The organism is Nocardioides pakistanensis (assembly GCF_054781215.1).
Genome location: NZ_BAAGUV010000033.1, coordinates 55158 through 110640 on the forward strand (window position 1 = coordinate 55158; position 55483 = coordinate 110640).

The window sequence follows — 55483 nt, forward strand, 5'->3', positions numbered from 1 at the left end:
AGGTACACGCGACGGTCCGCGCCTTCGGCGAGACCCGAGGCGAGATGCGCCCCTGGGGTGTCCTCGACCTTCTCGACGCCGTACCCCACCGCGCTGGAGTCACCGAGCAGCGCCATCTTCAACGCCGGGCCGGGCCGGCCCTTGCCGTACCAGCCGGTGGCGTCGGGCGTGGGGTCCTCGACGACGTTGCCGATCGTGCGACGGGCCAGCTTCGCCTCGGCGGTGAGCACACCGAGCAGCGATGCGCCGAGCACGGAGACGCCGCCCCCGCCGTACGCGGCGGCGGCAGCGAGCTTGCGAGCGGCGGCGGCTTTACCCACGAAGCCCATGCTACTGATCACCCCTAGACTGGCCCGGTGCGTTACGTGAACTCGCTTCTGGACCTGGTGGGCGACACCCCCCTCCTCCGACTCAACCGGGTGATGGACGACCTGGCCGGCAAGGGGCCGATGGTGCTTGCCAAGGTGGAGTACCTCAACCCGGGCGGCTCGGTGAAGGACCGGATCGCGCTGCGCATGGTCGAGGCCGCCGAGGCCGACGGCTCGCTCAAGCCGGGCGGCACGATCGTCGAGCCGACCTCGGGCAACACCGGCGTCGGTCTGGCGATGGTGGCGCAGGCCAAGGGCTACAAGTGCGTGTTCGTGTGCCCCGACAAGGTCAGTGAGGACAAGCGCAACGTGCTCAAGGCGTACGGCGCCGAGGTGGTCGTCTGCCCGACCGCGGTCGCGCCCGAGCACCCGGACTCCTACTACAACGTCTCCGACCGGCTGGTCCGTGAGATCAAGGACGCCTGGAAGCCCGACCAGTACTCCAACCCGAACAACCCCCGCTCCCACTACGAGACGACCGGGCCGGAGATCTGGGAGCAGACCGACGGCAAGATCACGCACTTCGTGTGCGGCATGGGCACCGGCGGCACGATCAGCGGGGTGGGCCGCTACCTCAAGGAGAAGAGCGGCGGCAAGGTGCAGGTCGTCGGCGCCGACCCCGCCGGCTCGGTGTACTCCGGCGGCACCGGCCGGCCCTACCTCGTCGAGGGCGTCGGGGAGGACTTCTGGCCCTCGACGTACGACGCCACGGTCGCCGACCGGGTGATCGAGGTCTCCGACGCAGACTCGTTCGCGATGACCCGCCGGCTGGCGCGCGAGGACTCGTTGCTCGTCGGCGGCTCCTCGGGCATGGCGGCCTTCGCGGCGATCCAGCTCGCGCACGAGCTCAGCCGTGAGCCCGGTGGCGAGGACGCGGTGATCGTCGTACTGCTGCCGGACTCCGGGCGCGGCTACCTGACCAAGGTGTTCAACGACGAGTGGCTCGGCCAGTACGGCTTCCTGCCCGCCGCCGACGACCAGACCGTGGGACAGGTGCTGCGCGGCAAGAGCGGCGAGCTGCCGGCCCTCGTGCACACGCACCCCAACGAGACGATCGCGGAGGCCGTGCACATCCTGCAGGAGTACGGCGTCTCCCAGATGCCGGTCGTGCGCGCAGAGCCGCCGATCATGGCCGCCGAGGTGGCCGGCTCGGTGTCGGAGCGCGCGCTGCTGGACGCGTTGTACGCCGGGACGGCGAAGCTGTCCGACCCCGTCGAGCAGCACATGAGCGAGCCGCTGCCCTCGATCGGCTCCAACGAGCCGGTGTCCGACGCCGTCGCCGCGCTCGAGAACGCCGACGCGCTCCTGGTGCAGGAGGACGGCAAGCCCGTCGGCGTCGTGACCCGGCAGGACCTGCTCTCCTACATCGCCCGCCGCTGACGCTTTCCGGCCCACCCGGCGCCCGCCGGACCGCCTCCTAGCAGCATCGGCGAAGTCCGGCATGGCCGGAACTTCATCAGTTCTGACGATTTTCCTGACGCGCTGCCCTCCTAGGGTCCCACTGTGGCTCAGGCCACTTCCGAAGAACGAGTGGGGGTTTGGCATGTCATTCATCAACAGCAGGCCGGTGGCGGTCGGCGTGGGCGCCGCGGTCATCGTGGGCCTCGGCGCCGCCGGCGCCGTCGCGGACGGGCTGATCGGCTCGCCCGACATCCGCGACGGCAGTGTCCGGTCGGTCGACATCAAGGACGAGACGATCAAGCCGCGCGACATCAAGAACGGTGCGGTCACCGCCGCCAAGATCAGGGACGGCTCCGTCGGCGAGGCGGAGCTCTCACCGGCGCTCCGCGGCCTGCTCGCCAAGGCCGGCGTCGCCGGCCCTCAGGGCGAGAAGGGCGACAAGGGGGAGAAGGGCGACCCGGGTCCCGCCGGGCCGCAGGGGCCTGCGGGTCACAGCGGGTCCACCTACCCCGAGCGCTTCGGCGTGCTGGACAAGGACAAGGTCGGTGCCGGCACGCGGAAGATCCCGTACATGGGTGAGGTGTTCCCGAGCCGTGAGCTGTCGGCCCAATCGCAGAAGCTGCTGGGTGCCCTGGGCGACGTTGACGACGAGATGGCCGAGCTCACGGTCACCCAGGTCACCGTGCCGCGCGGCACCTACCTGCTTAACGCGCAGGCGAACGTGACCGAGGGGGACGGTCGTGCGCTGTACATGTTCGCGGTGATGATGGACGACGGTGACCACAGCGAGGACACGACGGACGACGGGCTGGTCAGCTTCTTCAGCCCCGACTGGGTGTTCCCGGGTGAGTTCCTGGCGTTCCCCAGCGGCGCCGACACACGGACCGTGTCAGTTGACGGTCCCACCACGTTCACCCTGCTCGCTGCCGGGCTGGGCGATGTACTCCGGATCGAGTCCGACGAGCCTGAGAAGCCGTCCTTCAAGGTCGAGGGGTCGTTGAGCCCGGTCCGGATCTCCGATGCCTTCGACGATCGGCTGCAGCTCCTGATCAACCCCATGTTCGGCGGCTATCTCTGAGCAGTTCTGTCGAGGGGCGGTCGTGCGTTTCGCGCGGCCGCCCCTTCGGCGTTCAGCGGATGCGGCGGGCCATCGTCGCGGGCGGGTCGCCGAAGAGGTCGGGGTGCAGGATCGCGGCGAGTGCCTCGACGCCGTCGACCAGGCGCGGCCCGGGCCGGGCGAAGGACGCGTTCGCGTCGACGGCCCACACCGGCACGTCGTCGGGCAGCACCCCCGACGCGACGACCTCCGAGGCCAGGTCGGCGGACTGCTCGAGCCCGTAACCACAGGGCGCGCAGACGACCACCTCGGGGGCGGCCGCGACGACATCGGCCCAGTCGACCCGGTGGGACTTCTCGCCGGCCGTGCCGAGGACGCAGTCTCCGCCGGCGAGGGTCACCATCTCGGGCACCCAGTGGCCCGGGGCGAACGGCGGCTCGGTCCACTCCAGCACGAGGGCTCGCGAGCGCGGCGCGCCTGCGGACCGCCGTACGACCTCGTCGAGCCGGCCGCGCAGCGAGGTGACCAGCGCGTCGGCCTCCGCCTCGCGCGCGGTGGCCTTGCCCAGTGTGGAGATCGAGGCCAGAACCTCGTCCAGCGTGTGCGGGTCGATGGTGAGCACCTCGGCGGTGCAACCGAGGTGGGCAAGCGCATCGTCGACCACGGAGACGTCCACGGCGCAGACCGCGCACAGGTCCTGGGTGACCACGAGGTCGGCGTCGAGTCCGGCGAGCGCACCCTCGTCGAGGTGGTAGAGGTCCTCGCCGCGGTGCATGGCCTCGGTGACGAACGCGTCGATCTCCTTCGGGCTCAGACCCTCCGGCATCGCGCTCGTCGAGACGATCGTGCGGGTGCGCGCCTCGACGGGGTGGTCGCACTCGAAGGTGACGCCGACGACGTCGTCGCCGGCGCCGAGGTCGAACAGGATCTCGGTCGTGGAGGGCAGGAGCGAGACGATGCGCATCGGCCGAGTCTGGCACGCTCCACTGATCTGGCGCGCCTGCGGCCCCGGCTCGGCATCGGGCCGCAATAGGGTGGTCCGGTGACCGATCCGCAGCAGATCCAGACCGAGCTCGAGCGCGCCGCGGAGGCTCGCGAGGAGCACGTCCAGCTGACCCGGCGCATCGACGGCGCGCGCCCGCACCTGGAGGGGCTGGTCGAGCGGGTCGCGGAGCTGCGCCGCAAGCTGGAGTCCGAGGCGGCCGACGTCGAGAGGCTGGAGACCCTGTCCGCGGCACGGATCTGGTCCCGCCTGAAGGGCACGCACGCCGACGACCTCGAGCGGGAGACCGCCGAGCGGGAGGCCGCGCGCTATGCCGTTGCCGAGGCCGAGGCGCGGCTGGAGGTGATGCAGCGCGAGCTCGACTCGCTGCTGAGCCGGCGTGCAGAGCTGGGTGACGTGACGGCCAGGTACGACCAGGCGCTCGCGGCGAAGCAGGCCTGGCTGGAGGGCAACGGAGGACCCGAGGCAGTCGAGCTCGCCGACATCGCGCAGCGCCGGGGTGAGCTGCTCGCGGTCGACAAGGAGATGCGCGAGGCCCACGCGGCCGGTACGGCGGCTCGCAGCCGGCTGGCCCGGGCGCTCGACGTGCTCGGCAGCGCCGGCTCGTGGTCCACCTGGGACGCCTTCGGTGGCGGTGGCCTGATGACCGACATGATCAAGTACCAGAAGGTGGACGAGGCCACCGCCCTGGTCAGGCAGGCCGACCAGGCCCTCGCGGCGTTCTCGCGCGAGCTCGCCGACGTGGACCTGCCGCAGGTCAACGGGGTCCAGGTGGACCAGATGATGCGCACCTTCGACGTGTGGTTCGACAACATCTTCAGCGACATGGCGGTGCGGTCCCGGATCGAGGACGCCCGCAACCGCGTGGGAGCCGCGCTGCAGCAGGTCGACCAGGCGCTCGCCGCACTCGCGCAGAAGGGCCGCGGCGTCGAGAGCGAGCTCGCGCGCCTGCAGAGCCGCAGGGAGCAGCTCCTGCTCGGCTGACAGAGCCGAGCAGCCCGCGACCGCACCGCGGGGTCTGCGCTGCCGCCGGGTCCGCGGTGGTTATGGTGCCTGCGTGGACGACCCGTCGCTGTGGACCTACGTGCTGCTCGGGCTCGCTGGTCTCCTCGCGGGCTGGGTCGACGCGGTGGTCGGCGGCGGCGGCCTGATCCAGCTGCCGGCCCTGGTGATCGGGCTGCCGGGCGCGGCGCCGGTGCAGATCCTGGCGACCAACAAGCTCGGCTCGGTGATGGGTACGTCGATCAGCTCGGTCACCTACTACCGGCGGGTGGGACCGGATCCGCGGACGTTCATCCCGCTGATGCTGCTGGCGTTCACCGGCTCGCTGGGCGGGGCGGTCGTCGCCTCGCACATCCCGAAGGAGGCCTTCGACCCGATCGTGCTCGTGGTGCTCGTCGCGGTCGGTGGCTACGTGCTGTTCAAGCCCGCGATCGGCGAGATCACCCGGCTGCGCTTCGCCGGGCACCGGCACACGCTCGCCGCGATGGCCGCCGGCGCGGTGATCGGCTTCTACGACGGCGCGCTCGGCCCGGGCACCGGCTCGTTCCTCGTGTTCACGCTGGTCGGCCTGCTCGGCTACAACTTCCTCGAGGCCTCGGCGAAGGCGCGGATGGCCAACTGGGCCACGAACGTCGCCGCCCTCGTCGTCTTCGTCCCGCAGGGCGCGGTGCTCTGGAAGGTCGGCCTGGTGATGGGCGCGTGCAACCTGGTCGGCGGCTACGTCGGGGCGCGCACCGCCGTGGCGAAGGGCGGCGGGTTCGTCCGCGTGGTGTTCGTCGTCGTGGTCGGCGCGTTCATCGTCAAGATCGGCTCGGACGTGCTCGGGCGGCTGTGGTGAGCGACCCCGCGTCGTACCTCACCGTCGCCGGCCCCGCCGTCGCCGAGATCGAGGTCAAGCGCTCCCGGTTCATCTGCCGGGTCGAGCCGGTCGCCACCGAGGAGGCGGCGCGCGCGGTCGTGGAGGAGGAGCGGCGGAGCTACTGGGACGCCCGGCACCACTGCTCGGCGTTCGTGCTGGGCCCGACCGCGGAGGTGCAGCGCTCCAACGACGACGGCGAGCCGTCGGGCACCGCGGGCGCGCCGATGCTGGAGGTGCTGCGCGGTCGCGAGGTCAGCGACGTGGTCGCGGTGGTGACCCGCTACTTCGGGGGCGTGCTGCTCGGCGCCGGCGGCCTGGTCCGCGCCTACTCCGACGCCGTCCGCGCCGGGCTCGACGCCGCGGGGACCCGGGAGCGGCGGCTGCTCGCCCGCTACGACGTCGCGGTCCCGCACGCGGATGCCGGTCGCCTCGAGCACGGCCTGCGCGCGCACGGCGTCGTCGTGCTCGGCGTGGAGTACGGCGCCCAGGCGGTGCTGCACGTCGCCGTACCGGCCCCCGACGCCGAGCGGCTGCCGCACCTGCTCGCCGAGCTCAGCGGCGGCGAGCTGCACCCGGAGCCTGCCGGGAGCGGCTGGGTCGACGGCTGACCCGCCGGAGAGCCGGGGACTTCCGGCTCTGTGCGCCCCCCTCGCCCGGTGCCACGGTGGAAGTAGCCGTGGCCGGGTGCTCCCGGACCCGGTCCGGCGCCCCTGGACTGAGAGGAGGGGCCGGAGATGGGCGACTACGTCGACATCGGTCCTGTGCACATGTGGTACGAGCACCGCGGTGAGGGCGAACCGCTCCTGCTCCTGCACGGAGGCCTGGACACCAACGCCTTGTGGGTGGCCCAGCTCGAGGCGTTGGTCGGGCACTACCGGGTCTACGCCCCCGAGCGCCGCGGACACGGGCACACCGCGGACGTCGACGGCCGGCTGTCCTACGACGTGATGGCGCACGACATGGTCGCCTTCGTCGACAAGGTCGTCGGCGAGCCGGTGCGGGTGGTCGGCTGGAGCGACGGCGCGATCGTGGGGCTGCTGATGGCGATGGCCCGCCCGGACCTGGTCCGCAGCCTGGTGCTGATCGGCGGCGCCGCCGACGTGGCCGGCTACGTGCCGGAGTTCCACAAGATCGCCCGGCTGCCCGGCGACAGTGAGGAGTTCCAGTCGTTCCGGGCCGTCTACGGCGCGGTCTCCCCGGACGGGCCGGAGCACTGGCCGGTGGTGTTCGGCAAGGTCACCGCGATGTGGCAGTCCGAGCCGCACATCCCGGTCGACGACCTGGAGGCCGTGCGCGCGGCCACTCTGCTGGTCTGCGGCGACGACGACCCGGTCTCGCTGGAGCACACCGTCGCGATGTACCGCGCGATCCCGGGCGCCGAGCTCGCGGTGATCCCGGGCACCTCCCACCTCGCCCCGCTGGAGAAGCCCGACCTGGTCAACCGGGTCCTGCTCGACTTCCTGCGGGGGGGGGGAGACCGTCCCCGAGGTGCTCCCGGTACGACGGGCACCGGCTCGCGTCTAGCCGGGGGAGACCGAGATGAGCGACACGGTCCAGTCCCGTGCCGTCGATGCACGCATCGGCTCGGAGGGCACGCGGATCGACCTCGACGAGATCTGCCGCTACTTCCAGGTCGGCGACAGCGTGGTCAAGGCGCTCGACGACGTGAACCTACATGTCGACGAGCGCGCTTTCGTCGTCGTGCTCGGCGCCTCGGGCTCCGGCAAGACGACGCTGCTCAACCTGATCGGTGCCCTGGACGCGCCGACCGCGGGCACGGTGCGGCTGGCCGGCGTCGACCTCACCGCGGCCTCGCGCGCGCAGCGGACGAAGGTCCGCCGGCACACGGTCTCCTTCATCTTCCAGAGCTTCAACCTGTTCCCGGGACTGACCGCGCTGGAGAACGTCCAGTTCGGCGCCGACGTGGCCGGGCGGGAGGACTCCGAGCAGGTGGCCCGGGAGGTGCTGGAGCGGGTCGGCCTCGGCGAACGGGCGGACCACTTCGCCCACCAGCTCTCCGGCGGCGAGCAGCAGCGGGTGGCCATCGCCCGTGCCCTGGCGACGGGGAACCCGATCCTGCTCGCCGACGAGCCGACCGGCGAGCTCGACTTCCGCACCGGCGTGCAGATCCTCGAGCTGCTCCGCGAGCAGGCCGAGACCGGCAAGACCGTCATCGTGGTCACCCACAACCGTGAGATCTCCCGGGTCGCGGACCGGGTGATCGAGCTGTCCAGCGGCCGGATCGTCTCGGACGGGCCACCGGCCGGCGGCCGGGCCGCGATCGGCGAGCTGCACTGGTAGGCCGTCATGACACGCAGAGGACTCTGGGTCCGCTGGTCCTGGCGCGACCTGCGCAACCGCTGGCTGCTGGTCACCGCGATCGCCCTGGTGATCGCGCTGGGCACCGGGACCTACGCCGCGCTGATGGGCTCCTCGGCGTGGCGGACCCAGTCCAACGACGAGAGCTTCGCGCTGCTGGACACCCACGACCTGAAGCTCACGCTGACCCAGGGCAGCACGACCGAGGAGGGGAGCCTGGCGGCCCTCGTGGCCGGGCTCGCGCACGCAGGTGACGTCGAGGCGGTCCGGGAGCGGCTGGTGCTGCCCACGCAGGTCGCCGGCCCCGACGACCTGCTGGTCCCCGGCGAGATCGTCGGCTCGGCGACGGGCTCCGAGGTGGACGGGATCTCCGTGGACGACGGCCGCGGGCTCGAGCCCGGCGACGACGCTGCCGCGGTTGCGGTGCTGGAGACCCAGTTCGCCGGGGCCAACGGCCTGGCGCCGGGCGAGCAGCTGACGATCTCCGGTGGTGCGCCGCTCGAGGTCGTCGGCCTCGGGCAGTCCCCGGAGTACTTCATCGTCACCGCGGGGGAGGGCGGCCTGCCGTTCCTGTCCGCGGACAGCTACGGGGTGCTGTTCACCACCCTGCACACCGCGCAGCAGGTCACCGGCACCCGAGGCCGGGTCAACGACGTGGTGCTCACCCTGCGCGAGGGCGCCGACCTGGACGCGCTGCGCACCGAGCTGACCGAGGCCCTGGCCGCGGCCGGCGCGGCGGGCACGGTCACCACGCGCGACGACCTCGACGCGTACCGGATCCTCTACGACGACATCGACGCCGACGCCCAGATGTGGCGGGTCGTGGCGCTGCTGGTGTTGCTCGGCGCGGCGTTCGCGGCGTTGAACTTGACCACCCGGATCGTCGAGGCGCAGCGGCGCGAGATCGGGATCGGGATGGCGCTGGGCGTGCCGCCGTGGAAGCTGGCGGTCCGGCCGCTGCTGTTCGGCGCGCAGGTCGCGCTGCTCGGGGTCGCGCTCGGGATGGTGGTCGGCTGGGCGGTCGGCATCCCGCTGCGGTCGGTGTTCGTCGACATGGTGCCGCTGCCGGTCTGGCAGACCCCGTTGCAGCTCACCGTGTTCGCCCAGGCAGCGGTGCTCGGCTTCGTGATCCCCTTCGCCGCGATCGCGTGGCCGGTGTGGCGGGCGCTGCGGGTGCAGCCGGTCGAGGCGATCCGGGTCGGCCACCTGGCCGCTCGTGGCGGCGGGCTGGCGCCGCTGCTGCGCCGGCTGCACCTGCCCGGCCGGGGCTACCGGCAGATCCCGCTTCGCAACGTGCTGCGCACGCCGCGCCGCAGCGCCCTCACCGCGCTCGGCATCGCGGCGTCGCTGACCTCGCTGGTCGCGGTGCTCGGCCTGCTCGACACGTTCAACGGCACTCTCGACCGGGCCGAGACCGAGGTGCTGCACGCCGCGGCCGACCGGGTCGAGGTCTCCCTCGACACGTTCGTGCCCCAGGACGGCGAGGAGGTCGCCTCGGTCGAGCGGCTGCCGTCGGTGGGCAGCCTGGACGCCGGCCTCCTCGTGCCCGGCACCGCCGGCTCCGACGGGGCCACCGTCGACCTGGTCGTGGAGGTCTTCCCCGACGACGCCGCCTGGGCACCCACGCTCACCAGCGGTACGTCGACCGGCGGGCTCGTGCTCGCCGAGAAGGCGGCCGCCGACCTCGGTGTCGTCGTGGGGGACACGGTGACCCTCGAGCACCCGCAGGCCACGGCCGCCGGGCTGCGCACGGCGCGGACGGAGCTGACCGTGACGGGTCTGCACCCCAACCCGATCCGGACGGTGGCATACCTCGCCCCGGACGCCGCCGCGCCCCTGGGCCTGACCGGCGCGGCCAACCTGCTGGTCGTGGTCCCTGCCGACGGCGCCACCTCCGACGACGTCCGCCGTGACCTGCTCAGCGTGCCGCACGCGGCCTCTGCGCAGACACCGGCCGCCGTGACCGAGGGCCTCCGGGGGAGCCTGGAGCAGTTCACGAGCATCATCCAGATCGCCGCGGTCGTGACCCTGCTGCTCGCCCTGCTGATCGCGTTCAACACCACCAGCATCGGGGTCGACGAGCGGTCCCGGGAGCACGCCACGATGCTGGCCTTCGGGCTGCCGGTGCGGACGGTGCTGACGATGACCTCGATCGAGACCGTGATCGTCGGTGCCATCGGCGCCGGGCTGGGCGTCGCGGGCGGCTACGCCGTGCTCGCGTGGATGACGCGGACCACGATCCCGGACGTGATGCCCGAGCTCGGCATGCAGGCGGTGCTGACCAGCACCACGATCTGGCAGGCGCTGGCCCTGGGCATTCTCACGGTTGCGATCGCGCCGCTGTTCACGCTGCGGCGGACGCGGAGGATGGACATCCCCTCGGCGCTGCGTGTCATGGAGTGAGCCCCGGACACCGCCCCCGGCCCGGCTCCCTACACTGATGCCCGAGGCCCGGAGCGCAGGCACGACCCCCCGCCGACCGGGTCGGCTCGCCTCCCGACGGATGTGGTTTCCGATGTTCCAGAAGGCCCTGCCCCTGTGGGCGCTGCGCGCTCTCGCCGGGCTCGTCGCGCTGTTGCTGCTGCTGATGACGGTCGGCCTGGCGCTGCTGCTGCCGCACATCCCCACCCTGGTCCGGGCGGCCGCCGACCTGCCCGAGGCGGTGCAGATCGTGGACCGGGCGCCGGAGACCCTGGACCAGGTCGAGCGGATCGACCGCAACGTCGAGACCCTGGTCCCACCGGTGGTCGACGCCACCGACGACCTCGGGTCCGTGGCGCCGAGCATCGAGAAGCTCGCGGGTCAGACCGACCGGTTGCTGACCGACCTGGAGGCCCTGGAGAAGTCGTCGCGGCCGCTCGGGGAGGCGGCGCCGGAGATGGCCCGCATGGCCGACCAGCTGGAGTCGCTGAAGCGGTCCCTGCGCCGCCTCGACGGCCAGCTGCAGGGTCTGGCCGACCTCGACCAGCCGCTGCGCGAGCTCGCCGACTCCGCAGGGCCGTTGCCCACCAGCCTCGACCGGCTGAACCGGAGCACGCTGGTGCTCGAGGCGTTGCCCCAGTGGTTCGAGGACCTGGAGCGGATCATGCGCCGGATGGCCCGGCACGTGCGGAACATCGACCAGAAGACCGGGCCCAACCTGTTCCCCTGACGGCGGCAGCCTCACCGGCGGCACGCGCCCCGGACCAGGTCGGGGGCATCCCTGGTTCCACCCCGGCAGCGGCGACGTCGGGCCTGGTCCGTCCCTAGAGTGGGCGTGCCGCACGGCAGCTCGTGCGGAGAAGGCGGGGAGCGAGTTGTCCATCATCACCACCCAGGGGCTGACCAAGCGGTTCGGCTCCGTGACGGCCGTCGAGGGCCTGGACCTGGAGGTCGACCCGGGCGTGGTCGGCCTCGTCGGGGCCAACGGAGCCGGGAAGTCGACGCTGCTGAAGATGCTGCTCGGCCTGCTCCCGGCCACGGAGGGCAGCGCGCAGGTCCTCGGCCTCGACATCGCCGCCGAGGGGCCGGCGATCCGCGAGCGGCTCGGCTACATGCCCGAGCACGAGTGCCTTCCTCCCGACGTGTCGGCCACCGAGCTCGTCGTACACCTGGCCAGGATGTCCGGTCTCCCCGCGACCGCGGCGCGAGAGCGGGCTGCCGACACGCTGCGTCACGTGGGTCTCTACGAGGAGCGCTACCGCCCGATCGGTGGCTACTCCACGGGCATGCGGCAGCGGGTCAAGCTCGCCCAGGCGCTGGTGCACGACCCCGCGCTGGTGCTGCTCGACGAGCCGACCAACGGGCTCGACCCGGCCGGCCGTGACGACATGCTCGGGCTGATCCGGCGGGTCTGGACGGAGTTCGGGATCTCGGTCGTGGTCACCTCCCACCTGCTCGGCGAGCTGGAGCGGGTCAGCGACGGGATCGTCGTGATCGACGCCGGCCGCCTGCTGAGGCACTCGACGACCGCGGACGCCACCGCGGAGACCGCGGTCGTGGTGGTCGAGGTGGACGGCGACCCGACCACGCTCGCCGGCCGGCTCGCCGACGCGGGCCTCGCGGTCCACGCCGACGGGGCCCGGCTCCAGGTCCGGGTCGAGGACGCCGCCGCCTACGACGCCATCCGCGACGGCGCCGCCGCGCTCGGGCTCGGTCTGGTCCGCCTGGAACGACAACGGCACCGGATGACCGAGATCTTCACCGGCGCACCGGCCGGCACCCCGGCCGGCACTCCGGCCGGCACTCCGGCCGACACGACTGGAGGCCACGATGGCTGAGGAACGCCTCACCGCGGCGAGCACGAGCGGTGCGATCCACGACATCGGCTACCGCCACTACGACGGGCCGCGCCTGGGCACCGGCTACATCCAGCGGTCGCTGTACGTCGACACGCTCAAGGGCGCCTTCGGGCTCGGCCGGGCCACCCGGTCGAAGGTGATGCCGATCCTGCTGCTGGCCGTGATGACCTTCCCCGCCCTCGTCCTCGCGATCGTCACCTCGGTGACCGGTGCCGACGAGATCCCGGGGGGCTACTCCGGCTACCTCTTCGACATCCAGGTGGTGATCGCGATCTTCGTCGGCTCGCAGTCGCCTGCGGTGGTCTCGCGCGACCTGCGGTTCGGGGTGGTGCCGTTGTACTTCTCCCGGCCCTTGGCGCGGGCGCAGTACGTCCAGGCCAAGTACGCCGGGCTCGCGACGGCGCTGTTCATCCTGGTCGCGCTGCCGCTGACCGTGCTGTTCGCCGGTGCGCTGCTGGCCGAGCTGCCGCTGAGCGAGCAGCTGGCGCCGTACCTGCGCTCCCTCATCGCCGCCGTCCTCTACGCCGTGGTGCTCGCCGGGATCGGCCTGGCGATCGCGGCGTTCACCCCGCGTCGCGGGCTCGGCGTGGCCGCGATCGTCGCCGTCCTGCTCGTGCTGTCCGGCGTGCGCGCGATCGTGGCCGGGCTCGGCATGGAGTTCGACCAGGAGGCCCTCGCGCAGTACGCCGGGCTGATCTCGCCGTTCACGCTGGTCGACGCCACCGTCACGCTGATCGGCGCGGACAGCTCGGTGGGCTCCGCAGGACCGCCCGACGGCCTGGGCGGGTTGGTGTTCCCGGTGGTCCTCGTCCTCGTGGTGGCCGGCTGCTATGCCGCGCTGGCCGCCCGCTACCGGAAGGTGTCCGGATCATGAGCGTCCTCGAGCTCGCCGGCGTCTCGCGCTGGTTCGGCAACGTCGTCGCGGTCAACGACGTCTCGATGCAGATCGGTCCCGGGGTCACCGGCCTGCTCGGTCCCAACGGGGCCGGCAAGTCGACGGTGATCAACATGATGGCCGGCTTCCTCGGCCCCTCGGCCGGGTCGGTCACCCTCGACGGGAAGCCGGTCTGGCGCGACGAGCAGGTCTACCGCCGGCTCGGCCTGGTCCCGGAGCGGGAGGGCATGTACGACGCGGTGTCCGGCCGCCAGCTCGTGCTCGCGAACGCCCGGCTGCACCGGCTCGCCGACCCGGAGGCGCCGGCTCAGCGCGCCATCGAGACCGTGCAGATGGCCGACGCCCAGGACCGGGAGATCCGCACCTACTCCAAGGGGATGAAGCAGCGCATCAAGATGGCCACCGCACTCGTGCACGACCCCGCCGTGCTCCTCCTCGACGAGCCCTTCAACGGCATGGACCCGCGCCAGCGGCTGCAGCTGATGGAGCTGCTGCACACCCTCGGCGAGGAGGGCAGGACGATCCTGTTCAGCTCGCACATCCTCGAGGAGGTCGAACAGATCGCGGCCCGGATCGAGGTGATGGTGGCCGGCCGCCACGCCGCCTCGGGTGACTTCCGGGAGATCCGCCGGCTGATGACCCAGCGCCCGCACCACTACACGATCCGCTCCAGCGACAACCGGACCCTGGCGGCGGCGTTGATCAGCGAACCCAGCGTCGAGGCCGTGGAGCTGGTCGGCGAGCACGGGAGCGTGGCCGGAGTCGGAGAGCACCAGACCGGTGCGCTGCTGGTGCAGGCCACCGACTTCGCGGCGTTCGTGCACGCGCTGCCGGCCACGGCGGCCCGGCACGGCATCCGGCTGTTCCACGTCCATCCCGCCGACGAGTCGCTGGAGAGCGTCTTCGCCTACCTGGTGGCCGCCCGATGAACGCCACCGTCGCCCAGCTCACCGCCCGCACCGTGCTCGGTCGCCGGCGCGCCGTCCTGCTCCTGCTGCTCCCACTGGCCCTGATCGTGCTGAGCGTGCTCGCCGTCGTGCTCGCGGGTCTCGACTCCGCCGGCGAGAACGCGCTGGACCCGGCACTGGCCGCGGACCTGGTCGGCGCCTTCGGGCTGGCCACCCTGCTCCCGCTGCTCGGCCTGATCGCCGGCACCGGGGTGATCGGCCCCGAGATCGACGACGGCTCGATCGTGTACCTGCTGTCCAAGCCGCTGAACCGGCACTCGATCATCCTGACCAAGGTCGCGGTCGCGATCGGCGTGATCACGGCGTTCGGGGTGGTGCCGATCGCCGCGGCAGGGCTGATCCTCACCGGCGAGGTCGGCGGTGTGACCGTGGGCTACACGGTCGGCTCGCTCGTCGCCGGAGTCGCCTACGCCGCGGTGTTCGTGCTGCTGGCCGTGATCAGCCGCAACGCGGTGGTGATCGGCCTGATCTACGCGCTGGTGTGGGAGTCGCTGGTCGGCCAGGTCGTGCCCGGCGCCCGTGCGCTCAGCATCCAGCAGTGGGGCCTGGCGGTGACCGAACGGATCGTCGGCTCCGACGCCGAAGCGCTCCGGGTGACCTCGGCGGTGGGCTTCACCACCGGCGTCGTGCTGCTCGCGGTCGTGACGGTCGGCTGCGCCTGGTACGCCGGGCACCGGCTCCGGTCATTGCGGGTCGGTCAGGAGAGCTGACCCGTCTCCCCGGAGCAGGAGGCTGGCCGCCGTACCCGGTGCTCAGCTCCGCCACGGGTCCCGGCCGACCTGCGGCCGCCAGCCCGCCGGCGGGTCCTCACCGACCCGGCCGTCGACGGCCTCCCGCAGCAGGTCGGCATGGCCGGTGTGCCGGCCGTACTCCTCGATCAGGTCGCACACCAGCCGGCGCAGGCTGAACCGGGTGCCGTCGGGCCAGGCCAGGTTGCTGGGCCGGTCGAGCCCGCCGTCCGCGAGGGCCGCGTCGAGTCGGCCGCGGGACCGGTCCACGGCGTCGTCCCACAGCGCGTAGAGCTGCTCGGGGGAGTCCTCGGCGGCGGACGTGAAGTCCCAGCCAGGGGTGGCGTCCCAGTCGACGTCGCGCCACGGCGAGTCCGGTGCCGTGCCGTGGAGCTTGTAGGTGAAGGTGAGGGTCTCGACCAGCGCCAGGTGCTTGAGCAGCCCGGCCAGGGTCAGCGTGGAGGCCCCGACGCGCAGCTGCAGTCCGGTGGCGTCGAGGTCGTCGGCCTTCCAGCGGAAGGTCGTGCGCAGCCGGTCGAGTGCACCGACGAGGTGCTCGACCTCGGTCCCCGCGGTCGGGGGCTCCCAGGGCATGTCGTTCTCGGCCATGGCGAAAACGCTAGTCCTCCGGGCAGGGTCGGGACAGGTCCTCGGGCGGGTCAGAAGCCGACCGCCGCCGTGGGCGCGACGTCGGTGCGCATCGCCCGCCACAGGTCGGCGACCGCTCCGGGACGCTGCTCCTCGACGAGCCCGGCGCGCTGCTGGGCGACGAGGTTGCCGCCGCCGAGGTACGCCGCACCCAGCGACTGTGTCGCCAGGCGGATGTCGGCGTCGTCGGAGGTGCGCGTCACCTCGGCCCGGCCGTCGGTGTCGGCGTGGATCCGCCAGGTGCCGGCGTTCCACGGCGCGGAGGTGTCCGTCACGTCGACGACCACGTCGCAGGGCGCGCTCCAGCTGCGCTCCTGCAGCGCCTCGGGGAGGTCGACCAGACGCACCCACAGGCTGTCGTAGGTCGCCACGTCGGCCGTCGACCGTGGTCCGCCGGCCCACTGCACCACCGGGTCGTCGACGCCCACCGTGCCGAGCTTGACGGTGCCGATCAGGTCGAAGTCGACCAGCCGGCGCAGCAGCGCGAGCTGCGTGGCGGGCTCACCGACCACGGCCCACACCGTCAGCTCGCCGGACGGGCGGGCCTTCTCCCACTTGTGGGCGCGGCGGAACATGGCGAACCCCGCGTCGGCGCCGTCGCGCCGGGCGAACAGCACCCGCCACGGCTCCTTGCCGCGCAGCTCCTCGGGAAGGGGACGGCAGATCCGCTCGTAGTAGCCGGCCTCGCCGACCACCGCTCCGAGACCGGCGGTGGCCAGGTGGACCTCGCGCATCCGCTTCGCGACGCCGGCGTCGGTCACGGTCACCAGCTGGGTGGTGATCGCCTCGGCCGCGTCGTCGAGGCCGGGTGCGGTGAGCGTCGTACCCCGGCCGAGGGTGACCTCGAGCTCGAGCGAGGCCAGGCCGTAGCCGTGCCGGCCGTAGATTCCCGGCTCGCTGGCGTGCAGGGCGGAGACGTAAGTGCCCTCCTCGGCGTGCACCTGCTCGAAGTGGTGCCGCAGCATCGCGCTGAGCACGCCCTTGCGACGCTGGTCGGGGTGGACCCCCACCCAGGTCAGGCCCGCGCACGGCACCTGGCGCACCTGCGGGGCGGGGCCGGGGATCGACAGGGTCAGCGGGAAGACGCCGTAGATCCCGGCGTGCGTGCCGGGGTCGCCTCCGTCGACGTCGGCGACGAAGCGGTGCTCCTCCGGGATCCCCAGCAGCTGCTCCTCCGCGGTCGCCGTAGGAATCTCGTCGAACCAGACCGTGTGCTCGGTGGCCAGGTAGCGCTCGGTGTCGGTCGCACGGGTGACGCGGATCGGGTTCTCGCTCATGGACCCAGCCAACCGCCGCACGGCGCGCGGCTCAACCGGTTTTGCCGGCGACGACGGGACCTCCTTCCCTGCCGCGGGGCTGTGTCGCCGTCCTAGCGTGGCGCGAGGAGGTGCTGCGATGGCCTCGACGACCCGACCGGCTCGGTCCGGAGTACCCGTGTGGTGGGGACTTGTCAGCGACGACCCGCTGCCGTGGCTGCTGCGGGCCGAGGACCCGGCAGCCCGGTGGGTGCTGCTGACCGGGTTGCTCGACGTGGACCCGGGGTCGGCTGTCGTGCGTGCCGTGCACCAGGAGGTCGTCGGACACGCCGCGACGAGGCAGCTGGTCGAGCGTCTCCCGGAGTGGACGGCCGGAGACCGACTGTCGGGTCACAACAGCCCGGCGTTCGCCCCGAACCTGCTCGACCTGCTCGCCGACATGGGTGTGGGAGCCGGCGACTTCGAGGAGGTGGAGCGGCTGCTCGACGACATGGTGACCCACCAGGAGGACAGCGGCCGGTTCCCGTCGTACGCCGCGCTGCGTGGTGGAGAGCAACCGGTCTGGGGCGCGCTGCTCTGCGACAGCCACGCGATCCTCGAGGTGCTCGTCCGGTTCGGCCGCGGCGACGACGACCGGGTGCGCGCCGGCCTGGCCCGGATGGCGGCCGACCTCACCGACACCGCGCAGGGGCGGGCGTGGCCGTGCCTCCCGCACTCGACCGGGGGCTGGCGCGGGCCGGGCCGCAAGGGTGACTTCTGCCCGATGGTCACGGTCCAGGCGTTGCGGACCTTCGCCCGGCTCGACCCGTCGGCCCGGCCCGACGGGCTGCTCTACGTCGCTCGTGTCGCGCTCCGCGCGTGGCGGGTCCGCGGGTCGGAGAAGCCCTACATGTTCGGCCACGGCCGCCAGTTCAAGACGGTGAAGTGGCCCTCGACCTGGTACGGCGCCTACGCGTTGCTCGACGCGCTGGGCAGGTACCCGGAGCTGGGGCGGGACGACCCGGCAGGCGAGGACGCGCAGGCGCTGGCCGAGCTGGCGGCGTGCCTGGTCGCCTACAACGTGTCGGTCGACGGCACGGTCACGCCGCGGTCGACGTACCGGGGCTTCGAGGGCCACTCCTTCGGGCAGAAGAAGCTGCCCTCGTCGCTGGCCACCGCGTTGCTCGGGACCGTCGTGCACCGGCTCGACGACCTCGCCCCGCTGGCCGCGAAGGTGGACGTGCTCGCGCTCGGCAGCTCCAAGGGCGGCACCGGGGCCGTGATGCCCCCGGCTGTCCACGCGGGCGGCACAGCCGACTGACCGGCCCCCTTACGGCCCGTCAGGTGCTGGGGCCGAGGTCCGCCGCAGGTCCCGGCTCGGCGACGGTGCCGGCCGGCTCCTTGAGCTCCACGAACAGCACGTGTGTCGGGGTGTCCCCGATGTTCTCGCCGTGGTGCTCCTGGGCGGCGAGCCAACCGACGCTCCCGGCCTCCAGAGCAACGTCACGCGACGTGTCGCCGGAGACCAGGCGGCGGCGGAAGGTCGAGAGCGTGTACATCACGCTGTCGGGGTGGCGGTGCGGGGTGGTGTGGTCGCCGGGGGCGTCGATGTACTCCAGGACGCGCACCCGCTCGTTCTCGAACACCACCTTGTAGTGCTCGGGGTTGGTCACGGCAGGATCGAGATCCATGCAGTCCACGATGCACCGGCGGTGGGCCGGAGGGAATGCCGGTCTGGGCCGGGCTTCGGACACTGCCGGCGTCAGTCCGCGAGCTCGATGGGCACCGCCACGGCATCGACCAGCGCACCGTTGCGGAGCACGGTGATCTCCATCCGTTGCCCGATGGCCTCGGTGAACAGCCTCTTCTGCAGCGACTGGGCGTCGTTCAGCGACGTGCCGTCGACGGCCAGGACGACGTCGCCGGCCCGCAGCCCACTGAGGGCCGCCGGGCTGTTCGGCACTGCCTCCACGACCCGGAGTGCCCGGCGTTGCCCGAAACGGTCCGCCTGCGCCGGGGGCAACGGCGTGGGCGTGGTCACCAGGCCGAGGTAGGCCCGGCGGACCCGGCCGTCGTGCATCAGGGCGTGGATGATTCCGTGGGTGGTCGCGTTCATCGGTACGGCCAGGCCCAGGCCGATCCCGGCGACCGCCGTACTGATGCCGACCACGCGGCCGCGGCTGTCGGCCAGCGCCCCACCGGAGTTGCCGGGGTTGAGCGCGGCGTCGGTCTGGATGACGTCCTCGATCAGCCGGGCGGCGGTGCGCGAGCGCGCCGGCATGCTGCGTCCCAGGGCGCTCACCACGCCGGCGGTCACGGTCCCGGCCAGGTCCAGCGGGTTGCCGACCGCGACGACGAGGGAGCCGACGAGGAGGTCGTCTGCGTCGCCGTACTCGGGCGGGCTCGGCACCGGACGGTCGGCGCGCACGACCGCGAGGTCGGAGAGCGGGTCGCGGCCGACGACGTGGAAGCGGGCGACGGTGCCGTCGGCGAACTCCGCCGTACCGCCTTCGGCGTCACCGACCACGTGGGAGTTGGTGAGCAGGTGACCCTCGCCGGTGAGCACCACGGCGGACCCGGCCGACTCGCCCCGTGCCACCCGGATGCGCAGGGCGGCCACCCGCGGCGTCAGCTGCGCCGCGACGGTGGTGACGATCGCCGAGTAGGCGTCCAAGGCGCCCTGACCGGCGTCGGACTCGCTGGTCATCACCGGTACAACCCAAGACCGGCCGCCCGGATTCCCGGACTCGCCCGATGGCCCGGTCAACCTCGGAGCAGCCGGAACGCGTGGTTCCACGTCCCGGTGCGGGCGCCGTGGCGGACCCAGGCGATGCACATCGGCTCGAGGTAGCGGCTCGCCTCGATCCCGCCGAGGTCGACCACGTCCCAGCCGGTGCTCCGCAGCAGCTCGGCCACGATGGCCTTGGCGTCCTCGGAGTCACCGCCGACGAACATCGACGGCGGCCCCCCAGGGAGGTCCGGGTCCACCATGAGGGCGTTGCCCACGGTGTTGTAGGCCTTCACCACGTCGGCTTCGGGCACCGCCCGCTGCACCTGCTCCCCGAGGGAGTCGGTGTGCCCGACGAAGAGGCCGGGACCGCCCCCGGAGAAGTCCAAAGGGTTCGTGGTGTCCACGAGCACCTTGTCGTGCAGCTCGTCGCGGACGCTCGTGGCAACCTCGACGGCGGCGGTGCCCAGCACCGCGAGGAACACGAGGTCCGCGTCTCGTGCCACCGCCGACGGCGGTCCGACGGGGAGCTCCTCGACCGCCTCCTTGCGAGTGCCGATGCGGACCTCGTGGCGGTGACGAGCCAGGCCCCGTGCGAGCGCCTGACCGACGGCACCGCTGCCCAGGATGCCGATGCGCATGTGTCGACGATACGCGCACGAGGGCCGTTCGCCACGGGGCGAAGCTTCCGTGCCGGCCGTCTGTCAGCGCAGCTCGGAGGCCATCAGCAGGTTGCCGTCGGGGTCCCGGAACGTCACGAAGCGGAGACTGCCGATGTCCTCGACGTCGGAGACATCGTCGGCTCCGAGCGCCATCAGATGGGCCACGGTGGAGTCCAGGTCCTCGGTCAGGAAGAAGTACCTGGCCGGGCCGGAGGCGACGAAGCCCGGCTGGTTGGCGTCCAGGCACAGGTACGGCGGCCCGTCCGTCGGGATGTCGAAGATCGTGTCCGCGTGGCCCAGATGTCCGGCGTCGGCGTCGAAGCCGAAAAGTCGGGAGTACCACTCCACCGCAGCCGGCATGTTGCGCACGGGGATGAAGACCTGACCGACGCGGGTGCTCAGCGGGCTGCTCATGAGCGCCGAGGCTACTTCTCGGGCCGCCGTGACGTGTGACCGCCACCCCGCGGGGCCGATTGGACGTGCACTTGCGCGCAGCATCGGCGCTGCCTGCGCCCGGTGGCCCGCGTCGAGGGTCGCGAGTGCACGTCGTTCTGGCCCCGCCACGGGGGCCGTCAGGCCGTGGCGGGGAACGGCACGCCGGTGGCCGAGTGGCAGCGGTACCCGTTGGGGTTCTTGTAGAGGTACTGCTGGTGGTGGTCCTCGGCGTAGTAGTACGTCGGGGCCGGCTCGATCTCGGTGGTGATCGGGCCGTAGCCGCGCTCGCGGAGTACCGGCTCGTAGGCCGAGGTCAGCTCCCGGGCGATCCGGTCCTGCTCGTCGCTGAGCGTGTAGATCGCCGAGCGGTACTGCGTGCCGACGTCGTTGCCCTGCCGCATGCCCTGGGTCGGGTCGTGAAACTCGTAGAACGCCTTCACCAGCTCGGCGTAGGACACGCGCTTCGGGTCGAAGACGACACGGACGGCCTCGGTGTGCCCGGTGCGGCCGGTGCACACCTCCTCGTAGGACGGGTGCGGCGTGATGCCGCCGGCGTACCCGACGCTCGTCGACCACACCCCGGGCATCTGCCAGTAGATCTCCTCGGCACCCCAGAAGCAGCCCAGGCCGAAGACCGCGACCTCGTAGCCGGCCGGGATGTTGGACTCGTCGGTCACCAGCGGCGCGTCGAGGACGAGGTGGCGCTCGGCGAGCGGGAACCAGCGCTCGCCACGGCCGGGCAGCGCCTCGTCGCGGCTGGGCATCTCGACCTTGCGGTTGAACAGCACTCTGGTCTCCTCGGGGTGCGGCCTGGTGGCGCGGTCTACCACGTTGACTGGGTTAACCGGCATCTGGCACGGCACATTCCCCCAGGTGCCGGTTTCCCTGGACAACATGGGAGACCGCGGGTGCGCCGAACCCCAGGTAGGGTCGCCCACGTGAGCGAGCAGACCCCAGCAGACGTCCAGAAGACCGGGTTCGAGACGCGTGCGATCCACGCCGGCTACGACCCCGACCCGATGACCGGCGCGGTGATCCCGCCGATCTACGCCACCAGCACCTACAAGCAGGACGGCGTCGGCGGGATGCGTGGCGGCTACGAGTACTCCCGCACCGCGAACCCCACGCGCACGGCGCTGGAGGGGAACCTCGCGGCGCTGGAGGAGGGCGAGCGCGGGTTCGCGTTCGCCAGCGGGCTGGCCGCCGAGGACACGCTGCTGCGCACGGTCTGCCGGCCCGGCGACCACGTGGTCATCCCCGACGACGCGTACGGCGGCACCTACCGGCTGTTCTCCAAGGTGGCCGAGCCGTGGGGGCTCGAGCACACCCCTGCCCAGGTCGCCGACGTCGATGCGGTGCGCGCCGCGATCCAGCCGGGTCGGACCAAGATCGTGTGGGTCGAGACCCCGACCAACCCGCTGCTCAACATCGCCGACATCGAGGCGCTCGCCGCCGTGGCGCACGACGCCGGCGCGCTGCTCGTGGTCGACAACACCTTTGCCTCGCCGTACCTCCAGCAGCCGCTCACCCTCGGCGCCGACGTCGTCGTGCACTCGACCACGAAGTACTGCGGCGGCCACTCCGACGTCGTCGGTGGCGCGCTGGTCGTCCGTGACCACGACCTCGCCGACCGGATCGCGTTCAACCAGAACTCCATCGGCGCGGTCGCCGGCCCGTTCGACTCCTGGCTGGTGCTGCGCGGCCTGAAGACCCTCGGCGTGCGGATGGACCGGCACTGCGACAACGCCGAGCGCGTCGTGGAGTTCCTCCAGGCGCACCCCGCGGTCACGCAGGTGATCTACCCCGGCCTCGCCGAGCACCCCGGGCACGAGGTGGCGAGCCGGCAGATGAAGAGGTACGGCGGCATCGTCTCGTTCCGCGTCAAGGACGGCGAGGCCAAGGCGCTCGACGTCTGCGCGAAGGCGAACGTGTTCACCCTCGGTGAGTCGCTGGGCGGGGTCGAGTCGCTGATCGAGCACCCGGGCCGGATGACGCATGCCTCGGTCGCCGGCACCGAGCTCGAGGTCCCGGCGGACCTGATCCGGCTCAGCGTCGGCATCGAGACCGTCGAGGACCTGATCGCCGACCTCGACCAGGCGCTGGGGTGACCGGTACCTCCCACGAGCTGCGGACGGTTCCCCCGCGTCATGCCGCGTGTGGAGCGTCCATAACCCCGCGTTACAAGGGGTTGGGGTGGGGCTGATCGCGTGCGTCGACTTCGGGTCGACGTTCACCAAGGCCGCGCTGGTCGATGCGCAGTCCGGTGAGCTGCTCGCCACGGCGAGCCACCGTACGACGATCGACACCGACGTCCTCGACGGCTGGGACGCCTGCCTCGAGCAGCTCGCGCAGACCGACCCGCACGCCACGACGGCCGAGGTGCTCGCCTGCTCCAGCGCCGGCGGCGGGCTGCGCATCGCCGTGGTCGGCAACGAGGAGCTCGTCACCGCGGAGGCCGGGCGGCGCGTGGCGCTGTCCAGCGGCGGGCGGGTGGTGCACGTCGTCGGCGGTGGCCTCGACGAGCCGAAGCTCGACGCGCTTCACGACAGCCGCCCGGACGTCGTACTCCTCGTCGGCGGCACCGACGGCGGCAACGCCGAGGTGCTACTGCAGTGCGCCGGGGCGCTGGCCGACGCGGCCTGGCCGGGGCCGGTGGTGGTGGCCGGCAACGTCGACGCCCACGACGAGGTCGCCGGTCTGTTGGACGGGGCGGGGACGCCGTACGTGCTCGCCGACAACGTCGTGCCCCGGATCGGCGTGCTCGCACCCGACTCGGCCCGCGCCGCGATCCGCGAGGTGTTCCTGCGGCACGTGATCGGCGGCAAGCACCTCTCACAGCGCAGCGACCCTGAAGGCCGCGGCTTCACCGACATGGTCCGAGGCGCGACACCCGACATCGTGCTCAGCGCCGTCGAGCTGCTCGCGCACGGCCTCGACGAGGAGCGTCCGGGCGCCGGGGACGTCGTCGTCGTGGACGTCGGCGGCGCTACCACCGACGTGTACTCCGTCGTCGAGGTGGACCCCGAAGACTCCGGGCTGTCCCGGGAGGTGGTCGCCACGACCGCGGCCTCCCGCACCGTCGAGGGGGACCTCGGCATGCGGTGGAGCGCGACGTCGACCGTGGAGGCCGGCGTCGCGGCGGGCCTGGTCCCGGAGGCCGACCACGCCGAGGCCCGGGCGGCCGCCGCGCACCGGCACGCGAACCCGGCCTTCGTCCCCGCCGACGAGGAGGAGTGCCGTCGCGACCGCGAGCTCGCGTCGGTCGCGATCGGGGTGGCGCTGCGCCGGCACGCAGGCCGCTCGCAGGTGGAGTTCACCGCCGACGAGAGCGGACCGGGCCGCGTGGTGCGGCGCAGCGGCAAGGACCTGCGCGAGGTGAGCCTCATGGTCGGCTCCGGCGGGGTACTGCGGCACAGCGACGACGACGCGGCCGAGGTGATGCTGCGGCTGCTGGCCGACGACGGGCAGGGCTGGCAGCTGCCGGAGAAGCCGCGGGTGGTCGTGGACACCGACTACGTGCTGGCCGCGGCCGGGCTGATCGCCGAGGACCACCCCGGTGCGGCGTACCGGCTGCTTGAGCGGTTGCGGGGCTGATCTCTTCTACGCTGTCGGCCATGGGTATGGGGAAGAGGCTGACCGGGGGCTTCGGCAAGTGGCGTGAGCAGCAGCGGCGCGCCTCCGAGGACCGGGTCGCCGAGCGGTTCGCGGTGCAGCTGGCGCACCAGTGGGCCAGCGTGCGCGCCGACCGGCGGCAGGAGGAGACGCCGCCGGTGATCGAGGCGGGCCCCTCCAACTTCTCCCGCGCCCAGGTGCCGCACGGCGTCGATCTCGCGGCTGCCTGGTCGTGGCGGTTCCTGGTGATCGTCGCCGCCGGCTACGTCGTGCTGTGGGTGCTGGCCTTCTTCTCCGTGATCACCATCCCGCTGGTGGTCGCGCTGCTGTTCGCGGCGCTCGCCGCACCCGTGGTCGACCTGCTGCAGAAGGGCGGCCTCAACCGCACCTTCGCGGCGATCTTCGCCGTGGTCGGCGGCCTGGCCTCGCTGGGGCTGCTGCTGACCTTCGTCGGCCAGCAGATCAGCCAGGGGTTCAACGACCTGTCCGAGCAGGTGGTCGACGGGCTCGGCGAGATCCGCACCTGGCTGCGCGAGGGCCCGCTGCACGCCAGCGACTCGCAGATCTCCGACTTCATCGCCCAGGCGCAGGAGGTCGTGGTCAGCAGCAACGAGCAGATCGTGTCCCGGGCCACCGCCGTCGGCACCACGCTCAGCTACATCGTGGCCGGCTTCTTCATCGTGCTGTTCGCGACCTACTTCTTCCTCGCCGACGGGGCGCGGATCTGGGCCTGGCTGGTGCGGCTGTTCCCGCGCGCTGCGCGCACCCGCGCCGACTCGTCGGGCCGCGCGGCCTGGTTCTCGCTGACCAAGTTCGTCCGCGCCACCGTGCTGGTCGCCCTGGTCGACGCCCTCGGCATCATGCTCGTGGCCTACCTGCTCGACCTGCCGCTGGCCTTCGCGATCGGCGTGCTGGTGTTCATCAGCTCGTTCATCCCGATGGTCGGCGCCACGCTGTCCGGCGCCGTCGCGGTGCTCGTCGCGCTGGTCGACCAGGGGCCGGTGGTGGCGCTGGTGATGCTGATCGGCGTCGTGGTCGTGCAACAGGTGGAGTCCAACATCCTGCAGCCGTTCCTGATGGGCCGGTTCGTGTCGGTGCACCCGCTCGGCGTGCTGGTCGCGATCGGGTGCGGGATCGTGGTCGCCGGCATCGCGGGCGCGCTGATCGCCGTACCCCTGGTCGCGGCGTTGAACGCGGTCGCCACCCACCTGGCCGGCGACGGCGAGGCTGCGCCGCCGGAGGAGACCGTGCCGGAGGTCGCCCTGCCGCCGGAGCCCGGTCACCCCTCCTGAGCGGTCCCCTGGGCAGGACCGGCCGGGGCCGGCACCGCCGGTTCAGTGGCGCCGGTGCGGGTCCCCAGCGGCAGCTCCTTGAGGAAGAGCACCACCACGAGCGCCACCAGGACCAGAGGTACGGCGGTCAGGAACATGTCGTGCAGCGCGTTGCTGAACGCCCCGGTCACCATGCCGTGCAGCGGCTCGGGGAGCTGCTGGATCGCGGTCACGTCGTTGGCGAGGTCCTGCGGATCCCCGACCGCCTCGGGTGAGGCACCCGGCGGCAGGTCCTGGAACGCGTCGGCGAGGTGGTGGGAGAGCCGGCTGGAGAGGATCGCACCGAACAGCGCGGTGCCGAACGAGCCACCCATCTGCCGGAAGAACGCCACCGACGCGGTGGCCACGCCCATGTCCGACCGGTCCACGGAGTTCTGCACGACGACCACCAGCACCTGCATGGTGAAGCCGAGGCCGAGGCCCATCACGAACATCGACAGGCCGGCGCGCCAGTACGGGGTGTCGGTGCCGAGCGTGGAGAGCAGGAACAGCGCCCCGGTGACGATCGCGGCGCCGAGGATCGGGAACACCTTGTAGCGGCCGGTGCGGCTCATCAGCTGGCCGGCCCCGATCGAGGTCGTGAAGATGCCGACCACCATCGGCAGCATCGCCAGGCCGGACCGGGTCGGGCTCATCCCGTCGACGACCTGCAGGTAGACGGGGATGAAGATCATCGACCCGAACATCGCGATGCCGATCATGAAGCCGAACAGGTTCGAGATCGAGAACACCGAGTTGCCGAACAGTCGCATCGGGATGATCGGCTCGACCGCCCGCAGCTCGACGAACACGAACACCACCGCGAGCACCAGGCCGGCGGCGAGCAGGGTGAGCCCGGTCGGGTCGCCCCAGCCGAGCTCGGGACCGGCCCACGCGGTGTAGAGCAGGATCGAGGTGACCGAGGCGACCACGACCGCGGCGCCGAGGTAGTCGATGGTGTGCTCGCGGCGCACGTGCGGGATCTTCAGCGCCGCGGAGGTGACGACCAGCGCGACCAGACCCAGCGGGATGTTGATGAAGAAGATCCACTGCCAGCCCGGGCCGTCGGCGAACCAGCCGCCGAGCACCGGGCCGAGCACCGACGAGGTGCCGAACACGGCGGCGAAGTAGCCCTGGTAGCGGCCGCGCTCACGGGGCGGGATGACGTCGCCGATGGTGGCCATCGCCAGCGCCATCAGGCCGCCGCCACCGAGTCCTTGAACCGCACGGAAGACGATCAGATGGTCGATGTTCTGCGAGAACCCGGACAGCAGCGAGCCGACGAGGAAGGTCACGATCGCGATCTGGAACAGCAGCCGCCGGCCGTAGAGGTCGGAGATCTTGCCCCACAGCGGTGTGGACGCGGTGGCGGTCAGCAGGTAGGCGGTGACCACCCACGACAGCTTGTCGAGGCCACCGAGCTCGCTGGTGATCCGCGGCAGGGCGGTGCCCACGATGCTCTGGTCGAGCGCGGAGAGGAACAGACCGACCATCAACCCGGCCATGACCACCAGGATCTGGCGGTGGGTGAGGTAGCCGTCGGTGTCGGGGGTCACGGGGTCTCCTGGTGGTCGAGCTCGTCGATGAGGCGGGTGAGGAGGAGGCGCAGCTGCTCGCGGTCCTCCGGCGGCCAGCCGGTCATCAGGTCGGCGACCAGCCGGCGGCGGCGGGCAGCGCCCGCGTCGAGACGGGTGCGGCCCTCGGGGGAGAGGCCGATCCGGTGGGCCCGGCCGTCGTCGGGGTCCGGGCTGCGCTCGAGCAGGCCCCGGTCCTCGAGGTGGCGGACCTGGCGGCTGACCGTGGAGGCGTCGACCTCGAGGGCGGTGGCCAGCGTGGAGAGCCGCAGCGGCCCGCGCTGGCGCAGCACCTTCATCAGCCAGATGGCGCCCAGGTCGAGCTCCTCGCCGGGCAGCCGTTGCCGCATCCGCCGGCCCAGCCGGGCCAGGGTCGTCATCACCGCCTCCTCGGCGGTAGCCGGACCGTCGTACGACGGGCGGGGGGCCGGGGCGCGGGGGGCCGAGGAACGGGCGGACTGCATCGGACCAGGATGCGCGTCTTGCATGTGCCATGCAAGTTGTTTTCGAGCGGCGGGGGACCACGTGCACGCCGACCGGACGCCTAGGGTGAGGCCATGGACACCGAGACCCCCCTGAGCGACGCCGCGCAGGTGCTGATCCCCACGCTCGAGGACATCCGCGAGGGTGCCGAGAGCCTGCGCGGGGTGGCGATCGAGACTCCGATGGAGGAGTCGCGCTGGCTGTCGGCGGTGGCCGGCGGCCCGGTGCTGCTCAAGTGCGAGAACCTCCAGCGCACCGGTTCGTTCAAGATCCGCGGTGCCTACCTGCGGATGTCCCGGCTCAGCGCGGAGGAGCGCGCTCACGGCGTGGTCGCGGCCAGCGCCGGCAACCACGCGCAGGGCGTGGCGCTCGCCGCGAGCCTGCTCGGGATCAGGTCGACGGTGTTCATGCCGGTGGGCGCGCCGATCCCCAAGGAGAAGGCCACCCGGGGCTACGGCGCGGAGGTGGTCTTCGAGGGGCAGACCGTCGACGAGGCGCTGGTGCGGGCCAAGGCGTTCGCCGCGGAGACCGGCGCGGTGCTGATCCACCCGTTCGACCACTTCGACATCGTGGCCGGCCAGGGGTCGTGCGGCCTGGAGATCCTGCAGCAGGCTCCGGGGGCGCGCACGGTGGTCGTGCCGACCGGCGGCGGCGGGCTGCTCGCCGGGATCGCGACCGCGGTGAAGGGGGTCGACCCGGACGTCCGGGTGGTCGGCGTGCAGGCCGAGGGCGCGGCGGCGTACCCGCGGTCACTGGCCGAGCACCACCCGGTCCCGCTCGCCGGCATGTCGACGATGGCCGACGGGATCGCGGTCGGGTGCCCGGGGGAGGTGCCGTTCCATGCGGTGGAGGAGTACGTCGACGAGATCGTCACCGTCAGCGAGGAGTCGCTGTCTCGGGCGCTGCTGATGCTGCTCGAGCGCGCCAAGCTGGTCGTCGAGCCGGCCGGCGCGGCGGCCGTCGCGGCGCTGATGGACCACCCCGACCGGTTCCCGACGCCGGCCGTCGCGGTGCTCTCCGGGGGCAACGTCGACCCGCTGCTGCTGATGCGGGTGATCCGGCACGGCATGGCCGCGGCCGGACGCTACCTGCACTTCTGGGTGCGCATCCCGGACCTGCCCGGCGGCCTCGCCAAGCTGCTGGCCGAGCTCGCCGAGCTCGACGCCAACGTGCTCGACGTGGTCCACGAGCGCACCTCGGCTCACCTGCACCTCGGCGAGGTGGAGGTCGCGATGCAGGTCGAGACCCGCGGGCCGCAGCACGCCGAGCGGCTGCTCGCCCGGCTGCGCGAACGCGGCTACCCGGTCACCGAGCACCGCTGAGCCGCCCGGAGACGACGAAGCGGCCACGGCGACGCCCGGGAGCGTCGGCGTGGCCGCCTCGTGGAGCGACCGGTGCCGGTCAGGCCCCTTCGTAGGGGACGGCGTCGACGATCTCGACCTTGAGCTCCTTGCCGTTGGGAGCGTCGAAGGTGACCACGTCGCCGCGCTTCTTGCCGATGATCGCCGAGCCGAGCGGCGACTGGGGGGAGTACACCTCGAGGTCCTCGGGGGTCTCGATCTCGCGGGCACCGAGCAGGAAGACCTCCTCCTCGTCGTCGCCGACGAAGCGGGTGGTCACCTTCATGCCCGGCTCGACGACGCCGTCGTCGGGAGGCGTCTCGCCGACCTCGGCGCGGCGCAGCATGTCCTCGAGCTGGCGGATGCGGCCCTCGACCTTGCCCTGCTCCTCGCGGGCGGCGTGGTAGCCGCCGTTCTCCTTGAGGTCACCCTCGTCGCGGGCGGCGCTGATCCGCGCGATGACCTCGCTGCGAACCGGCCCCCGAAGGTGCTCGAGCTCGGCCTGGAGCTTGTCGAAAGCCTCCTGGGTCAGCCAGATCACGTTCTGGTCGCTGGACTGCGTCACTGGTCGCGCTCCTGAGTGGTTGTCGTGGTGGGCCGGTGTCGCACCGGCCCGGGTTGGTACGGGGAAGCCCGTCAGGGCAAGTGCATGAGTCTATCAACGCCGACGGCGCGCGGGGTAATCCCGCAACGGCCGGTCGAGGGCGCCCGCCGGCTCAGCGCCGCCGGCTCTGCTCCCCGGTGCGGCACCCGATCAGGTCCACGGTGGTGGCCTCGCGCTCGGTGCGGACCCGCTCGGTGAGCTGCTGCACGCGCTCCCCGCCGGGGCCGACGTCCACGTTGAGCTCGCCGACCGTGGAGTGGTCCGGGGCCTGGGCCCGGAGCAGGCACGAGGCGCTCACGTCCGTCGTACGCCGGGCGACGGTGAACGTCGCGGTGACGGTGTGCTCGTCGAGCACCTCGAAGGAGACCAGCTCGGAGGTCACGTCGGGGTCGGAGTGGCCGACCGCCGCCCAGACCACCCAGCCCAGGAACGCGGCCGCGAGCACGGCGGCGACGGCGACCGTCGACCGTCGGCGGGCCGTGGAAGGGGTCCCGTAGCGGGTCGCCAGGTCGGTCACGACCACATTCTAGGATTGCCCCCATGCTCCGACTCATGCACGTCCACGCCCACCCCGACGACGAGTCGAGCAAGGGTGCGGCCACCACCGCCAAGTACGTCGCCGAAGGGGTCGACGTGCACGTGGTCACCTGCACCGGCGGGGAGCGCGGCTCGGTGCTCAACCCGAAGATGGACCGTCCCGAGGTCTGGGAGAACATTGCCGAGATCCGCCGCAAGGAGATGGACGCCGCCCGGGAGATCCTCGGCGTCCGCCAGGACTGGCTCGGCTTCGTCGACTCCGGCTGGCCGGAGGGCGACCCGCCGCCTCCGCTGCCGGAGGGCTGCTTCGCGCTGGTGCCGGTCGAGGAGGCCGCCGAGCCGCTGGTCCGGCTGATCCGGGAGTTCCGGCCGCACGTGCTGACCACCTACGACGAGAAGGGCGGTTACCCGCACCCGGACCACATCATGTGCCACCGGGTGAGCGTCGAGGCGTTCGAGGCGGCCGGCGACCCGGAGCGCTACCCCGACGCCGGCGAGCCGTGGCAGCCGCTGAAGCTGTACTACCACCACTCCTTCCACCGCGACCGCACCCAGGCGCTGCACGACGAGATGATCGTGCGCGGGCTGACCTCCCCCTACGAGGAGCGGCTGTCGAACTGGGAGCCCGATCCCGAGCACGCGCAGCGGATCACCACCCGGGTGCCCTGCGCGGAGTACTTCCCGGTGCGCGACCAGGCGCTGCTGGCGCACGCCACGCAGATCGACCCCGACGGGGCATGGTTCGCCTGCCCGCTGGACGTGCACCAGAAGGCCTGGCCGACCGAGGACTACGAGCTGGTGCGCTCCTACGTCGACAGCGAGGTCCCGGAGGACGACCTGTTCGCCGGGGTGCGTGAGTGGGTTGAGAAGATGGAGTCATGACCCCCCTCTCCGTGACCCTCGGCGCCGCTCTGGTGCCGTTCAACCAGGACATCCCCGACCCGGAGGACGTGACCGCCGGTGGGGTCGGCGCGGTCGTCCTCGTGCTGCTCGCGCTCGCCGTGGTGGTGCTGATCCTCAGCTTCCGCAAGCAGCTGAAGAAGGTGCGCTTCGACCAGTCCGAGGAGCACACGGAGCAGGGCGAGGACGCCCCGGAGCAGCCCGAGAACGGCGGCAGCTACAAGCCCTGACGCGATCTTCGTCGAGCCGGGCGACGGGGCGCCGGCCAGCGGGCGTCGGTCAGCGGGCGTCGGTCAGCGGGCGTCGGTCAGCGGGGGTCGGTGCGTACGACGCGCACCAGGGCGTCGTAGGCCACCCGTGGCGACGGGTCTTCGGCGCCCTCGGGCGCGGGCGCCTCGCGGCCGACCCGCTCGGCGCGCACCACCTCGAAGCGCTCGCCGTCGAGGTCGGCCAGCACGTCCTCGGCGGTGAAGAGCACGTCGGGGTGCTGCGGGCCGCCGGTGCCCTCGGTGAGGTTGCTGCTGTCGTGGGCGACCACGAGGAGCGTGCCGCCGTCGCGCAACGAGCCGAACGCCCGGCGTACGGCCGTCCGGCGCTCCTCGGCCGGCAGCTGGAGGTAGGCGATCACGGCGAGGTCGTACCGGCCCTCGCCGAGGTCGTCGCGCACGGCGTCGGCGCGGACCCAGTCGATGTCGAGGTCGGCGCCTCGCTCGTGGTGGGCCAGCAGGGCGCGGCCCTTGTCGAGGCCGGCCTGGGAGAAGTCGAGGGCGGTGACCCGCCAGCCCCGCTCGGCCAGCCAGATGCTGTTGCGCCCCTCCCCGGCCGCGACGTCGATCGCGCGGCCGGGGGAGAGGTCAGCAAGCTCGGACTCGACGAACTGGTTGGGTCGCGACGACCACACCAGCTCGGTGTCGGCGTACCGGCGGTCCCAGTCCGAGACGTCCATGGAGGACCTTCTCACGCGAGCGAGAGGAAGAGCTTCTCCATCTTCGCGGTGTCCAGGGCGGCGGCGTCGCCCTCCTGGACCACGCACTGCCGCAGGCCCGAGGCGATGATCGCGAAGCCGGCCTTGTCGAGCGCGCGGCTCACCGCAGCGAGCTGCGTGACGACGTCCTCGCACTGGCGGCCTTCGTCGAGCATCTTGATGACGCCGCTCAGCTGGCCCTGGGCACGCTTGAGGCGGTTGATCACCGCGACCATCTCATCGGCGGGCAGTTCCATCATCGTTTCCTTCTGTTCGTGGCTACGCCGACAGCGAAGCCAGAGCCTTCTCGAGGCGCTGCTTGGCCTCGTCGGCCACCGGCCGCAGGTCCTCATTGTCCGTCATGGACACCATGGTCTCGGGGTCGACCACCTCGACCACGGTGCCGTCCTGGGCCTCGCGGACCACGACGTTGCACGGCAGCAGCAGCCCGATGGACGGCTCGGCCTGCAGGGAGGCGTAGGCAAGCGGCGGCCGGCACGCGCCCAGGATGACCTGGGCCGGCACGTCGACGTCGAGCTTCTTCTTCAGCGTCGCCTTCATGTCGATCTCGGTCAGGACGCCGAAGCCCTGCTCGCCGAGCGCGGTCTTGACCGCCTCGACGGTCTCGGCGTACGGCGCGCTGACGGTCCTGGTGAGGGCGTAGCTCATGCCTGACCCCCGTCCTGGGCCTGCTGCGCGGCGACGGCGGCGTGGACCTCTTCCATGTTCAGGTCCTTGACCGCGGTGATCACCTGGTCGAGGGCCGCCGGCGGCAGTGCGCCAGGCTGGGCGAAGACGAGCACGCCCTCGCGGAAGGCCATCAGCGTCGGGATCGAGGTGATGTTCGCAGCGCGGGCGAGCGCCTGCTCGGCCTCGGTGTCGACCTTGCCGAAGACGATGTCCGTGTGCTGCTCGGAGGCCTTCTCGTAGGTCGGCGCGAACTGGCGGCAGGGACCGCACCAGGCAGCCCAGAAGTCCACCAGGACGATGTCGTTGTCGGCGACCGTCTGCTCGAAGTCGGCCGCGCCCAGGTTAACCGTTGCCATGTGCTCATCCCTCCAGGGAGTTTGATCGTAATACCTGTGGGGGTATAACCCGGCGTGTTTCCGGTTCATTCCCCCGGCCGCGTCGTGGCCGCGGTCACAGGCTGGTCGGTTCTTTCGACCGTACGGGGGTACCCAGGGAATGGATCCGACACCCGTCTCGTTGGAGGCGGTATACCCCCTAGGGTATGTGACGTCGAAAACCGAAAGGACTGATGGACGTATGCGCGAGGTCGACATCGACCGGTTCGCCGAGGCCCACGCGGAGGGCGCCAAGGTGGTGGACGTCCGCGAGGCCCGAGAGTACGTCGAGGGGCACGTCCCCGGCGCCGAGCTGATCCCGATGGGCTACGTGCCCAGCCAGATGGCGCGGCTGCCCAAGGACGAGCCGGTCTACCTGATCTGCCGCTCCGGGAACCGGAGCCTGGCGATGGCCGACTTCCTGATCGCCTCCGGCTACGACGCCCGCTCGGTCGCGGGCGGCACCGTCGAGTGGGCGCGCTCGGGCCGCGAGCTCGTCGCGGGCCGTGAGCCCGGCCGGACCATGGAGAGGAGCGCGTCATGACCGACATCCGGATCCGCACCATCGAGACCCCGTCCCTGGGGGACCGCAGCTACCTCGTCCACGACGGCGAGGTCGCCCTCGTGGTCGACCCGCAGCGCGACATCGACCGGGTCCTGGACCTGGCAGCAGCCGAGGGAGTGGAGGTCACGCACGTCTTCGAGACCCACATCCACAACGACTACGTCACCGGCGGGCTCGCCCTCGCCGAGCGGACCGGTGCCAGCTACCACGTCAATGCCGAGGACCAGGTCGGCTTCGAACGCACCCCGATCCGCGACGGCGACACGGTGGCCGTCGGTGACCGGATGACGGTCCGGGCGATCCACACGCCGGGCCACACCTTCACCCACCTGTCGTTCGCGGTCGAGGCCGACGGCAAGCCGCTGGCGGTGTTCACCGGCGGGTCGCTGCTGTACGGCGCGACCGGCCGGCCGGACCTGCTGGGCAGCGAGCACACCGAGGAGCTCACCCACCTCCAGCACCGCTCCGCGCAGCGGCTGGCCGAGCTTCCCGACGACACCGGCGTCTTCCCCACGCACGGCTTCGGCAGCTTCTGCGCCGCCGGCTCGTCGGACGACCAGCCTTCGGAGTCGACGATCGGCCGCGAGAAGCAGGCCAACCCCGCGCTCACCGAGAGCGAGGAGGCCTACGTCCGGCAGATCATCGACGGCCTGGACGTCTACCCGGCCTACTACGCCCACATGAGTCCCGCGAACGCCGCGGGCCCCGGGGAGCCGGACCTGTCGACGCCCCACCGCGCCGAGGCGGACGAGCTGCGCCGGCGCCTGGAGGCCGGCGAGTGGCTGGTCGACCTGCGCACCAAGACCGCGTTCGCCGCCGGCCACGCGCCGGGCACCTACAACTTCGGCATCGACGGGCAGTTCTCCACCTACGTCGGCTGGATGATGAAGTGGGGCACCCCGATCACGCTGCTCGGCGAGTCCGAGGAGCAGGTCGCCGAGGCGCAGCGGGAGCTGGTGCGGATCGGCATCGACCAGGTCGCCGCGAGCGCCACCGGCAAGCCGGACTCCTGGACCACCGAGGAGCTGGGCAGCTACCCGGTCGCGACGTTCCCCGACCTGGCCGACGTCCGGCACCACCGCGCGGTGACCGTGCTCGACGTACGCCGGGCCTCGGAGTACGACGAGCAGCACCTCGAGGGTGCGGTGAACATCCCCATCCACGAGATCGCCGAGCGGGTCGACGAGGCCCCGACCGGCGAGGTCTGGGTGCACTGCGCAAGCGGCTACCGGGCCTCGATCGCCGCCTCGTTCCTGGCCGCAGCCGGCCGCAACGTCGTGCTGATCGACGACGAGTACGACAAGGCCGCGGACGCCGGCCTGCCCATCACCAAGAGCTGAAGGAGACAACCTGCGATGGGGTTCTTCGACACCCTGTTCAAGAAGCCGTACCGCGTGGTCGACCCGGCCGAGGCCAAGGAGGCCGTGGAACGCGGCGCGGTGCTGCTCGACGTGCGGGAGCCGCACGAGTGGAAGAGCGGTCACGCCCCGAAGGCGCGACACATCCCGCTGGGCCAGCTCGGTTCGCGTGTCGGCGAGCTGCCGCGCAACCGCGAGATCCTCGTGGTCTGTCGCTCCGGCGCGCGTTCGGCCCGTGCGGCGAAGCTGCTCTCCGCCCAGCGCGGCGACGTCGCCAACGTCAAGGGCGGCATGGGCGCATGGGCCCGTCAGGGCCTGCCGGTGGTCGCCAAGGGCGGCGGTCCCGGCCGCGTCGCCTAGACCAGCTCTCCCTCTCGGGAATGATCGTGCAGATCGCACCGTTGAGGGTTGAGAACCGGATACCCCCCGGGGTATAGTTGTCCATAGGTAACCCACCCCGACCCACTTGGAGTACCACATGTGTTTCCCCGTTAACTGCCCCTCTTGCCGGAAGACCACCTGGAGCGGCTGCGGCATGCACGTCGACGCCGTCATGTCGAGCGTTCCCGAGGACCGCAAGTGCGAGTGCCGCTGACGCAGCACTGAGCTCCGAGCAGTCGGCTCCCGCCTCACCGAGGCGGGAGCCGACTGTCATTTGTGGGGGTTCGGGAACGGCCTGCCTCCGATGGGTAGCAGGCGTCGGGACCTACGCCCCTGCCTTCCGGTACGGCGCCGACGGACCGTGGAACCAAGGGCCGTTGCCCCATGCGCGGCAACGGATTCAGTCAGGGGGTTCCTATGGCCCGGCAGCTGTTCCAGTCATCACGCACCGACCCCACCCCGGGGACGGGCACACGCCGACGGTCACGGACGGTGCTCGCCGCCGTGGGCGTCGCGGCTCTGCTCGCCGCCGACGCGACGACCGGCGTCCCGACCGCCCACTCGGCACCGGACCCGGCGTGTCCCGAGGCGTTCCCTGTCGCGCAGCTGGCCGAGGGTCAGCCCGTGCACGGGCTCACCGTGAGCAAGGGCACCGTCCCGAGCGCGTTCACCGGCGAGGTGATCGGGGTCCTGGAGGACGGCATCACGACCGACCTCGACCTGGTCCTCGTCGAGCTGCAGTCGCCTGAGCTCACCGCCGCCGGGGGTATCTGGGCCGGCATGTCCGGCTCGCCGGTCTACGCCGCCGACGGCCGCCTGATCGGTGCGGTGTCCTACGGCCTGGCCTCCAGTCCCACGATGGTCACCGGCCTGACCCCGGCGGCCGACATGGAGGCGCTGCTCGAGCAGAGCCCGACCGCGGCGGAGCGCTCGCTCGCCGCTGCCCCGGACACCGTCACGCTGCCACGCGCCCTGGCGCGAGAGCTGGTCGCCTCGGGGGCGGCCGGGACCGACGAGGTCGCGGGTGGACTCGCCCGCCTGCGCGTGCCGATGGGCGTCTCCGGCCTGAGCACCCGGCGGCTTCGTCAGGCGGAGCGGCTGCAGGGCCTGGACGGCGTGCGGCTCTTCCAGACCTCCGCAGCGCCGCTGGCCGGCCAGAACGGCCCGATCGTGCCCGGCGGCAACGTGGCGGCCTCGCTCTCCTACGGCGCCTTCACCGCCGCCTACGTCGGGACCGTCACAGCCGTCTGTGGCGACGAGGTGCTCAGCTTCGGGCACGCCCTCGAGCACAGCGGACCGACGTCCCTGACCATGCACTCGGCCACGGCCCTGCTCGTCCAGCCGGATCCGTTCTGGGGCGGTGCCTACAAGGTGACCAACATCGGGGCTCCCACCGGCAGCATGGACGCGGACCGCTTCGCCGGTGTGCACGGCCTGCTCGGTGACCCGCCGGCCGCGACGACCGTCACGTCGGTGGTCACCGCCGAGGGCCGGTCCGGAGCCGGCACCACGAGGATCACCTACCAGGCATACATGCCCGACTTCGTCGCGACGAACATGTACTCGGTGCAGGACCGGATCTTCGACGCCTGGGGCAAGGGCACGGGTACGGCGACCTGGACGGTCACCGGCACCCGGGCGGCAGGGGTCCCGTTCAGCTACACGCGCAGCGACAGGTTCGCCTCCACCTGGGACGTCTCCTACGAGGTTCCCTGGGACCTCTACGACCAGCTCTGGCGCCTGCAGAACAACGACTTCGAGGCCGTGACGATCGACGAGGTCACGACCCGCTCCGACCTGTCCGCCGGCTACGCGCACTACGCCGTGAAGAGCGTGCAGGTGCGCAAGGCCGGGGTCTGGACCGACCTGGACCCCGACAAGGTCCTCCGGCTGCGTCCGGGCACCACGAAGCCGGTGCGGGTGCTGCTCAGGTCGGCGCAGCTCGGTGAGCGCGCCGTCGTGGTCGACGTACCGGTGCCTGTGCGCGCGGCCGGCAAGTCCGGCACCCTCATCATCACCGGCGGCAACAGCTTCGGTGGCGGGTACTACGAGGGCGACATGGCCGGCAGTGCCGGTGACTCGCTCGACGACCTGTTCAAGGAGTTCCGCACCACGCCGCGCAACGACACCGTGATCGCCGACCTCGAGCTCTACCGGGAGACCGGCACCCCGATCCGGCGGCAGGTGCGCGAGCGGGTGCAGGCAGTCGTGGACGGCAGCTTCAGCTTCTCGGTCCGCGGGATCCGCCGCTGACGTCACCCGGCGCCGAGGCCCCGGCGGTCCCCGGGGCCCGGTGTCGGTCAGCCGCGGACGAAGTCGGCGACCACCTCGCCGAGCCGGGCGCCGGCGTCCTCCTGGAGGAAGTGCCCGGCGCCCGCGATCACGGGGTGGTCGCGGTCCGCGGCGCCGGGGATCGTCTTGCGCAGGATCGGCGCCATCCCGCCGGTGATCGGGTCGGAGTCGCTGAAGGCGACCAGGAACGGCCTCTCCCAGCGTGCGAGCTCCGCCCAGGCGGCCCGGTTGGCCTCGGTCGCCGGGTCGTCCGGCGCGGTCGGGACCAGCAGCGGCATGGCCCGCGGGCCCGCCTTGTACTCCTCGGCGGGGAACGGAGCGTCGTAGGCCGCGCGCACCGCCTCGGGGAGCGGGTGCAGGCAGCCGGAGGCGACGAGGCGGCCGATGTCGAGGGTCTCGGCGGTCTCCACGGCGCGCCGGAACTGCCACCAGATGTCGGGCATCCCGTGGTCGCCGGTCGGCAGGCCGGTGTTGGCGGCGACCACGCCGGTGAACCGGTCCGGGTGCTCTGCGACGAGCCGCAGACCGATCAGCCCGCCCCAGTCCTGGCCGACGAGGGTGATGTCGTGCAGGTCGAGCGCGTCGAGGGTCAGGGCGCGCATCCACTCGACGTGCCGGGCGTAGGAGTGGTCCTCGATCGCCGCCGGCTTGTCGGAACGGCCGAAGCCGACCATGTCCGGCGCGATGCTGCGGATGCCGGCCGCGGCGAGCTCACGCATCACGTGGCGGTGGAGGAACGACCAGGTCGGTTCGCCGTGCAGGAGCAGCACCACCGGACCGTCGGCGGGCCCCGCCTCGACGTAGGCCATCCGCAGCCGGCCGCCGTCGCCGTCGGGGACGTCGGCGTACTGCACGGGGTAGGCGAAGTCGGGCAGGTCGAGGAACCGGTCGTCCGGCGTGCGCAGTACCTTCACGAGCCACACCCTGCCACGTCGGCGAGCGCCTGGTAACAGTCCGAGTGCTGTCGGGGCGCGCACGCAGCCGGGGGTCGCTGCAATCCTTCAGCTGAACGGTTGTGACGTGCGATCTCGCTCAGGACCGGTCACAAGGGTTCAGGTGAACGGTCGTGACGAGGGCGCCGGGTAGTCAGCCGTGGCAAGTTGGGTACGTCGATGATCGGCATGCCGTGACGAAGGGAGCCCCCGTGGCCAACCGGTTGGAGAAGGCGACCTCGCCGTATCTCCTCCAGCACAAGGACAATCCCGTCGACTGGTGGGAGTGGGGACCCGAGGCCTTCGAGGAGGCCCGGCGCCGTGACGTCCCGGTGCTGCTCAGCGTCGGCTACGCCGCCTGCCACTGGTGCCACGTGATGGCGCACGAGTCCTTCGAGGACGAGGCGACCGCGGCGGTGATGAACCAGAGCTTCGTCAACATCAAGGTCGACCGCGAGGAGCGGCCCGACGTCGACGCGGTGTACATGACCGCGACTACGGCGATGACCGGGCACGGCGGCTGGCCGATGACGGTGGTGCTCAACCACGACGGCGAGCCGTTCTTCGCCGGCACCTACTTCCCGGACAAGCCGCGGCACGGTCAGCCCGCCTTCACCGACGTGCTCCGAGCGCTCTCAGACGCCTGGCGCGACCGCCGCGAGGAGGTCGCCGGCGTCGCCGGCCGGATCCGCGAGCGGCTCCAGGCGGAGAACGCCCTCGGCTCCGGGGGTGCCCTCGACGAGGAGGTGCTCGAGGTCGCCGTCGACAAGCTGCGACGCGAGTTCGACCTCACCTCGGCCGGCTTCGGGACCTCGCCGAAGTTCCCGCCCTCGATGGTGCTGGAGTTCCTGCTGCGCCACCACGCCCGCACCGGCGACGAGCAGGCCGCGGAGATGGTGGCGGCCACCTGCCACGCGATGGCCCGCGGCGGGATGTACGACCAGCTCGGCGGTGGCTTCGCCCGCTACAGCGTGGACCGGCACTGGGTGGTCCCGCACTTCGAGAAGATGCTCTACGACAACGCTCAGCTGCTCGGCCTCTACGCCCGCTGGTGGCGGCAGAGCGGCGACCCGCTCGGGGAGCGGGTGGCGCGTGAGACCGCCGACTTCCTGCTGGCCGACCTGCTGACCGAGCAGGGCGGGTTCGCCTCCGCGCTCGACGCCGACTCCGAGGGGGTCGAGGGCAAGTTCTACGCCTGGACCCCCGACCAGCTCGTCGAGGTGCTCGGTGAGGACGACGGGCGCTGGGCGGCCGCGCTGCTGGAGGTCACCGAGCGCGGCACGTTCGAGCACGGCGCCTCGACGCTGCAGCTGCGCCAGGACCCCGACGACCCCGAGCGCTGGGCCGCGGTCCGGGCTCGGCTGCGCGAAGCCCGCGCCACCCGCGTCCCGCCGGCCCGCGACGACAAGGTCGTGGCCGCCTGGAACGGGCTGGCGATCTCCTCGCTGGCTCAGGCGGGGCTGCTGCTCGGGGAGCCGAGGTACGTCGAGGCGGCCGAGCGGGCAGCCGGGTTGCTGGTCGACGTACACCTCGTCGAGGGCGACGGCGGCACCCGCCTGCTGCGGGTGTCCCGGGACGGGGTCGCCGGAGCGCACGCCGGCGTCCTGGAGGACTACGGCTGCGTCGCCGACGCCTTCCTCGCGCTGCTCTCCGCGACGGGCGACCCGGTCTGGCTGCGGCGGGCGGGCGCGCTGCTGGACACCGCGCTGGACCGGTTCGCCGACGGCCAGGGCGGCTTCTACGACACCGCGGACGACGCCGAGGCCCTGGTCGCGCGGCCACGCGACCCCAGCGACAACGCCAGCCCCTCAGGGCAGTCCGCGCTGATGCACGCGCTGCTCGGGTATGCCGCGGTGACCGGCTCCGGCCGGCACCGCGACGCCGCCGAGGCGGGTCTCGGCGCCGTGCGGCTGCTGGCCGACCGGGTTCCGCAGTTCGCCGGCTGGTCGCTGGCGGCTGCGGAGGCGGCGCTGGCCGGGCCGCTGGAGATCGCGGTGGTCGGTGAGCCCGGGGACCCGCTGCGGGTCGAGCTCGAGCAGGTGGCGCGCCGTACGGTCAGCCCCGGCGCGGTCGTGGTGACCGGTGCCCCCGGGGCGTCCGGCGTGCCGCTGCTGGACGGGCGTGGCCTCGTCGGCGGTCGCGCGGCGGCGTACGTGTGCCGCGCGATGGTGTGCGAGCGCCCGGTCACCGACGCCGACGCGCTCCGCTCCTCCCTGGGCCGCCCCTGACGGGCATGACCCGCCCCCGGACGCGGAGAAGGGGAAGACCGGAGTGGTCTTCCCCTTCTGCGTGAATCAGCTTGTGCTCTTCACGGGCCTTCAGGCTCGTGTCGCGATCTCGAGGGTGAAGTCATAAGCAACACCTCCATCCGATCAAGCTGTTACCAGGTGCTTCGACGGTAACCCCGAACACCGCGGATGTGAAGCCCTTGAGCGCGCGTTTTGTCGGTTTCGGCGCAGCGGTCTAGCGCTGGGAGTACGTCGCGATCGAGACGCCGATGTAGTGGGTGACGAACGCCAGGATCGTCAGCGTGTGGAACACCTCGTGGAACCCGAACCACGACGGCGACGGGTTAGGTCGTTTCAGGCCGTACACCACACCGCCGAGGGTGTAGAGCAGCCCGCCGACCACCATCAGCGTCAGCACGGCGGTGCCGGCGTTGGCGACGAAGTCGGCGAAGTAGAAGATCGCGGCCCAGCCCAGCGCGATGTAGATCGGCGTGTAGAGCCAGCGTGGTGCGTGGGTCCAGAAGATCCGGAACAGGATCCCGAGCGCGGCGCCGACCCAGACCATGGTGAGCAGCACGGTGCGGTCGCGGCCCTCGAGCAGGAGCAGCGTGAACGGCGTGTAGCTGCCGGCGATCAGCAGGAAGATGTTCGCGTGGTCGAACCGCCGCAGGAACGCCCAGGTGCGCGGCGACCAGGTGCCGCGGTGGTAGATCGCCGACACCGTGAACAGCACCAGCGCCGAGGCGGCGAAGATCGCCGAGCCGGTGCGGGTCGCGGCGTTGGGGGAGAGCGCGATCAGCACGATCCCGGCGGCGAGGCTCAGCGGAGCGGTCGCGGCGTGCAGCCAGCCGCGCAGCTTCGGCTTGACCTCGGCCAGCATGTCGTGGACCTGGTGGCGCAGGTGCTCGCCGGCCTCCTCGACCCGCTCGGTGGCGGAGCGCGCGGACTCGTGCAGGGACGGGTGCTCGCGGGATGCCATACGCCAACGTTACCGGCCGGTACGCAATCCGGATCAAGCGAATGCGCTCGCCGTCACAGGTACTGTTGGTTGTCGTGGCTGACTGGAAATCGGGGATACGCAGGGTGCTCTACCCGGCGTACGAAGCGCGCCTCGCGCGCCGCCTGCCCGCCGACCGTCTGCCCAAGCACGTCGGGGTCATGCTCGACGGCAACCGGCGGTGGGCCCGGGCCGTCGGCGCCGACGCCGCCCACGGCCATCGCGCAGGCGCTGCGAACATCTCCCCGCTGCTGGAGTGGTGCGAGGAGGTCGGCGTCGAGGTGGTCACCCTGTGGCTGCTGTCCACCGACAACCTCAACCGCCCCGCGGCCGAGCTCGAGTCGCTGCTCGGGATCATCGAGGAGGCCGTGTCCGACCTCGCGGCCGCCCGCCGCTGGCGGCTGAACCCGGTGGGTGCGCTCGACCTGCTGCCCGACGCCACGTCGAGGCGCCTGAAGGAGGCCGCCGACGCCACGCGTGACGTCGACGGGCTGATCGTCAACATCGCGGTCGGGTACGGCGGTCGCCGGGAGATCGCCGACGCCGTCCGCTCGCTGCTGCAGGAGCACGCCTCGCAAGGCACCTCGATCGAGGAGCTCGCCGAGATCATCGACGTCGAGCACATCGCCGAGCACCTCTACACCAAGGGCCAGCCCGACCCCGACCTGGTGATCCGGACCTCCGGCGAGCAGCGGCTCGGTGGCTTCCTGCTCTGGCAGAGCGCGCACAGCGAGTTCTACTTCTGCGAGGCCTACTGGCCCGACTTCCGCCGCGTGGACTTCCTCCGGGCGCTGCGCGCCTACGCCGAGCGGGAGCGCCGGTTCGGCTCCTGAGTTCACGAGCCCTTTACCTCGAGGCCGGGCGTGTCTCCCGTCACAGCCACCCCGGCCGCCGTACCGTCGGGGCAACGGCAGGTGGGGAAGCCGGCCGTTCGGGAGGCCCGATCGTGAGCATTCACGTCCACTGCGACACCGGAGGTCCGCACTCGGGCCTTCGGGCCCGGTCCCGGTCCAACGCGAGAGTCTAGGACCGGGGCGCTGAGTGCGCGCGTCGGTCCTGCTGAGGGGACGTAGCCGTGGCTGCAAGCAAGAGCACCGCTCGCCGCAAGAGCCCGACCAGCCCAGCATCCCGACGCGCGGGCGCCGCACCGGAGGTCAGGACCTACGTCCTCGACACCAGCGTGCTGCTCGCCGACCCGGGCGCCCTGCGGCGCTTCGACGAGCACGAGGTCGTCGTGCCGGTCGTGGTGATCACCGAGCTGGAGGCCAAGCGCGACCATCCCGAGCTCGGCTACTTCGCCCGGGCGGCGCTGCGGATGCTTGACGAGCTGCGGATCCTCCACGGCCGCCTCGACCAGCCGGTGCCCGTCTCCGAGACCGGCGGCACGATCCGCGTCGAGCTGAACCACACCGACCCCGAGTCGCTGCCGTCGGGCTTCCGGCTCGGCGACAACGACACCCGGATCCTCGCGGTCGCCCGCAACCTCGCCAACGAGGGCCATGCGGTCACGCTGGTCTCCAAGGACCTGCCGCTGCGGATCAAGGCATCCGCGGTCGGCCTCGACGCCGAGGAGTACCGCGCCGAGCTCGCCGTCGAGTCCGGCTGGACCGGGATGGCCGAGGTGGAGGTCTCCGGCGCCGAGATCGACGAGCTGTACGACGACGGGGTGATCGACCTCGACGAGGCCCGCGAGCTGCCGTGCCACACCGGGCTGGTGCTGCTCTCCGAGCGCGGCAGCGCGCTCGGGCGGGTCCGCGCCGACAAGCGGGTGCACCTGGTCCGCGGCGACCGGGAGGCGTTCGGCATCCACGGCCGCTCCGCCGAGCAGCGGATCGCCCTGGAGATGCTTCTCGACCCCGAGGTCGGCATCGTCTCCCTCGGCGGCCGCGCCGGCACCGGCAAGTCCGCGATGGCGCTGTGCGCCGGCCTCGAGGCGGTGATGGAGCGTGGCCAGCACAAGAAGGTGGTCGTCTTCCGGCCGCTGTTCGCCGTCGGCGGCCAGGAGCTCGGCTACCTGCCCGGCACGGAGTCGGAGAAGATGTCGCCCTGGGGCCAGGCGGTCTTCGACACCCTCGGTGCGCTCACCTCGCCCGACGTGATCGACGAGGTGCTCGACCGCGGCATGCTCGAGGTGCTGCCGCTGACCCATATCCGCGGCCGGTCCCTGCACGACGCCTACGTGATCGTCGACGAGGCCCAGTCCCTGGAGCGCAACGTGCTGCTCACCGTGCTGTCGCGGATCGGGGCCAACAGCAAGGTCGTGCTCACCCACGACGTCGCCCAGCGTGACAACCTGAGGGTCGGCCGGCACGACGGCGTGGTCGCTGTGGTCGAGCGGCTCAAGGGGCACCCGCTGTTCGCGCACGTGACGCTCACCCGCTCCGAGCGCTCGCCGATCGCGGCGCTGGTGACCGAGATGCTGGAGAACGTCACGTTGTGACCGGAGCCGCTCGGCCGGTCCAGGCCGGTGCCGGGCCCCGGTTTGCCGGTGCCCGGCGCCGGGCAGGATCAGCCTCGGTGAGGCAGGCCTACCCCCGTGACCTGCCTCACCCCATGCCCTGCTAATTTGCCTGGGCCCGGACGATTCGGGCATGGTGAATGGCTCGCACGCCGCTGCGCCGGCGTGCGCTCCCCTGTAGTCGACGTCTGCGAGACATGCCTGTGCGAAATGCCAAGTACGTCCCGAAGCACCGCGCGCCCGAGCCGAAGCGCCGAGGCATCCCTGCCGAGCTGCCGCTGAAGGCGGGCCTGCGGAAGTCGGTGACCTACTCCGGCGTCGCCGTCGCGGCCACCGGCATCGCGGTGTCCGGCGGGGTCGTGGTGAAGGGCAACGCGCCGGCCGACGGCGCGGCTGCGACGATCGCCGCCGCCCAGGCCAAGCGTGACACCGCCGACGTGGACCAGTCCCTGGCCAACCGCGCCGCTGCGGTCTCGCGCTCGGACCGTCGCACGGGCGCCGAGAAGATCGAGACCCTCGACGAGACCGTCGGCGGGGCGGTGACGAAGGTCGAGGACCTCGCCAGCCAGGACCCCCGCGAGATCGCCCGCAGCCTGATGGCGGAGTACGGCCTGCCCGAGTCCGAGTTCGAGTGCCTCGACCTGCTCTGGATCAGCGAGAGCGACTGGGACCCCACCGCCGACAACCCGACGTCCAGCGCCTACGGCATCCCGCAGGCGCTCACCGGCGGCACCCACGACAACCTCCCGGCCGACTACATGACGAACCCGGTCAGCCAGATCCGCTGGGGGCTGTGGTACATCCGCGAGGCCTACGGCAGCGCCTGCTCCGCGTGGGAGTTCAAGCAGGCCAACAACTGGTACTGACCCGCTACGGCCGGGTCATCCGTGCGACGTCGAGCGCCTCGTCGAGCTGCTCCTCGGTCAGGTCGCCGCGATCGACGTACCCCATCTCCAGCACCACCTGCTTGATCGTCTTCTCCTCCGCGAGCGCGGTCTTCGCGACCTTCGCGGCGTTCTCGTAGCCGATGTAGCGGTTCAGCGGCGTCACCACCGAGAGTGAGGACTCCGCGTAGGTGCGCATCCGCTCGACGTTCGCGGTGATCCCGTCGATGGTCCGGTCGGCCAGCACCCGCGTGCTGGTGGCGAGCAACCGGATCGACTCGAGCAGGTTGCGCGCCATCACCGGCATCATCACGTTGAGCTCGAAGCTGCCCGAGGCTCCGGCGGTCGCGACCGTGGCGTCGTTGCCGATCACCTGGGCGCACACCATCAGCGTGGCCTCGGGCAGGACCGGGTTGACCTTGCCCGGCATGATGCTGGAGCCCGGCTGGAGGTCGGGCAGGTTGATCTCGGCCAGCCCCGTGCGCGGGCCCGAGGACATCCAGCGCAGGTCGTTGCAGATCTTGGTGAGGCTGACCGCGACGGTGCGCACCGCGCCCGAGAGCTCGACGAGCGCGTCCCGGGCTCCCTGCGCCTCGAAGTGGTTGCGGGCCTCGGTGAACTCCAGGCCGGTGCGCCGGGACAGCTCCTCGATCACGCGGGGGGCGAACCCCTGGGGCGTGTTGATGCCGGTGCCGACCGCCGTACCTCCCAGCGGCAGCTCGGCGGCGCGGGGGACAGCCGCCTCGAGCCGCTCGATGCCCAGGCGCATCGCGGCGGCGTACCCGGAGAGCTCCTGACCGAGCATCACCGGGGTCGCGTCCATCAGGTGGGTGCGGCCGGCCTTGACGACGTCGGCGAACTCCTCGGCCTTGCGCTCGAGCGTGCCGGCGATGTGGTCTAGCGCCGGCACCAGGTCGCGGGTGGTCGAGGTGACCGCGGCGACGTGGATCGAGGTCGGGAAGGTGTCGTTGCTCGACTGGCTGGCGTTCACGTGGTCGTTGGGGTGCACGTCGCGGCCCAGGCGGCGGGTGGCGAGCGTGGCCAGCACCTCGTTCATGTTCATGTTCGACGAGGTGCCCGACCCGGTCTGGAAGACGTCGACCGGGAAGTGGTCGAGGTGCTCACCGGCGACGATCTCGTCCGCCGAGGCGACGATCGCCTCGGCCATGTCCGGCTCGATCACGCCGAGCTCGGCGTTGACCTTGGCTGCGGCTGCCTTCACCTGCGCGATCGCCTGGATGTGTGCCGGCTCCAGGGTGCTGCCGCTGATCGGGAAGTTCTCCACCGCCCGCTGCGTCTGCGCCCGCCACAGCGCCTCCGCCGGGACCTGGACCTCACCCATGCTGTCGTGCTCGATCCGGAAGTCAGCCATGTCGTCACGCTACCCCCGCGCGGCGCGGGCATGCGTGCGCGTGGTCACTCCTCCCGGCGCCGGGAGAGGTACACCCAGTACTGCTCGTCGCGGCTCTGCAGGGTGACCTCGAACGGCACCGCCACGGCGTTGCCGAACACGCTCTCCATCTCCGCCTGCAGCCGCGGCGACTCCGCGGCCGACCAGATCACGAGTGCACCGCCGTCCCGGAGACAGGCGCGGGTCTGGCGCAGGAAGTCCGCCTGGTAGATCGCCTCGTTGGCGTCGTGGACCAGGAACCCCGGCCCGTTGTCGACGTCGAGCAGGACCAGGTCGTAGGCCTCCGGGGTCGCCTCGGCCATCGCGGTGCGGATGTCGGCGGTCATCACCGTCACCCGCTCGTCGGCGAGGTACGACGGTCCGTGCGGCACGGTGCCGCCGCGCATCCACTGCACGAGCGCGTCCTCGATCTCGACCACGACAAGCCGCTCCACGCGATGGTCGGCCAGCACCTCGTGCATCGTGAACCCGAGCCCCAGGCCGCCGATGACGACGTTGCGCGGGTCCTCGACCTGCCTCAGCGCCGCGCTGGCCAGCCCCTTCTCGCTGCTGGTCTCGAGCGTGTCCATGACGAAGACGCCGTTCACCCGCAGCTCCAGGACGACCGGCGCGTTCGGTCCGGCGTCCGGGTCACGCCGCTCCCGCAGGACGATCTCCCCACGCGGCGACTCGGCCCGCGCGACCTCGGTGTACTTCACGACCGCCATTACCTCATGCGCCCTCGCCCAAACCTGGCCCCGGGCCCGCCGGCAGATTCCCATGTTCACATGAGGATCCGGCACTGGGCACGGGTTGCGCCCCATGCCAGGTTCCGGTTTCCCATGTTCACATGGGAATTGTCCGCGCTCAGCGCTGCTGGTGGCGGCGAACCAGCCCGGCGGCGAGGGGCGCGTCGGCGAAGTCGCCGGCCTGCACCCGGGCGGCGACGGTACGGCGGACAACCCGGTCGGCGAGCCGGGGGAGATGCCGTCCGACGGCCATCTCGAGCCGGCCGCGGGGCGTGGTGGCCACATCCCGCGGTGGCTTCGCGGCGGTCAGTGCCCGCTCGACGGCGTCGACGACCCCCTCGAGCGGCTCGGGACGGGACACCTTGTCCAGCGACAGGCCGGCCTGCCGGGTGCTGTCGTGGATCGGGCTCGCCACCATGCTCGGGTAGACGGTGGTCACCGCGACGTGCGTGCCGACCTCGAGGCGCAGGGCGTCGGCATACGCCGCGAGCGCCCGCTTGGAGACGCCGTACGCAGCAGCCAGCGGCAGCGGGAGCAGCGCCATCCGGGAGGCGATGAACACGACCTGACCTCGCGCGCGCACCAGGTGCGGCATCGCCGCGGCGGTGACCCGCCAGGCGCCGAGCAGGTTCAGCTCGATCTGGGCGTGGACCTCCTCGCCTGGGGACAGCTCGGCCGGAGCGGGTCCGCCGCGTCCGGCGTTGTTGACGAGCACGTCGATCCCGCCGAGGAGCTCGACGGCCTTGGCGACCGCGCTCTCGACCGAGGCGTCGTCGGTGAGGTCGCACGCGACGACCGGGGAGGCCACGTCGGTGGGCACGACCACGTCGAGCCCGACCACCTCGGCCCCGGCGGCGCGGAACCGCTCGGTCATCGCCCTGCCGAACGTGCCCGCCGCGCCGGTGACCACGATCCGCCGGCCGGCCAGTGCGCGTGGTGCGGAGGCGAGCTCGCGGCGCATCTGCGGCAGGTAGGTGTCGATGTCGATGCGCATGTGCGGGCGCCGGTGGCCCCAGCGCTCGCGTGCGGCGTCGAGCTCTGCCGAGGCGTCGGCGCGCATCGTGTCGGCGTCGGGCAGCCGGTAGTCGCCGGTGACGTGGGCGGCCACGAGCCTGCCCTGGGCCTCGACCACGGGCAGCGCGGAGCCGGTGGACTGCATCAGCCCGACGAAGCTGAGCGTGGGGTCGTCGACCGGGAAGACGTGGCGGTAGAGCAGCAGGCTGGTCGGGTCGGCGCCCACCGTCGGCTCCAGGAACGGCACCTCGGCGCGGTAGCCGGTGCACCAGATCACGTGGTCGACCTCGTCGGAGGTGCCGTCGGTGAAGTGCACGCGCCGGCCGTCGAAGCGCTCGATGCCGGCGCGGGCCAGGATCCGGCCCTCGGCGACGAGCCGGGGGACCGAGTCGCTCAGGGTCGGGTGGTCCTGGAGCACCCCCTGTGCGGGCGGCGGGAGTGACGGGCCCTGGGCCTTCGGGCCGGCCAGGCGGAGCACGCTCTGGGAGACGGTCTGGCGCAGCTTCCACGGCAGCAGCGCGGCGAGTGCGCCGTTGAGCTGGTCCGACGGCCGGCCGAGGAGGTACTTCGGCAGCACCCACACCCCGCGGCGCGCGGAGAGCAGCACGGCCGCGGCATGCTCGGTCAGCTCGGTGGCGATGTCCATCGCGGAGTTGCCCGTGCCCACGACGAGCACCCTCTGCCCGGCGTACTCCTGGGGCCGGACGTAGGAGTGCGCGTGGCTCTCGGTGCCGGCGAAGTCGCCCGGGTAGGGCGGCTCCGGGAAGCGCGGCTCGTGGTTGTGGCCGTTGGCGACGACGAGGTGGTCGAACTGCTCGACACGCCGGCCGTCGGGTCCGGAGGTCTCGACCTGCCAGCCGCCGTCCGCCTTGCGTGCCGAGAGGACCGTGGTCCGAAGGCGGTAGCGCTCGGTGACTCCGAACCGGTCGGCGTAGCCGTGGAGGTACTCCAGCATCTGGGCCCGGGTGGGGTAGTCGGGCCAGTCCGCCGGCATCGGGTGGTCGGAGAACTCGGTGCGGGGCTTGCTGGTGTTCAGGCGCAGGCCTTCGTAGGCCGGGGAGTCCTCGGCCAGCCGCCACAGGCCCCCGAGCTCGCCGGCCTGCTCGATGCCCACCGCGTCGACGCCGACCTCGACGAGCCCCTTCATCGCCGCGATCCCCGCCGCGCCGCCACCGACGACGACCACCCTGATGCTGTGCCCCACGACTGCCCCTTCGTTAATCCAGCGAGTGATGGATATTAGCGGGGCGGAGGCGGGCGTGTCACCGACCTTCGTCGGGCGCGTAGAGCCGGTCGACGAAGCGGTGGGCGAAGGCGCGGAACTCCCGGCCCTCCCGTGCGGCAGCGGCGGTGGTGTGCGGCCCCGACGCAACCCGCGCGGTGACGTGGCCGTGTGCGGCCCACACCAGGCTGCGGACGGTGATGTGCGGGGTGGGCTCGGCGACCAGGCCGCGGGTGCAGGCGTCGATCAGGGCCTGCTCGACGCGGTGGTAGATCGGCAGGGAGTACGCCGCGTCCAGCGGCTCCTGCTGGGCCGGGTCCAGCCAGCGCCGCAGCCACAGGAAGGTCGTGCTCGGCCGGTCCTCCAGGAACTCCACGAACGCCTCGACGAGCTGGTGCATCGCCGCCAGGAAGTCCGCTGCCGAGCCGGTGCGCGCCGCGTCGCCGAGCGCCTCCACCGACGGCTCGAGGTGGTCCCGCTCGGCCTCGAAGACACACCGGAAGCAGGCGTCGTAGAGCTGGGCCTTGGTCGGGTAGTGGTGGTGCACGCTCGAGACGTCGATCCCGACCGCCTCGGCGATGGCGCGCATGCTGACCCCCTCGTGCCCGTGTTCGGCGAACAGCCGGGTGGCGTGCTCGAGGATCACCGTGCTGGTCGGCGGGCCGGCGTGGTCGCGCGGCGGCCGGCCGCGACGCCGGCGTCCCGAGTGCGAGGCGGTGTCAGGCATGCCGGCCAGTCTCGTCGTACCTCGGCCGCCCGCGCAATCCAGCAGACCCCGGATTCGTCCGGCGTCGCCGTCGTGGGTGTCTTCCCCAGCGCAGTCGACGCATCACCCGCGTCATGCCGCGTGTTTTGCGTCCATAACCCCGCGTTACTTGGGTGGCGGGTCAGACCTTCTCGGCGGAGCGGACCCGGATCCCCGACAGCGGGACGGTGGTCTGGCCGGCCGGGTCGGCGAAGAAGTCGTTGCCCTTGTCGTCGACCACGATGAACGCCGGGAAGTCCTCGACCTCGATCTTCCAGACCGCCTCCATGCCGAGCTCGGGGTACTCCAGCACCTCCACCGAGCGGATGCAGTCCTGCGCGAGCCGGGCGGCGGGGCCGCCGATCGAGCCGAGGTAGAAGCCGCCGTGCGTCTCGCAGGCCCGGGTGACCTGCGCGGAGCGGTTGCCCTTGGCGAGCATCACCATCGAGCCGCCCGCAGCCTGGAACTGGTCGACGTAGGAGTCCATCCGGCCTGCTGTCGTCGGCCCGAACGAGCCGGACGCGTAGCCCTCGGGGGTCTTCGCGGGGCCGGCGTAGTAGACCGCGTGGTCCTTCAGGTACTGCGGCATCGGCTCGCCGGCGTCGAGGCGCTCCTTGATCTTGGCGTGCGCGATGTCGCGGGCCACCACGAGCGGGCCGGTCAGCGACAGCCGGGTCTTGACCGGGTACTTCGACAGCTCGCTGCGGATCTCGGCCATCGGCCGGTTGAGGTCGATGCGCACCACGTCGTCGGACAGCTTCTCGTCGGTGGTGTCCGGGAGGTACTTCGCCGGGTCGCGCTCGAGCTCCTCGAGGAAGACGCCCTCGGCGGTGATCTTGCCGAGCGCCTGCCGGTCGGCCGAGCAGGACACCGCGATCGCGACCGGACAGGACGCGCCGTGTCGGGGGAGCCGCACGACGCGGACGTCGTGGCAGAAGTACTTCCCGCCGAACTGCGCACCGATCCCGAAGGACTGGGTCAGCTTGAAGACCTCCTCCTCCAGCTCCAGGTCCCGGAAGCCGTGCGCGCTCATGTCGCCGGAGGTCGGCAGGTGGTCGAGGTAATGCGCCGAGGCGTACTTCGCGGTCTTCAGCGCGAACTCCGCCGAGGTGCCGCCCACCACGATCGCGAGGTGGTACGGCGGGCACGCGGCCGTGCCGAGCGAGCGGATCTTCTCGTCGAGGAACTCCAGCATCCGCTTGGGGTTCAAGACGGCCTTCGTCTCCTGGAACAGGAATGACTTGTTCGCCGAGCCGCCGCCCTTGGCCATGAACAGGAACTTGTAAGAGGGTGTCGCCTGGCTTGCGCCCCCTGTCGTAGCCGTGTCATACGGGGTGGCGTAGAGCTCGATCTGCGCCGGCAGGTTGGTGCCGGTGTTCTTCTCCTCCCACATCGTCAGCGGCGCGAGCTGGGAGTAGCGCAGGTTCAGCTTCGTGTAGGCGTCGTACACGCCACGGCTGATCCACTCGGCGTCGTCGGCGCCGGTGAGCACGCCCTCGGACTTCTTCCCCATCACGATCGCGGTGCCGGTGTCCTGGCACATCGGCAGCACGCCGCCGGCGGAGATGTTGACGTTCTTCAGAAGGTCGAGGGCGACGAAGCGGTCGTTGCCCGAGGCCTCCGGGTCGTCGATGATCCGGCGCAGCTGCGCCAGGTGCGCCGGGCGCAGGTAGTGCGCGATGTCGTGCATCGCCTCGGCGGTGAGCAGCCGGAGCGCCTCCGGGTCGACCTTGAGGAACGTGCGGCCGTCGACCTCGACGGTGCTGACCCCCTCGGTGGTCAGCAGCCGGTACGGCGTCGGGTCGGCGCCGAGGGGGAGGAGGTCGGAGTAGCGGAACTCGGGATCGTTGCTCACGACCCCTGAGGGTAATCCAGCCGGTTAGGCTGGCCGCATGGAGGGACGCCCCTACGAGATGGACAGACCCGACCCGGCCAGGCTGCGGATCTCCGACGAGGACCGGCGCCAGGTCGCGGAGGTGCTGCGGCATGCCGCGGGGGAGGGCCGGATCGACCTCGAGGAGCTCGACGAGCGGCTCGAGGCGACGTACAAGGCCAAGACCTACGGCGAGCTGGTCCCGATCACCGCCGACCTCCCGGCGCGTACGACGGGCACCTTGCCCGTCCCGCCCGCGACACCGCCGGCCGTGCCACCCGCCGCGGCGCACCCGATGGTCCCGGTGGCCACCTACAGCAACTCGCTGTCCTTCATGGGCGACTGCACCCGGCGCGGGGTGTGGCGGGTGCCCGCCCAGCACACCGCGTTCGCGATGATGGGCGGGATCACCATCGACCTGCGCGAGGCGGTCTTCGAAGCGCGCGAGATCACCGTCAACGCCTACGCGATCATGGCCGGGATCGAGATCGTCGTGAACGCCCACACCCAGGTCATCGTCGAGGGGATCGGGATCATGGGCGCCTTCGAGCAGGCTCGCGACAAGGTGGCCCCGGTGATCGACGCGACCTCGCCCGTCGTCCGTGTCACCGGGTTCGCGCTGATGGCCGGAGTGGACGTGGTGCGCAAGCCGATGCCGGGCGAGAAGAAGAAGGCGATCGGCCGGTCCCGCTGAGCTGCGGAACCGGCCGACCTGTCGGGCTCAGATGCCAGCGGTGAGGTTGTCCCCGGTCTCCGGGTCGAACAGGTGCATCTTGGTGGAGTCGACGTAGATCTCGGCCTCGTCGCCCTCCTTGATCTCGCTGGCGGAGTCCAGCGACACGACCAGCTGGGTCCGCATGGTCTCGCCGTCGAGGTCCTTCTCGAGCTGGCTCAGCTGCTGCTGCACCTGCGGCGGCGCCTCGAACGGGATGTAGGCGTAGGCCTCGTCGCCGAGCCACTCCACCACGTCGACGGTGGCGCGGAAGGTCGACCCCTCCGCCCGCTTGGACTCCTCCACGACCGAGGCGTCGTCGAAGTACTCCGGCCGGATGCCGGCGATCAACAGGTCCTTGCCCTTCGCCTTCTCCGCCTTCTCGTGCGGGATCTTGACCGTGCCGAACGGCAGCTCGACCTCGTCGCCCTTGACCGTTGCGGGCAGGAAGTTCATCGGCGGGGAGCCGATGAAGCCGGCGACGAACAGGTTGACCGGGTGCTCGTAGAGCTCGCGAGGCGTCGCCAGCTGCTGGAGGATCCCGCGCTTGAGGACGGCGACCCGGTCCCCGAGCGTCATCGCCTCGGTCTGGTCGTGGGTGACGTAGACCGTGGTGATGCCCAGACGCTTCTGCAGCCGGGAGATCTCGGTGCGCATCTGGCCGCGCAGCTTGGCGTCGAGGTTCGACAGCGGCTCGTCGAACAGGAACGCCTGCGCGTCGCGGACGATGGCTCGGCCCATCGCGACCCGCTGCCGCTGGCCACCCGACAGGTTGCCGGGCTTGCGCTCGAGGTGCTCGTCGAGCTCGAGGGTCTTGCTGGCCTCGCGGACCTTCTTGTCGATCTCCTCGTCGCTGAACTGCTTGGACAGCCGCAGCGGGAAGGCGATGTTCTCGTAGACCGTGAGGTGGGGGTAGAGCGCGTAGTTCTGGAACACCATCGCGAGGTTGCGGTCGCGCGGAGGCTTGTCGTTGACCCGGTCCCCGCCGATGATCATGTCGCCGGAGGTGATGTCCTCCAGGCCGACGATCATCCGCAGCAGCGTGGACTTCCCGCAGCCGGACGGGCCGACCAGGATCATGAACTCGCCGTCCTGGACGTCGATGCTCACGTCGTTGACGGCGGGGAAGCCGTCGCCGTACTGCTTGACGATGTTCTTCATCTCGATGGCAGCCATGGTCTAACCCTTCACTGCGCCGCTGGTCAGACCGGCGACGATCTTTCGCTGGAAAAGAAGCACGATGATGATGATCGGGACGGTCACCACGACGGCCGCGGCCGACAGCGTCGACGTGGGCGGGTTGAACTGGTCGGGGCCGACGAAGAACGCGAGCGCCGCGGGCACCGGTCGGGCAGCGGTCGTGGAGGTCAGCGAGATCCCGAAGACGAAGTCGTTCCAGGCGAAGAAGAACGTCAGGATCGCCGCGGTGAAGACGCCCGGGGCGGCGAGCGGCACGATCACCTTGCGGAACGCCTGCCAGGGGGTCGCGCCGTCGACCTGGGCGGCCTGCTCCATCTCCCAGGGGATCTCCCGGAAGAACGCGGTCAGCGTCCAGATCGCCAGCGGGAGGGTGAACGACATGTACGGGATGATCAGCCCGAGCCAGGTGTCGTAGAGCCCGATCACCCGCCACATGTCGAACAGCGGGCCGACCAGCGACACGACCGGGAACATCGCGATCGCCAGTGCGATGGAGAGCACCACCCGCTTGCCCTTGAACTCCAGCCGGGCCACGGCGTAGGCCGTCAGCGTCGCGATGATCACCGACAGCACGGTGGCGATCAGCGAGATCCCGAACGAGTTGAGCAGGGCCCGCTGGAACAGGTCGTCCTGCAGGACCGAGGAGTAGTTGTCCCAGGTCCAGTCCTTCGGAAGGAACTGCGGGCTGCCCGCGGCGGTCTCGGCCTCCGGCTTGAACGACAGCATCACGATCCACACGACCGGCAGCAGGCACCACACCAGGATCGCGATCATCCCGATCACGGTGCTCGGTCCGAGCTTCGCGCGCATCAGCCTTCCCCCCTCGCCGAGGCCAGGTCGACCTTGAACAGCTTCACCAGCAGGAACGCGATCAGGAGCACCGAGAGGAACAGCAGCACCGACAGTGCCGAGCCCATCCCCAGCTCGAACTGCTCGATGATCTGGCGGTAGGTCAGGAACGACACCGACTCGGTGTCCTGGGCCCCGCGGGTCATCACGAAGATGTTGTCGAAGATCCGGAACGCGTCGAGCGCCCGGAAGAGCACCGCGACCATGATGGCCGCGCGCATGTTGGGCAGGATCACCTTCCACAGCCGTTGCCACCAGGTGGCGCCGTCGACCTTGGCGGCCTCGATGGTGTCCTCCGAGACCTGGGCCAGGCCGGCGAGCAGGAGCAGGGACATGAACGGCGTGGTCTTCCAGATCTCGGAGACCATGATCGCGATCATCGCCGGCCACTTGTCGCCGAACCAGTTGAAGTCGTCGCCGACGAAGGGCAGCCAGCCGTTGACGAACCCGTTGTTCAGCGAGAACGCGAACTGCCAGGCGAACGCCGAGACCACGGTGATGATCCCGTAGGGGATCAGGATCGAGGTCCGGATCAGGCCCCGGGCGAACACGACCCGGTGCATCACCATCGCGAACGCGAAGCCGATCACCAGCTCGACGGACACGGTGAGCACCATGATCACGACCGTGTTGAACACGTCGCCCCACCACAGCGGGT

55 protein-coding genes and 1 pseudogene (2 of these 56 only partly in view) are annotated in these 55483 nt (G+C 71.6%); 29 read left to right on the plus strand and 27 right to left on the minus strand.

Going from position 1 to position 55483, the window contains the following annotated elements:
• Positions 1-320 carry the beginning of an SGNH/GDSL hydrolase family protein gene (locus ACYVIH_RS12795; protein WP_460869835.1) on the minus strand. Its footprint begins 721 nt before the window's first position, so 320 of the gene's 1041 nt are visible here — the first part of the coding sequence; the start codon lies at positions 318-320; its stop codon lies beyond the left edge, outside the window.
• Between the two features lie 36 nt (positions 321-356).
• Between ACYVIH_RS12795 and ACYVIH_RS12800 the strand changes: the two genes are divergently transcribed.
• Positions 357-1748 carry a cystathionine beta-synthase gene (locus ACYVIH_RS12800; protein WP_460869836.1) on the plus strand — a complete coding sequence of 464 codons (1392 nt, stop codon included), beginning with the start codon at positions 357-359 and terminating at the stop codon, positions 1746-1748.
• Positions 1749-1911: 163 nt separating this feature from the next.
• Positions 1912-2847, plus strand: a complete 936-nt coding sequence (locus tag ACYVIH_RS12805; RefSeq protein WP_460869837.1) for a collagen-like triple helix repeat-containing protein — start codon at positions 1912-1914, stop codon at positions 2845-2847.
• Between the two features lie 52 nt (positions 2848-2899).
• On the opposite strand, the gene ACYVIH_RS12810 is transcribed toward ACYVIH_RS12805, so the two are convergent.
• Entirely contained in the window at positions 2900-3790 is an 891-nt protein-coding gene (locus ACYVIH_RS12810) for an ABC transporter substrate-binding protein (protein WP_460869838.1), read from the minus strand.
• A gap of 78 nt (positions 3791-3868) precedes the next feature.
• On the opposite strand from ACYVIH_RS12810, the gene ACYVIH_RS12815 reads away from it, so the two are divergent.
• The 11 genes and pseudogenes from ACYVIH_RS12815 to ACYVIH_RS12865 all read left to right on the plus strand — a co-directional run bounded on the left by ACYVIH_RS12815 (position 3869) and on the right by ACYVIH_RS12865 (position 14862).
• Positions 3869-4813 carry a hypothetical protein gene (locus ACYVIH_RS12815; protein WP_460869839.1) on the plus strand — a complete coding sequence of 315 codons (945 nt, stop codon included), beginning with the start codon at positions 3869-3871 and terminating at the stop codon, positions 4811-4813.
• 73 nt (positions 4814-4886) lie between these two features.
• A complete protein-coding gene (locus tag ACYVIH_RS12820; protein WP_460869840.1) occupies positions 4887-5669 on the plus strand; it encodes a TSUP family transporter in 783 nt (260 codons plus the stop codon).
• A complete protein-coding gene (locus ACYVIH_RS12825) occupies positions 5666-6298 on the plus strand; it encodes a YigZ family protein (protein ID WP_460869841.1) in 633 nt (210 codons plus the stop codon). The genes ACYVIH_RS12820 and ACYVIH_RS12825 overlap by 4 nt, the downstream gene beginning before the upstream one ends.
• A 159-nt stretch (positions 6299-6457) precedes the next feature.
• Positions 6458-7075: pseudogene (locus ACYVIH_RS12830) on the plus strand (alpha/beta fold hydrolase); the annotation flags it as partial.
• Between the two features lie 154 nt (positions 7076-7229).
• Complete coding sequence (locus tag ACYVIH_RS12835) at positions 7230-7991, plus strand: ABC transporter ATP-binding protein (RefSeq protein WP_460869842.1); 762 nt, start codon at positions 7230-7232, stop codon at positions 7989-7991.
• Positions 7992-7997: 6 nt separating this feature from the next.
• Positions 7998-10412, plus strand: a complete 2415-nt coding sequence (locus ACYVIH_RS12840) for an ABC transporter permease (RefSeq protein ID WP_460869843.1) — start codon at positions 7998-8000, stop codon at positions 10410-10412.
• Positions 10413-10524: 112 nt separating this feature from the next.
• On the plus strand, positions 10525-11160 hold the full coding sequence (locus ACYVIH_RS12845) for a hypothetical protein (RefSeq protein WP_460869844.1): 636 nt from the start codon (positions 10525-10527) through the stop codon (positions 11158-11160).
• A 145-nt stretch (positions 11161-11305) separates the two neighbouring features.
• Positions 11306-12268, plus strand: coding sequence for an ABC transporter ATP-binding protein (locus ACYVIH_RS12850; RefSeq protein ID WP_460869845.1), 963 nt, complete (start codon positions 11306-11308; stop codon positions 12266-12268).
• Positions 12261-13163 carry an ABC transporter permease gene (locus ACYVIH_RS12855; protein ID WP_460869846.1) on the plus strand — a complete coding sequence of 301 codons (903 nt, stop codon included), beginning with the start codon at positions 12261-12263 and terminating at the stop codon, positions 13161-13163. Before ACYVIH_RS12850 ends, ACYVIH_RS12855 begins: the two co-directional genes overlap by 8 nt.
• Entirely contained in the window at positions 13160-14113 is a 954-nt protein-coding gene (locus tag ACYVIH_RS12860) for an ABC transporter ATP-binding protein (RefSeq protein WP_460869847.1), read from the plus strand. The genes ACYVIH_RS12855 and ACYVIH_RS12860 overlap by 4 nt, the downstream gene beginning before the upstream one ends.
• Positions 14110-14862 carry an ABC transporter permease subunit gene (locus ACYVIH_RS12865; RefSeq protein WP_460869848.1) on the plus strand — a complete coding sequence of 251 codons (753 nt, stop codon included), beginning with the start codon at positions 14110-14112 and terminating at the stop codon, positions 14860-14862. Before ACYVIH_RS12860 ends, ACYVIH_RS12865 begins: the two co-directional genes overlap by 4 nt.
• A 42-nt stretch (positions 14863-14904) precedes the next feature.
• Here ACYVIH_RS12865 and ACYVIH_RS12870 read toward each other — a convergent pair whose 3' ends face one another.
• On the minus strand, positions 14905-15489 hold the full coding sequence (locus tag ACYVIH_RS12870) for a mycothiol transferase (RefSeq protein ID WP_460869849.1): 585 nt from the start codon (positions 15487-15489) through the stop codon (positions 14905-14907).
• 50 nt (positions 15490-15539) lie between these two features.
• Positions 15540-16805, minus strand: a complete 1266-nt coding sequence (locus tag ACYVIH_RS12875) for a GNAT family N-acetyltransferase (RefSeq protein WP_460869850.1) — start codon at positions 16803-16805, stop codon at positions 15540-15542.
• A gap of 157 nt (positions 16806-16962) precedes the next feature.
• On the opposite strand from ACYVIH_RS12875, the gene ACYVIH_RS12880 reads away from it, so the two are divergent.
• Complete coding sequence (locus ACYVIH_RS12880) at positions 16963-18084, plus strand: hypothetical protein (protein WP_460869851.1); 1122 nt, start codon at positions 16963-16965, stop codon at positions 18082-18084.
• Between the two features lie 19 nt (positions 18085-18103).
• Here ACYVIH_RS12880 and ACYVIH_RS12885 read toward each other — a convergent pair whose 3' ends face one another.
• From ACYVIH_RS12885 to msrA, 5 genes are all read right to left on the minus strand, one after another.
• Entirely contained in the window at positions 18104-18454 is a 351-nt protein-coding gene (locus tag ACYVIH_RS12885; protein WP_460869852.1) for a cupin domain-containing protein, read from the minus strand.
• 71 nt (positions 18455-18525) lie between these two features.
• Positions 18526-19470 (minus strand): S1C family serine protease, encoded by a 945-nt coding sequence (locus tag ACYVIH_RS12890; protein WP_460869853.1) that lies wholly within the window; start codon positions 19468-19470, stop codon positions 18526-18528.
• Between the two features lie 56 nt (positions 19471-19526).
• The gene (locus tag ACYVIH_RS12895; protein WP_460869854.1) at positions 19527-20132 is read right to left on the minus strand and encodes an NADPH-dependent F420 reductase; all 606 of its coding nucleotides are present in this window, start codon (positions 20130-20132) and stop codon (positions 19527-19529) included.
• 63 nt (positions 20133-20195) lie between these two features.
• Positions 20196-20567, minus strand: a complete 372-nt coding sequence (locus tag ACYVIH_RS12900; RefSeq protein ID WP_460869855.1) for a VOC family protein — start codon at positions 20565-20567, stop codon at positions 20196-20198.
• Positions 20568-20725: 158 nt separating this feature from the next.
• A complete protein-coding gene (gene msrA / locus ACYVIH_RS12905; protein ID WP_460869961.1) occupies positions 20726-21373 on the minus strand; it encodes a peptide-methionine (S)-S-oxide reductase MsrA in 648 nt (215 codons plus the stop codon).
• A 153-nt stretch (positions 21374-21526) separates the two neighbouring features.
• Between msrA and ACYVIH_RS12910 the strand changes: the two genes are divergently transcribed.
• From ACYVIH_RS12910 to ACYVIH_RS12920, 3 genes are all read left to right on the plus strand, one after another.
• Positions 21527-22696: a cystathionine gamma-synthase gene (locus ACYVIH_RS12910; protein ID WP_460869856.1), complete on the plus strand. Its 1170-nt coding sequence runs from the start codon at positions 21527-21529 to the stop codon at positions 22694-22696.
• A gap of 85 nt (positions 22697-22781) precedes the next feature.
• A complete protein-coding gene (locus ACYVIH_RS12915; protein ID WP_460869857.1) occupies positions 22782-24182 on the plus strand; it encodes a glutamate mutase L in 1401 nt (466 codons plus the stop codon).
• Between the two features lie 20 nt (positions 24183-24202).
• Positions 24203-25492 carry an AI-2E family transporter gene (locus tag ACYVIH_RS12920; protein WP_460869858.1) on the plus strand — a complete coding sequence of 430 codons (1290 nt, stop codon included), beginning with the start codon at positions 24203-24205 and terminating at the stop codon, positions 25490-25492.
• On the opposite strand, the gene ACYVIH_RS12925 is transcribed toward ACYVIH_RS12920, so the two are convergent.
• On the minus strand, positions 25480-27066 hold the full coding sequence (locus ACYVIH_RS12925) for an MDR family MFS transporter (RefSeq protein WP_460869859.1): 1587 nt from the start codon (positions 27064-27066) through the stop codon (positions 25480-25482). The genes ACYVIH_RS12920 and ACYVIH_RS12925 overlap by 13 nt on opposite strands.
• Entirely contained in the window at positions 27063-27548 is a 486-nt protein-coding gene (locus ACYVIH_RS12930; RefSeq protein WP_460869860.1) for a MarR family winged helix-turn-helix transcriptional regulator, read from the minus strand. Before ACYVIH_RS12930 ends, ACYVIH_RS12925 begins: the two co-directional genes overlap by 4 nt.
• 93 nt (positions 27549-27641) lie before the next feature.
• Between ACYVIH_RS12930 and ilvA the strand changes: the two genes are divergently transcribed.
• Entirely contained in the window at positions 27642-28889 is a 1248-nt protein-coding gene (ilvA, locus tag ACYVIH_RS12935) for a threonine ammonia-lyase (RefSeq protein WP_460869861.1), read from the plus strand.
• Between the two features lie 79 nt (positions 28890-28968).
• Here the strand turns inward: ilvA and greA are convergent, their stop codons facing one another.
• Both greA and ACYVIH_RS12945 read right to left on the minus strand, forming a co-directional pair.
• Positions 28969-29472, minus strand: coding sequence for a transcription elongation factor GreA (gene greA, locus ACYVIH_RS12940; RefSeq protein ID WP_460869862.1), 504 nt, complete (start codon positions 29470-29472; stop codon positions 28969-28971).
• Positions 29473-29623: 151 nt separating this feature from the next.
• Positions 29624-30028: a DUF4307 domain-containing protein gene (locus ACYVIH_RS12945; protein WP_460869863.1), complete on the minus strand. Its 405-nt coding sequence runs from the start codon at positions 30026-30028 to the stop codon at positions 29624-29626.
• 23 nt (positions 30029-30051) lie between these two features.
• On the opposite strand from ACYVIH_RS12945, the gene mca reads away from it, so the two are divergent.
• Both mca and ACYVIH_RS12955 read left to right on the plus strand, forming a co-directional pair.
• On the plus strand, positions 30052-30930 hold the full coding sequence (gene mca, locus ACYVIH_RS12950; protein WP_460869864.1) for a mycothiol conjugate amidase Mca: 879 nt from the start codon (positions 30052-30054) through the stop codon (positions 30928-30930).
• Positions 30927-31178: a hypothetical protein gene (locus ACYVIH_RS12955; protein WP_460869865.1), complete on the plus strand. Its 252-nt coding sequence runs from the start codon at positions 30927-30929 to the stop codon at positions 31176-31178. Before mca ends, ACYVIH_RS12955 begins: the two co-directional genes overlap by 4 nt.
• A 77-nt stretch (positions 31179-31255) precedes the next feature.
• On the opposite strand, the gene ACYVIH_RS12960 is transcribed toward ACYVIH_RS12955, so the two are convergent.
• The 4 genes from ACYVIH_RS12960 to trxA are packed head-to-tail and all read right to left on the minus strand — an operon-like array spanning position 31256 to position 32958.
• Positions 31256-31894, minus strand: a complete 639-nt coding sequence (locus ACYVIH_RS12960; RefSeq protein ID WP_460869866.1) for a class I SAM-dependent methyltransferase — start codon at positions 31892-31894, stop codon at positions 31256-31258.
• An 11-nt stretch (positions 31895-31905) separates the two neighbouring features.
• Positions 31906-32172, minus strand: coding sequence for a metal-sensitive transcriptional regulator (locus ACYVIH_RS12965; RefSeq protein ID WP_460869867.1), 267 nt, complete (start codon positions 32170-32172; stop codon positions 31906-31908).
• 19 nt (positions 32173-32191) lie between these two features.
• On the minus strand, positions 32192-32581 hold the full coding sequence (locus tag ACYVIH_RS12970) for a DUF302 domain-containing protein (protein ID WP_460869868.1): 390 nt from the start codon (positions 32579-32581) through the stop codon (positions 32192-32194).
• On the minus strand, positions 32578-32958 hold the full coding sequence (gene trxA / locus ACYVIH_RS12975; RefSeq protein ID WP_460869869.1) for a thioredoxin: 381 nt from the start codon (positions 32956-32958) through the stop codon (positions 32578-32580). The genes ACYVIH_RS12970 and trxA overlap by 4 nt, the downstream gene beginning before the upstream one ends.
• Before the next feature lie 220 nt (positions 32959-33178).
• Between trxA and ACYVIH_RS12980 the strand changes: the two genes are divergently transcribed.
• From ACYVIH_RS12980 to ACYVIH_RS12995, 4 genes are all read left to right on the plus strand, one after another.
• Positions 33179-33520, plus strand: a complete 342-nt coding sequence (locus ACYVIH_RS12980) for a rhodanese-like domain-containing protein (RefSeq protein ID WP_460869870.1) — start codon at positions 33179-33181, stop codon at positions 33518-33520.
• Complete coding sequence (locus ACYVIH_RS12985) at positions 33517-34881, plus strand: MBL fold metallo-hydrolase (protein WP_460869871.1); 1365 nt, start codon at positions 33517-33519, stop codon at positions 34879-34881. The genes ACYVIH_RS12980 and ACYVIH_RS12985 overlap by 4 nt, the downstream gene beginning before the upstream one ends.
• Before the next feature lie 15 nt (positions 34882-34896).
• The gene (locus tag ACYVIH_RS12990) at positions 34897-35259 is read left to right on the plus strand and encodes a rhodanese-like domain-containing protein (protein ID WP_460869872.1); all 363 of its coding nucleotides are present in this window, start codon (positions 34897-34899) and stop codon (positions 35257-35259) included.
• A 513-nt stretch (positions 35260-35772) separates the two neighbouring features.
• Positions 35773-37533: a SpoIVB peptidase S55 domain-containing protein gene (locus tag ACYVIH_RS12995; RefSeq protein ID WP_460869873.1), complete on the plus strand. Its 1761-nt coding sequence runs from the start codon at positions 35773-35775 to the stop codon at positions 37531-37533.
• A gap of 47 nt (positions 37534-37580) precedes the next feature.
• Here ACYVIH_RS12995 and ACYVIH_RS13000 read toward each other — a convergent pair whose 3' ends face one another.
• Entirely contained in the window at positions 37581-38486 is a 906-nt protein-coding gene (locus ACYVIH_RS13000; protein ID WP_460869874.1) for a haloalkane dehalogenase, read from the minus strand.
• Positions 38487-38716: 230 nt separating this feature from the next.
• On the opposite strand from ACYVIH_RS13000, the gene ACYVIH_RS13005 reads away from it, so the two are divergent.
• Positions 38717-40732 carry a thioredoxin domain-containing protein gene (locus ACYVIH_RS13005; protein WP_460869875.1) on the plus strand — a complete coding sequence of 672 codons (2016 nt, stop codon included), beginning with the start codon at positions 38717-38719 and terminating at the stop codon, positions 40730-40732.
• Between the two features lie 235 nt (positions 40733-40967).
• Here the strand turns inward: ACYVIH_RS13005 and trhA are convergent, their stop codons facing one another.
• On the minus strand, positions 40968-41711 hold the full coding sequence (gene trhA / locus ACYVIH_RS13010) for a PAQR family membrane homeostasis protein TrhA (protein WP_460869876.1): 744 nt from the start codon (positions 41709-41711) through the stop codon (positions 40968-40970).
• Between the two features lie 74 nt (positions 41712-41785).
• Between trhA and ACYVIH_RS13015 the strand changes: the two genes are divergently transcribed.
• The 3 genes from ACYVIH_RS13015 to ACYVIH_RS13025 all read left to right on the plus strand — a co-directional run bounded on the left by ACYVIH_RS13015 (position 41786) and on the right by ACYVIH_RS13025 (position 45053).
• Positions 41786-42562 (plus strand): isoprenyl transferase, encoded by a 777-nt coding sequence (locus ACYVIH_RS13015; protein ID WP_460869877.1) that lies wholly within the window; start codon positions 41786-41788, stop codon positions 42560-42562.
• Between the two features lie 242 nt (positions 42563-42804).
• Positions 42805-44169, plus strand: a complete 1365-nt coding sequence (locus tag ACYVIH_RS13020) for a PhoH family protein (protein ID WP_460869878.1) — start codon at positions 42805-42807, stop codon at positions 44167-44169.
• A gap of 215 nt (positions 44170-44384) precedes the next feature.
• Positions 44385-45053, plus strand: coding sequence for an aggregation-promoting factor C-terminal-like domain-containing protein (locus ACYVIH_RS13025; RefSeq protein ID WP_460869879.1), 669 nt, complete (start codon positions 44385-44387; stop codon positions 45051-45053).
• Between the two features lie 4 nt (positions 45054-45057).
• Here ACYVIH_RS13025 and ACYVIH_RS13030 read toward each other — a convergent pair whose 3' ends face one another.
• From ACYVIH_RS13030 to ACYVIH_RS13050, 5 genes are all read right to left on the minus strand, one after another.
• Entirely contained in the window at positions 45058-46443 is a 1386-nt protein-coding gene (locus tag ACYVIH_RS13030; protein WP_460869880.1) for a class II fumarate hydratase, read from the minus strand.
• 44 nt (positions 46444-46487) lie between these two features.
• A complete protein-coding gene (locus tag ACYVIH_RS13035; RefSeq protein ID WP_460869881.1) occupies positions 46488-47180 on the minus strand; it encodes a spermidine synthase in 693 nt (230 codons plus the stop codon).
• Positions 47181-47328: 148 nt separating this feature from the next.
• Positions 47329-49428 (minus strand): SDR family NAD(P)-dependent oxidoreductase, encoded by a 2100-nt coding sequence (locus ACYVIH_RS13040; RefSeq protein ID WP_460869882.1) that lies wholly within the window; start codon positions 49426-49428, stop codon positions 47329-47331.
• 58 nt (positions 49429-49486) lie between these two features.
• Positions 49487-50173 (minus strand): TetR/AcrR family transcriptional regulator, encoded by a 687-nt coding sequence (locus ACYVIH_RS13045; protein WP_460869883.1) that lies wholly within the window; start codon positions 50171-50173, stop codon positions 49487-49489.
• A gap of 160 nt (positions 50174-50333) precedes the next feature.
• Complete coding sequence (locus tag ACYVIH_RS13050; protein ID WP_460869884.1) at positions 50334-52046, minus strand: fumarate hydratase; 1713 nt, start codon at positions 52044-52046, stop codon at positions 50334-50336.
• A 37-nt stretch (positions 52047-52083) separates the two neighbouring features.
• On the opposite strand from ACYVIH_RS13050, the gene ACYVIH_RS13055 reads away from it, so the two are divergent.
• Positions 52084-52758, plus strand: a complete 675-nt coding sequence (locus tag ACYVIH_RS13055) for a DUF1707 SHOCT-like domain-containing protein (RefSeq protein WP_460869885.1) — start codon at positions 52084-52086, stop codon at positions 52756-52758.
• A gap of 27 nt (positions 52759-52785) precedes the next feature.
• Here ACYVIH_RS13055 and ACYVIH_RS13060 read toward each other — a convergent pair whose 3' ends face one another.
• The 3 genes in view from ACYVIH_RS13060 to ACYVIH_RS13070 are tightly spaced (at most 3 nt apart) and all read right to left on the minus strand, a layout consistent with a single transcriptional unit that may run on beyond the window.
• Positions 52786-53952, minus strand: coding sequence for an ABC transporter ATP-binding protein (locus ACYVIH_RS13060; RefSeq protein WP_460869886.1), 1167 nt, complete (start codon positions 53950-53952; stop codon positions 52786-52788).
• A 3-nt stretch (positions 53953-53955) separates the two neighbouring features.
• Positions 53956-54786, minus strand: coding sequence for a carbohydrate ABC transporter permease (locus ACYVIH_RS13065; RefSeq protein ID WP_460869887.1), 831 nt, complete (start codon positions 54784-54786; stop codon positions 53956-53958).
• A protein-coding gene (locus ACYVIH_RS13070; protein ID WP_460869888.1) for a carbohydrate ABC transporter permease crosses the window boundary here: on the minus strand, positions 54786-55483 show its 3' portion. The gene runs 247 nt beyond the window's last position; the window shows 698 of its 945 coding nt (coding positions 248-945); its start codon lies beyond the right edge, outside the window; its stop codon occupies positions 54786-54788. Before ACYVIH_RS13070 ends, ACYVIH_RS13065 begins: the two co-directional genes overlap by 1 nt.

What these genes read in the sequence shown, in the direction of transcription:
- ACYVIH_RS13065 (WP_460869887.1), bottom strand. Translation starts at nt 54,786, where the DNA reads ATGCGCGCGAAGCTCGGACCGAGCACCGTGATCGGGATGATCGCGATC.
- ACYVIH_RS13045 (WP_460869883.1), bottom strand. Translation starts at nt 50,173, where the DNA reads ATGCCTGACACCGCCTCGCACTCGGGACGCCGGCGTCGCGGCCGGCCG.
- ACYVIH_RS12900 (WP_460869855.1), bottom strand. Translation starts at nt 20,567, where the DNA reads ATGAGCAGCCCGCTGAGCACCCGCGTCGGTCAGGTCTTCATCCCCGTG.
- ACYVIH_RS12855 (WP_460869846.1), top strand. Translation starts at nt 12,261, where the DNA reads ATGGCTGAGGAACGCCTCACCGCGGCGAGCACGAGCGGTGCGATCCAC.
- ACYVIH_RS13025 (WP_460869879.1), top strand. Translation starts at nt 44,385, where the DNA reads ATGCCTGTGCGAAATGCCAAGTACGTCCCGAAGCACCGCGCGCCCGAG.
- ACYVIH_RS12920 (WP_460869858.1), top strand. Translation starts at nt 24,203, where the DNA reads ATGGGTATGGGGAAGAGGCTGACCGGGGGCTTCGGCAAGTGGCGTGAG.
- ACYVIH_RS12865 (WP_460869848.1), top strand. Translation starts at nt 14,110, where the DNA reads ATGAACGCCACCGTCGCCCAGCTCACCGCCCGCACCGTGCTCGGTCGC.
- ACYVIH_RS12840 (WP_460869843.1), top strand. Translation starts at nt 7,998, where the DNA reads ATGACACGCAGAGGACTCTGGGTCCGCTGGTCCTGGCGCGACCTGCGC.
- trxA (WP_460869869.1), bottom strand. Translation starts at nt 32,958, where the DNA reads ATGGCAACGGTTAACCTGGGCGCGGCCGACTTCGAGCAGACGGTCGCC.
- ACYVIH_RS12810 (WP_460869838.1), bottom strand. Translation starts at nt 3,790, where the DNA reads ATGCGCATCGTCTCGCTCCTGCCCTCCACGACCGAGATCCTGTTCGAC.
- ACYVIH_RS12875 (WP_460869850.1), bottom strand. Translation starts at nt 16,805, where the DNA reads ATGAGCGAGAACCCGATCCGCGTCACCCGTGCGACCGACACCGAGCGC.
- ACYVIH_RS12970 (WP_460869868.1), bottom strand. Translation starts at nt 32,581, where the DNA reads ATGAGCTACGCCCTCACCAGGACCGTCAGCGCGCCGTACGCCGAGACC.
- ACYVIH_RS12845 (WP_460869844.1), top strand. Translation starts at nt 10,525, where the DNA reads ATGTTCCAGAAGGCCCTGCCCCTGTGGGCGCTGCGCGCTCTCGCCGGG.
- ACYVIH_RS12985 (WP_460869871.1), top strand. Translation starts at nt 33,517, where the DNA reads ATGACCGACATCCGGATCCGCACCATCGAGACCCCGTCCCTGGGGGAC.
- ACYVIH_RS12930 (WP_460869860.1), bottom strand. Translation starts at nt 27,548, where the DNA reads ATGCAGTCCGCCCGTTCCTCGGCCCCCCGCGCCCCGGCCCCCCGCCCG.
- ACYVIH_RS12890 (WP_460869853.1), bottom strand. Translation starts at nt 19,470, where the DNA reads ATGACCAGCGAGTCCGACGCCGGTCAGGGCGCCTTGGACGCCTACTCG.
- ACYVIH_RS12965 (WP_460869867.1), bottom strand. Translation starts at nt 32,172, where the DNA reads ATGATGGAACTGCCCGCCGATGAGATGGTCGCGGTGATCAACCGCCTC.
- ACYVIH_RS12860 (WP_460869847.1), top strand. Translation starts at nt 13,160, where the DNA reads ATGAGCGTCCTCGAGCTCGCCGGCGTCTCGCGCTGGTTCGGCAACGTC.
- ACYVIH_RS12955 (WP_460869865.1), top strand. Translation starts at nt 30,927, where the DNA reads ATGACCCCCCTCTCCGTGACCCTCGGCGCCGCTCTGGTGCCGTTCAAC.
- ACYVIH_RS13060 (WP_460869886.1), bottom strand. Translation starts at nt 53,952, where the DNA reads ATGGCTGCCATCGAGATGAAGAACATCGTCAAGCAGTACGGCGACGGC.
- ACYVIH_RS12980 (WP_460869870.1), top strand. Translation starts at nt 33,179, where the DNA reads ATGCGCGAGGTCGACATCGACCGGTTCGCCGAGGCCCACGCGGAGGGC.
- ilvA (WP_460869861.1), top strand. Translation starts at nt 27,642, where the DNA reads ATGGACACCGAGACCCCCCTGAGCGACGCCGCGCAGGTGCTGATCCCC.
- ACYVIH_RS12805 (WP_460869837.1), top strand. Translation starts at nt 1,912, where the DNA reads ATGTCATTCATCAACAGCAGGCCGGTGGCGGTCGGCGTGGGCGCCGCG.
- ACYVIH_RS12960 (WP_460869866.1), bottom strand. Translation starts at nt 31,894, where the DNA reads ATGGACGTCTCGGACTGGGACCGCCGGTACGCCGACACCGAGCTGGTG.
- ACYVIH_RS12885 (WP_460869852.1), bottom strand. Translation starts at nt 18,454, where the DNA reads ATGGATCTCGATCCTGCCGTGACCAACCCCGAGCACTACAAGGTGGTG.
- mca (WP_460869864.1), top strand. Translation starts at nt 30,052, where the DNA reads ATGCTCCGACTCATGCACGTCCACGCCCACCCCGACGACGAGTCGAGC.
- trhA (WP_460869876.1), bottom strand. Translation starts at nt 41,711, where the DNA reads ATGGCATCCCGCGAGCACCCGTCCCTGCACGAGTCCGCGCGCTCCGCC.
- ACYVIH_RS13030 (WP_460869880.1), bottom strand. Translation starts at nt 46,443, where the DNA reads ATGGCTGACTTCCGGATCGAGCACGACAGCATGGGTGAGGTCCAGGTC.
- ACYVIH_RS12895 (WP_460869854.1), bottom strand. Translation starts at nt 20,132, where the DNA reads ATGCGCATCGGCATCCTGGGCAGCGGTGCCGTCGGTCAGGCGCTCGCA.
- ACYVIH_RS12835 (WP_460869842.1), top strand. Translation starts at nt 7,230, where the DNA reads ATGAGCGACACGGTCCAGTCCCGTGCCGTCGATGCACGCATCGGCTCG.
- ACYVIH_RS13055 (WP_460869885.1), top strand. Translation starts at nt 52,084, where the DNA reads ATGGAGGGACGCCCCTACGAGATGGACAGACCCGACCCGGCCAGGCTG.
- ACYVIH_RS12870 (WP_460869849.1), bottom strand. Translation starts at nt 15,489, where the DNA reads ATGGCCGAGAACGACATGCCCTGGGAGCCCCCGACCGCGGGGACCGAG.
- ACYVIH_RS12990 (WP_460869872.1), top strand. Translation starts at nt 34,897, where the DNA reads ATGGGGTTCTTCGACACCCTGTTCAAGAAGCCGTACCGCGTGGTCGAC.